At 70.9% G+C, this 56,733-nt stretch carries 51 protein-coding genes, 1 tRNA gene and 1 pseudogene (2 of these 53 only partly in view); 19 read left to right on the top strand and 34 right to left on the bottom strand.

Annotated elements, in window-relative coordinates:
• The 3 genes from HNQ79_RS20285 to HNQ79_RS20275 all read right to left on the bottom strand — a co-directional run.
• On the bottom strand, positions 1-1,161 hold the 5' portion of the coding sequence (locus HNQ79_RS20285) for an ATP-binding protein (RefSeq protein WP_229923688.1). The gene continues 1,515 nt to the left of window position 1, outside the view; only the first 1,161 of its 2,676 coding nucleotides appear in the window; its start codon is at positions 1,159-1,161; its stop codon lies beyond the left edge, outside the window.
• A 261-nt stretch (positions 1,162-1,422) separates the two neighbouring features.
• Positions 1,423-1,746 carry an STAS domain-containing protein gene (locus HNQ79_RS20280; RefSeq protein ID WP_185033049.1) on the bottom strand — a complete coding sequence of 108 codons (324 nt, stop codon included), beginning with the start codon at positions 1,744-1,746 and terminating at the stop codon, positions 1,423-1,425.
• 151 nt (positions 1,747-1,897) lie between these two features.
• Positions 1,898-2,746, bottom strand: coding sequence for a 3-hydroxyacyl-CoA dehydrogenase family protein (locus HNQ79_RS20275; RefSeq protein WP_185033047.1), 849 nt, complete (start codon positions 2,744-2,746; stop codon positions 1,898-1,900).
• Between the two features lie 344 nt (positions 2,747-3,090).
• Here HNQ79_RS20275 and HNQ79_RS20270 point away from each other — a divergent pair, with 344 nt between their 5' ends.
• Positions 3,091-3,663, top strand: coding sequence for a cob(I)yrinic acid a,c-diamide adenosyltransferase (locus tag HNQ79_RS20270; protein ID WP_185033046.1), 573 nt, complete (start codon positions 3,091-3,093; stop codon positions 3,661-3,663).
• Between the two features lie 262 nt (positions 3,664-3,925).
• On the opposite strand, the gene HNQ79_RS20265 is transcribed toward HNQ79_RS20270, so the two are convergent.
• Positions 3,926-4,546, bottom strand: coding sequence for a hypothetical protein (locus tag HNQ79_RS20265; RefSeq protein WP_229923689.1), 621 nt, complete (start codon positions 4,544-4,546; stop codon positions 3,926-3,928).
• A 154-nt stretch (positions 4,547-4,700) separates the two neighbouring features.
• Here HNQ79_RS20265 and HNQ79_RS20260 point away from each other — a divergent pair, with 154 nt between their 5' ends.
• From HNQ79_RS20260 to HNQ79_RS20250, 3 genes are all read left to right on the top strand, one after another.
• A complete protein-coding gene (locus tag HNQ79_RS20260; RefSeq protein WP_229923690.1) occupies positions 4,701-5,918 on the top strand; it encodes a sensor histidine kinase in 1,218 nt (405 codons plus the stop codon).
• Positions 5,915-6,583 carry a response regulator gene (locus HNQ79_RS20255; RefSeq protein WP_229923691.1) on the top strand — a complete coding sequence of 223 codons (669 nt, stop codon included), beginning with the start codon at positions 5,915-5,917 and terminating at the stop codon, positions 6,581-6,583. Before HNQ79_RS20260 ends, HNQ79_RS20255 begins: the two co-directional genes overlap by 4 nt.
• Positions 6,584-6,805: 222 nt before the next feature.
• Complete coding sequence (locus tag HNQ79_RS20250; protein ID WP_373312620.1) at positions 6,806-8,656, top strand: glycoside hydrolase family 18 chitinase; 1,851 nt, start codon at positions 6,806-6,808, stop codon at positions 8,654-8,656.
• 205 nt (positions 8,657-8,861) lie between these two features.
• Here the strand turns inward: HNQ79_RS20250 and HNQ79_RS20245 are convergent, their stop codons facing one another.
• The 25 genes from HNQ79_RS20245 to HNQ79_RS20125 all read right to left on the bottom strand — a co-directional run bounded on the left by HNQ79_RS20245 (position 8,862) and on the right by HNQ79_RS20125 (position 35,152).
• Entirely contained in the window at positions 8,862-9,308 is a 447-nt protein-coding gene (locus tag HNQ79_RS20245) for a DUF2550 domain-containing protein (protein ID WP_185033044.1), read from the bottom strand.
• Positions 9,309-9,461: 153 nt separating this feature from the next.
• A complete protein-coding gene (locus HNQ79_RS20240) occupies positions 9,462-9,836 on the bottom strand; it encodes a F0F1 ATP synthase subunit epsilon (protein ID WP_185033043.1) in 375 nt (124 codons plus the stop codon).
• 127 nt (positions 9,837-9,963) lie between these two features.
• Entirely contained in the window at positions 9,964-11,406 is a 1,443-nt protein-coding gene (gene atpD, locus HNQ79_RS20235; RefSeq protein ID WP_185033042.1) for a F0F1 ATP synthase subunit beta, read from the bottom strand.
• Positions 11,406-12,323 (bottom strand): F0F1 ATP synthase subunit gamma, encoded by a 918-nt coding sequence (locus HNQ79_RS20230; RefSeq protein WP_185033041.1) that lies wholly within the window; start codon positions 12,321-12,323, stop codon positions 11,406-11,408. The genes atpD and HNQ79_RS20230 overlap by 1 nt, the downstream gene beginning before the upstream one ends.
• Before the next feature lie 20 nt (positions 12,324-12,343).
• Positions 12,344-13,939, bottom strand: coding sequence for a F0F1 ATP synthase subunit alpha (gene atpA / locus HNQ79_RS20225; protein ID WP_185033040.1), 1,596 nt, complete (start codon positions 13,937-13,939; stop codon positions 12,344-12,346).
• Between the two features lie 139 nt (positions 13,940-14,078).
• The gene (locus HNQ79_RS20220; RefSeq protein WP_185033039.1) at positions 14,079-14,894 is read right to left on the bottom strand and encodes a F0F1 ATP synthase subunit delta; all 816 of its coding nucleotides are present in this window, start codon (positions 14,892-14,894) and stop codon (positions 14,079-14,081) included.
• Positions 14,891-15,427, bottom strand: a complete 537-nt coding sequence (locus tag HNQ79_RS20215) for a F0F1 ATP synthase subunit B (RefSeq protein WP_185033037.1) — start codon at positions 15,425-15,427, stop codon at positions 14,891-14,893. The genes HNQ79_RS20220 and HNQ79_RS20215 overlap by 4 nt, the downstream gene beginning before the upstream one ends.
• A 27-nt stretch (positions 15,428-15,454) precedes the next feature.
• Positions 15,455-15,688, bottom strand: a complete 234-nt coding sequence (gene atpE / locus HNQ79_RS20210) for an ATP synthase F0 subunit C (RefSeq protein WP_185033035.1) — start codon at positions 15,686-15,688, stop codon at positions 15,455-15,457.
• Positions 15,689-15,774: 86 nt separating this feature from the next.
• A complete protein-coding gene (gene atpB / locus HNQ79_RS20205) occupies positions 15,775-16,605 on the bottom strand; it encodes a F0F1 ATP synthase subunit A (RefSeq protein WP_185033033.1) in 831 nt (276 codons plus the stop codon).
• 199 nt (positions 16,606-16,804) lie between these two features.
• Positions 16,805-17,245 (bottom strand): Cg1360 family ATP-synthase-associated protein, encoded by a 441-nt coding sequence (locus HNQ79_RS20200; RefSeq protein ID WP_185033031.1) that lies wholly within the window; start codon positions 17,243-17,245, stop codon positions 16,805-16,807.
• A gap of 278 nt (positions 17,246-17,523) precedes the next feature.
• Positions 17,524-18,954 (bottom strand): MraY family glycosyltransferase, encoded by a 1,431-nt coding sequence (locus HNQ79_RS20195; protein WP_185033029.1) that lies wholly within the window; start codon positions 18,952-18,954, stop codon positions 17,524-17,526.
• Between the two features lie 93 nt (positions 18,955-19,047).
• Complete coding sequence (gene glyA / locus HNQ79_RS20190; protein WP_185033028.1) at positions 19,048-20,319, bottom strand: serine hydroxymethyltransferase; 1,272 nt, start codon at positions 20,317-20,319, stop codon at positions 19,048-19,050.
• A gap of 202 nt (positions 20,320-20,521) precedes the next feature.
• Positions 20,522-21,169, bottom strand: a complete 648-nt coding sequence (locus tag HNQ79_RS20185) for an arsenate reductase/protein-tyrosine-phosphatase family protein (protein ID WP_185033026.1) — start codon at positions 21,167-21,169, stop codon at positions 20,522-20,524.
• Positions 21,166-21,813, bottom strand: a complete 648-nt coding sequence (locus HNQ79_RS20180; protein ID WP_185033024.1) for an L-threonylcarbamoyladenylate synthase — start codon at positions 21,811-21,813, stop codon at positions 21,166-21,168. The genes HNQ79_RS20185 and HNQ79_RS20180 overlap by 4 nt, the downstream gene beginning before the upstream one ends.
• Before the next feature lie 92 nt (positions 21,814-21,905).
• Entirely contained in the window at positions 21,906-22,751 is an 846-nt protein-coding gene (prmC, locus tag HNQ79_RS20175; RefSeq protein WP_185033022.1) for a peptide chain release factor N(5)-glutamine methyltransferase, read from the bottom strand.
• Positions 22,752-22,799: 48 nt separating this feature from the next.
• A complete protein-coding gene (prfA, locus tag HNQ79_RS20170; RefSeq protein ID WP_185033020.1) occupies positions 22,800-23,879 on the bottom strand; it encodes a peptide chain release factor 1 in 1,080 nt (359 codons plus the stop codon).
• Between the two features lie 111 nt (positions 23,880-23,990).
• Positions 23,991-24,212: a 50S ribosomal protein L31 gene (gene rpmE, locus HNQ79_RS20165; protein WP_185033017.1), complete on the bottom strand. Its 222-nt coding sequence runs from the start codon at positions 24,210-24,212 to the stop codon at positions 23,991-23,993.
• A gap of 194 nt (positions 24,213-24,406) precedes the next feature.
• Positions 24,407-25,516, bottom strand: a complete 1,110-nt coding sequence (locus HNQ79_RS20160) for an LCP family protein (RefSeq protein WP_185033015.1) — start codon at positions 25,514-25,516, stop codon at positions 24,407-24,409.
• Between the two features lie 449 nt (positions 25,517-25,965).
• Complete coding sequence (rho, locus tag HNQ79_RS20155; RefSeq protein WP_185033013.1) at positions 25,966-28,143, bottom strand: transcription termination factor Rho; 2,178 nt, start codon at positions 28,141-28,143, stop codon at positions 25,966-25,968.
• A gap of 390 nt (positions 28,144-28,533) precedes the next feature.
• On the bottom strand, positions 28,534-29,466 hold the full coding sequence (gene thrB / locus HNQ79_RS20150) for a homoserine kinase (protein ID WP_185033011.1): 933 nt from the start codon (positions 29,464-29,466) through the stop codon (positions 28,534-28,536).
• A 263-nt stretch (positions 29,467-29,729) separates the two neighbouring features.
• The gene (gene thrC / locus HNQ79_RS20145; protein ID WP_185033009.1) at positions 29,730-30,800 is read right to left on the bottom strand and encodes a threonine synthase; all 1,071 of its coding nucleotides are present in this window, start codon (positions 30,798-30,800) and stop codon (positions 29,730-29,732) included.
• 6 nt (positions 30,801-30,806) lie between these two features.
• The gene (locus HNQ79_RS20140) at positions 30,807-32,096 is read right to left on the bottom strand and encodes a homoserine dehydrogenase (protein ID WP_185033221.1); all 1,290 of its coding nucleotides are present in this window, start codon (positions 32,094-32,096) and stop codon (positions 30,807-30,809) included.
• Between the two features lie 98 nt (positions 32,097-32,194).
• Entirely contained in the window at positions 32,195-33,586 is a 1,392-nt protein-coding gene (gene lysA / locus HNQ79_RS20135) for a diaminopimelate decarboxylase (RefSeq protein ID WP_185033007.1), read from the bottom strand.
• 39 nt (positions 33,587-33,625) lie between these two features.
• Complete coding sequence (gene nrtL, locus HNQ79_RS20130; protein WP_185033005.1) at positions 33,626-34,480, bottom strand: ArgS-related anticodon-binding protein NrtL; 855 nt, start codon at positions 34,478-34,480, stop codon at positions 33,626-33,628.
• A gap of 84 nt (positions 34,481-34,564) precedes the next feature.
• Positions 34,565-35,152: a response regulator gene (locus HNQ79_RS20125; RefSeq protein ID WP_185033003.1), complete on the bottom strand. Its 588-nt coding sequence runs from the start codon at positions 35,150-35,152 to the stop codon at positions 34,565-34,567.
• A 133-nt stretch (positions 35,153-35,285) separates the two neighbouring features.
• On the opposite strand from HNQ79_RS20125, the gene HNQ79_RS20120 reads away from it, so the two are divergent.
• Positions 35,286-35,357 (top strand) — tRNA-Arg (locus HNQ79_RS20120).
• Between the two features lie 180 nt (positions 35,358-35,537).
• Here the strand turns inward: HNQ79_RS20120 and HNQ79_RS20115 are convergent.
• The gene (locus HNQ79_RS20115) at positions 35,538-37,220 is read right to left on the bottom strand and encodes an SWIM zinc finger family protein (RefSeq protein WP_308437366.1); all 1,683 of its coding nucleotides are present in this window, start codon (positions 37,218-37,220) and stop codon (positions 35,538-35,540) included.
• Positions 37,221-37,432: 212 nt separating this feature from the next.
• Between HNQ79_RS20115 and HNQ79_RS20110 the strand changes: the two genes are divergently transcribed.
• Positions 37,433-39,160, top strand: coding sequence for an ABC transporter ATP-binding protein (locus HNQ79_RS20110; protein ID WP_185032999.1), 1,728 nt, complete (start codon positions 37,433-37,435; stop codon positions 39,158-39,160).
• Complete coding sequence (locus HNQ79_RS20105; protein ID WP_229923692.1) at positions 39,157-41,487, top strand: ABC transporter ATP-binding protein; 2,331 nt, start codon at positions 39,157-39,159, stop codon at positions 41,485-41,487. The genes HNQ79_RS20110 and HNQ79_RS20105 overlap by 4 nt, the downstream gene beginning before the upstream one ends.
• A gap of 81 nt (positions 41,488-41,568) precedes the next feature.
• Here HNQ79_RS20105 and ku read toward each other — a convergent pair whose 3' ends face one another.
• A complete protein-coding gene (gene ku / locus HNQ79_RS20100) occupies positions 41,569-42,732 on the bottom strand; it encodes a non-homologous end joining protein Ku (RefSeq protein WP_185032997.1) in 1,164 nt (387 codons plus the stop codon).
• A 33-nt stretch (positions 42,733-42,765) separates the two neighbouring features.
• Between ku and ligD the strand changes: the two genes are divergently transcribed.
• Positions 42,766-43,659, top strand: a complete 894-nt coding sequence (gene ligD, locus HNQ79_RS20095; RefSeq protein ID WP_185032995.1) for a non-homologous end-joining DNA ligase — start codon at positions 42,766-42,768, stop codon at positions 43,657-43,659.
• A 92-nt stretch (positions 43,660-43,751) separates the two neighbouring features.
• On the opposite strand, the gene HNQ79_RS20090 is transcribed toward ligD, so the two are convergent.
• Entirely contained in the window at positions 43,752-44,531 is a 780-nt protein-coding gene (locus tag HNQ79_RS20090; protein ID WP_185032993.1) for an NERD domain-containing protein, read from the bottom strand.
• A gap of 218 nt (positions 44,532-44,749) precedes the next feature.
• Between HNQ79_RS20090 and HNQ79_RS20085 the strand changes: the two genes are divergently transcribed.
• From HNQ79_RS20085 to HNQ79_RS20045, 10 genes and pseudogenes are all read left to right on the top strand, one after another.
• Positions 44,750-45,088: a zinc ribbon domain-containing protein gene (locus HNQ79_RS20085; RefSeq protein WP_185032991.1), complete on the top strand. Its 339-nt coding sequence runs from the start codon at positions 44,750-44,752 to the stop codon at positions 45,086-45,088.
• A gap of 90 nt (positions 45,089-45,178) precedes the next feature.
• Positions 45,179-45,640: pseudogene (locus tag HNQ79_RS34785) on the top strand (sortase domain-containing protein); the annotation flags it as partial.
• Positions 45,641-45,902: 262 nt separating this feature from the next.
• Complete coding sequence (locus tag HNQ79_RS20080; RefSeq protein ID WP_185032989.1) at positions 45,903-46,796, top strand: hypothetical protein; 894 nt, start codon at positions 45,903-45,905, stop codon at positions 46,794-46,796.
• Between the two features lie 5 nt (positions 46,797-46,801).
• Complete coding sequence (locus HNQ79_RS20075) at positions 46,802-48,145, top strand: ATP-binding protein (RefSeq protein ID WP_185032987.1); 1,344 nt, start codon at positions 46,802-46,804, stop codon at positions 48,143-48,145.
• A 96-nt stretch (positions 48,146-48,241) separates the two neighbouring features.
• Positions 48,242-48,616 (top strand): SH3 domain-containing protein, encoded by a 375-nt coding sequence (locus tag HNQ79_RS20070; RefSeq protein ID WP_185032985.1) that lies wholly within the window; start codon positions 48,242-48,244, stop codon positions 48,614-48,616.
• Between the two features lie 96 nt (positions 48,617-48,712).
• A complete protein-coding gene (locus HNQ79_RS20065) occupies positions 48,713-50,197 on the top strand; it encodes an FtsW/RodA/SpoVE family cell cycle protein (protein WP_185032983.1) in 1,485 nt (494 codons plus the stop codon).
• Positions 50,194-51,648: a penicillin-binding transpeptidase domain-containing protein gene (locus tag HNQ79_RS20060; protein WP_185032981.1), complete on the top strand. Its 1,455-nt coding sequence runs from the start codon at positions 50,194-50,196 to the stop codon at positions 51,646-51,648. The genes HNQ79_RS20065 and HNQ79_RS20060 overlap by 4 nt, the downstream gene beginning before the upstream one ends.
• Before the next feature lie 27 nt (positions 51,649-51,675).
• On the top strand, positions 51,676-52,710 hold the full coding sequence (locus tag HNQ79_RS20055; RefSeq protein ID WP_185032980.1) for an amidase family protein: 1,035 nt from the start codon (positions 51,676-51,678) through the stop codon (positions 52,708-52,710).
• A gap of 180 nt (positions 52,711-52,890) precedes the next feature.
• On the top strand, positions 52,891-54,006 hold the full coding sequence (locus tag HNQ79_RS20050) for a DNA polymerase III subunit beta family protein (protein ID WP_229923693.1): 1,116 nt from the start codon (positions 52,891-52,893) through the stop codon (positions 54,004-54,006).
• A 179-nt stretch (positions 54,007-54,185) separates the two neighbouring features.
• Entirely contained in the window at positions 54,186-55,049 is an 864-nt protein-coding gene (locus HNQ79_RS20045) for an alpha/beta fold hydrolase (protein ID WP_185032979.1), read from the top strand.
• A 149-nt stretch (positions 55,050-55,198) separates the two neighbouring features.
• On the opposite strand, the gene HNQ79_RS20040 is transcribed toward HNQ79_RS20045, so the two are convergent.
• Positions 55,199-55,426 (bottom strand): DUF397 domain-containing protein, encoded by a 228-nt coding sequence (locus HNQ79_RS20040; protein ID WP_185032978.1) that lies wholly within the window; start codon positions 55,424-55,426, stop codon positions 55,199-55,201.
• Positions 55,423-56,262 carry a helix-turn-helix domain-containing protein gene (locus HNQ79_RS20035; RefSeq protein WP_185033215.1) on the bottom strand — a complete coding sequence of 280 codons (840 nt, stop codon included), beginning with the start codon at positions 56,260-56,262 and terminating at the stop codon, positions 55,423-55,425. Before HNQ79_RS20035 ends, HNQ79_RS20040 begins: the two co-directional genes overlap by 4 nt.
• 204 nt (positions 56,263-56,466) lie before the next feature.
• Between HNQ79_RS20035 and HNQ79_RS20030 the strand changes: the two genes are divergently transcribed.
• A protein-coding gene (locus HNQ79_RS20030) for an ATP-binding protein (RefSeq protein ID WP_185032977.1) crosses the window boundary here: on the top strand, positions 56,467-56,733 show its beginning. 366 nt of this gene lie beyond the right edge of the window; the window shows 267 of its 633 coding nt (coding positions 1-267); the start codon lies at positions 56,467-56,469; the stop codon falls past the right edge of the window.

Genomic DNA, 56,733 nt, shown 5'->3' with positions numbered 1-56,733 from the left:
GTGAGTGTCACCGACCAGGGCGGGCAGATGCGCCTGGTGCGGCACTTCCCCGCCGAGCGCCAGCGCGATCCGCAGGGTGTCCCTGGCGGGCCCGCTCAGCCGGGCGGCGAGCGAGGCGACCGGGGCCATGCCCTCCGCGAGGGTGGGCAGCGGTACGTAGTGCCCGTTCTCGGCATCGGAGGGGGCGTCGTGCGGCGCCTCGCTGAAGCACTCGAAGTCCTCGAAGGCGCCCGGGTCGGCACGCAGGGCGTCGCGCTGCCGCAGCAGCGCGCCGGCCTGCACGAACCGCAGCGGCAACCCCTCCGACTCGAACCAGAGGTCCCCCGCCCAGTTCGCCTCGTCCTCGGTGAGCGGGCGGTCCACCGCGCGCTCCAGGAGTTCCAGCGAGGCCTCCCGGCCGAGCCCGCCGACCAGTACTTCCTCCATGAGTCCGGCCGGTGACGCGGCGGCGACCTCGGAGGTGGTGGAGACGAGGAACGCGCACTCGGGCGTCGCGTCGAACAGCTCCTCCAGGGCCGTCCCGCCGAACTCCAGGTCGTCGACGACGACGACCGCGCCGATCTCGTGGACGCAGCGCAGAAGTTGTTCCCGGTCGGGGCGGTACAGCGGCGCGCGGTAGACGGCCGAGAACAGGTCGTGCAGCAGTTCCGTCGTGGTGCGACGGTGGCCGGAGAGCCGTACGACGCCGTCCGGCGCGAGGTCCGCACAGTCCTCGGCGACGGCGCCGAGCAGCGCACTGCGCCCGGAGCCCTCCGCCCCCACCAGCCGCACGGAACGGCCGCGCGAGAGCAGGTCGACAAGTCGCTCGCGTTCCTCCTGCCGCTCCAGGAGCGGCAGTTCGGGCCCGGCCGGGCCCGGCGGCAGCGGCGGCTTCGCGGCGCGTGCGAGTTCCGCGCGGTCGGCGGCCGGGTGCCGGACGGGCGCCGCGGGGCGCTCGCCGGGCGGGCAGGGTTCGATCTCGCTGCCGTCCACCGGATTGATGGTCAGCAGGAAGTCGCCGGATGTGAACTGGACGGTGCGTGCCGGTGCGGGCGCGGTGCCCGGACCGAGGTCGCGGGTCGTCTGCTCGCGCTCGCGCGCGCCGTCCCGACTGCTCTGCTCGTTGTGGTTGCCGTTGTTGTCCTGGCCGTACTCAACAGGTCCCCGGTGTATCGGGTCCATGGTCAAAGCCCCCCAGATGCGTTGCGTGCTGACTGCCCCTCCCGGCCTTTCGCACGCTCGCTGTCGCTTCTGGTCCGGTGCCCGCCGACGTGGGTGCATCCATTGCGTGGGTTCGTCAAGCGGCAGGCGACCGAACCCTAGACCTTCGCACATTATCTCTGAGGGCCGGGGGCTTGGGTGCCCCGGGAAGTCACAGTCGTGTGAGGATTGCGCGCCCGCGTCGTACCCGCGTCACGCCCTTTCCGGGGACGTCCTGGGCGGTCACACCCGCGGCAGCGCGTCCACCGCGAGCCCGCCCTCGATCGCCAGGATCCGGTGCAGCCTGGTCGCCACCAGCAGCCGCTGCATCTGCGGCGGTACGCCGCGCAGCACGAGCCGTCGTCCGCAGCGGCCGGCCCGCCGGTGCGCGCCCATGATGACGCCGAGTCCGGTGGCGTCCCACGAGTCCAGTTCGGTCAGGTCGAGCACCAGGTCGCCGATGCCGTCGTCGACCGCCGAGTGCAGGACCGTACGGGCGTCCGCCGCGCTGCGCACGTCGAGGCGGCCCCCGACGACCAGCTCGACGTGATCGCCCCTGATGTGCATGTGCGCTCCCCACGAGTGCGTGCTGACGGCTTCTCTTCCGCGTTCTCTCAACTGACTGCCGAACAGGCCAAGAAGTTGCCGCCTGTCAGTAAATCGGCACGTAATTCACCCCATGGGGTGACGGCGGTTCGGACATTCCCGCAGCACTCGATCAGTGCTTGTAGAAACCCTGGCCGCTCTTGCGCCCGATGTCCCCCGCGTCGACCATGCGGCGCATCAGCTCCGGCGGCGCGAACTTCTCGTCCTGGGACTCGGTGTAGATGTTGCTCGTGGCGTGCAGCAGGATGTCGACACCGGTCAGGTCCGCGGTGGCGAGCGGTCCCATGGCGTGGCCGAAGCCGAGCTTGCACGCGATGTCGATGTCCTCGGCGCTGGCGACGCCCGACTCGTACAGCTTCGCCGCCTCGACGACGAGGGCCGAGATGAGCCGCGTCGTCACGAAGCCGGCGACGTCCCGGTTGACGACGATGCAGGTCTTGCCGACCGACTCGGCGAACTCACGTGCGGTGGCGAGGGTTTCGTCGCTCGTCTTGTAGCCGCGTACGAGTTCGCAGAGCTGCATCATCGGCACCGGCGAGAAGAAGTGCGCCCCCACAACCCGCTCGGGGCGCTCGGTCACGGCCGCGATCTTCGTGATCGGGATCGCGGAGGTGTTGGACGCCAGCACGGTGTCCTCCCGCACGATCTTGTCCAGGGCGCGGAAGATCTCGTGCTTGACCTCAAGCTTCTCGAAGACGGCCTCGACCACGATGTCCGCGTCGGCGACGGCGTCCAGTTCGGTCGAGGTCGTGATCCGCGCGAGCGCCGCCTCGGCGTCCTCGGCAGACAGCTTCCCCTTGCTCACGAACTTGTCGTACGAGGCCTTGATGCCGTCGGTACCGCGCGTCAGCGCCGCGTCCGTCACGTCGCGCAGGACCACGTCCCAGCCCGCCTGCGCCGAGACCTGGGCGATGCCCGATCCCATGAGTCCGGCACCGATGACGGCAAGCTTCCTGGCCACTGCACACTCTCCCTGATCACTGCGCGCTACCGCGTATTCGTTGTCCTGTGGCGGAGGCTATCGCCGGATGGGGCCGCTGTGGCGGCGAAGAGATGCGCGTCACGTCTCAAATGACGGACGTCACACCGGTACGGCCCCGGACTCGACCGGAGTGCGAGTCACCTCGTGTCCCCCTGGGCCCTGTTGAGCACGTTCGTCACCACCGCACCTGCGAGCGGTCCGCGCGCTTTCCGTGCCCGCGCTCCTGCTCTCCGGCCGGATGCGGGCGAGGGCGCTCGCCCGGTCCCCCCGACGCGGCCGGACGTACTCTTCCGGCGGGCCGGGGCCTGGTTAGGCTCGACCCCATGGTCAATCTGACGCGCATCTACACCCGTACCGGCGACAAGGGCACCACGGCGCTGGGCGACATGAGCCGCACCGCCAAGACCGATCTGCGGATCGCGGCGTACGCGGACGCCAACGAGGCGAACGCGGTGATCGGCACCGCGATCGCCCTCGGCGACCTCGACGAGGACGTGGTCAAGGTCCTCACCCGCATCCAGAACGACCTCTTCGACGTGGGCGCCGACCTGTCCACGCCGGTCGTCCAGGACCCGGCGTATCCGCCGCTGCGCGTGGAGCAGCCGTACATCGACAAGCTCGAAGCCGACTGCGACACCTATCTGGAGGGACTGGAGAAGCTCCGCTCCTTCATTCTTCCGGCGGGGACCCCGGGGGCCGCGCTCCTGCACCAGGCCTGCACGGTCGTCCGCCGGGCGGAACGCTCCACATGGGCGGCGTACGAGGTCCACGGCGACACCATGAACCCGCTCACCGCCACCTACCTCAACCGTCTCTCCGACCTGCTGTTCATCCTGGCCCGGACGGCGAACAAGTCGGTGGGCGACGTCCTCTGGCTCCCCGGCGGCGAAAGGTAACCCCACCCCCGCCCGCCCCGGCCGACGGGGCCGCGCCCCCTCCCCGGTAGCCCCCTTGCACGGCGCGTCGCGTCGCCCCCCGCGCCCCCCGTAGCCCCCTTGGGCGGCGGGGCGCCGCGCGGCCCGTAGCCCCCGGGACGGCGGGGCCGCCCCCGGGGGCGGAACGGGCGGGCAAGGGGGCGGCCCCCACCGGACGGTGCCCCCTCACCCCACGCCCGCCACCCCGACGTACGCCCCCACTCACCCCACCCTCACCGCTTCGTCAACGACTCCCCCACCGCTCCCCCGAACCCGCCTGCGCACCGGCCCCCGCCTCCGGACTCGCCGTCGGAACAGCCGTCGCCCCCTCCTCGACCCCCCGCTTCGGAAACAGCGTGTAACTCCCCGCGATCACCACGTTGATCACCGCCACCACCCCCATCTTGAACTGCCAGGACCGCAAGGACGTGACGTCCCCGCTCTCCCCCACGAACCACACCGCTCCCTGCAGCAGCCCCGCCGCGATCCCGCACGCGAGGATCCACCGCGCCGCCGTCTTCCACTCGTGCACCGCCCGTGCCATCCCGTACTTCGGCGGCCGCACCGGCGGCGGCCCGTCCGCGTACCGGTGCGCGAAGCGCACGTCCATGTACGTGATCACCCGGTGCCCCATCGCGACCGTGAACCCGATGTAGACCGCCGCGAGCCCGTGCTTCCAGTCCGGTGCGGCCCCGTTCCGCAGGTCGATCACGGTGACCACCAGCAGCACCACCTCCAGCAGCGGCTCGCACAGCAGCACGGCCGCTCCCGTGCGCGGCATCCTGGCCAGGTACCGCAGCGACAGGCCGCCCAGCAGCAGGATCCAGAATGCGACTTCACAGGCGATGATCAACGCGACGATCACGAAGCGGCTCCTTCCGTAAGCACTCCTCATCCTCGCCCGCGCCCGTTCCCGGGGCATCGTCACCAGGGGCGAACCCGCACTGCATCCTTCGGTGTAGTGCGGGTTCCGCCCGCACGCGGAGGACGCGCGCGCCGAGCCCGTGTTGGATGGGAACGTGCCCTGCTTCCGCCACCCGATCCTCCAGCCGCACCGGGACGACGTGCTCCTCGCGGTGACCGGCCTGCTCGCCGGACTGCTGCTGTGGTCCCTGGGCCTGCACACCCAGGGCAACCGGCTGCTCCTGCCCGGCTGGGCGACCCTGGTGCCCCTGTGCACGGTCTCCGCCCTGGAACTGGTCCGCCGCAGCGCCCCTCAGTCCGCCCTCGCCGGCGGCGTCCTCGCCGTGATCGGCGACCAGTTCACCCAGGGCAGCCTCGCCACGGTGGTCATCTTCGCGGACCTGGTGTACGCGGCCGTCGTCTACGGCACTCCCCGGGCCGCCCGCCGCATCCCGATCACCACCGGTCTCGTCAGCCTGGCGCTCACCGTCGGTTTCCTGGCCTGGTTCCGCGAGCCGGAGGCGTTGCTGATCGGCATGGTCGCCGGCCTGATCAGCTTCGCGCCCGCCCTCACCGGTTCCATCCTGCGCAACCACCGGGAGGCGGCCGTCGCCGCCCGGCTGCGCGCCGAACAGACCGCACTGCTCGCCGAGATGGACCGCGCTCAGGCCGTGACGGCCGAACGCGCTCGGATGGCACGGGAGTTGCACGACATGGTGGCCAACCACCTCTCCGCCATCGCCATCCACTCAACGGCCGCGCTGTCCCTCGACACCCCCGACGCGTCCACCCGGGCCCTGTCCGTCATCCGCGAGAACAGCGTGCAGGGCCTGGCCGAAATGCGCCGTCTGATCGGGCTGCTCCGGGAGAGCGAGGGCAGCGGGGAGCCCTCGGCCGCCCCCTCCCTGGACGGCCTCGACGCCCTGCTGGAGACCTCCCGCGCCTCCGGCGCCGGCTCCGGGCTCACTTTCACGCTCGCCGACGACCGCCCCGCGGGCCTGGGGCTTCCGGCGCCGGTGGAGCTGGCGGCGTACCGGATCGTCCAGGAGTCCCTGACGAATGCGCTCAAGCACGCCTCCCCGGGGCCCGTCGCCGTCCGCCTCTCGTATGCGGACAGCACCCTGCACGTGGCCGTGACCAGCGCGTTCGGCGGCGGACGTGCGGGGCCGCGGGCTCCCGGTTCCGGGGCGGGGCTGGTGGGCATGCGCGAGCGCGTGACGCTGCTGGACGGCGAGCTGGAGGCGGGCCCGGTCACCCTCGACGACGGCACCAAGACATGGCAGGTGCGGGCCCTGCTGCCCGCCGAGGACGAGAACGAGGAGCTTCCCACGTGAGTGCGGACCCCGCAGGGGCCATCCGGGTACTGATCGCCGAGGACCAGTCGGCGGTACGGGCCGGGCTGGTCCTCATCCTGGACAGCGCCCCCGACATCACCGTCGTCGGCGAGGCGGCGGACGGCGAGGAGGCGGTGCGTCTCGCCCGCGAACTGCGCCCGGACCTCGTGCTGATGGACATACAGATGCCGCGGCTCGACGGGGTGGCGGCCACCGGGCAGGTGGTCGCCGAGCAGCTCGCCGACGTCCTGGTCCTGACCACCTTCGACCTGGACGAGTACGTGTTCGGGGCGCTGCGCGCGGGCGCCTCGGGCTTCCTCCTGAAGAACACCGAGGCCAGGGACCTTCTGGAAGCGGTACGGACGGTGGCGCGCGGCGAGGGGCTGATCTCCCCCGCCGTGACCCGGCGGCTGATCGCCGAGTTCGCGGCACCGGCGGCCGGGCGGCGCGAGGACGCCGCCGCTCTTTCCGTGCTGGATCCGCTCACCCGGCGGGAGCGGGAGGTGCTGTCCCGGCTGGGCGAGGGGCTCTCGAACGCGGAGATCGCGGTGCGGCTCGACATGGCGGAGGCCACCGTCAAGACGCATGTCAGCCGTCTTCTGGGCAAGCTCGGCCTGCGGAGCCGGGTGCAAGCGGCGGTTCTCGCGCAGGAGTTGGGGGTCTGAGCGCGGGGGCCCGAGGTCCAGGGGCGGGCGGGAAGGGGGCCCGTACACCTACCTCGCAACTTTGGTCCAGACCTCTTGACGATTGGTCCAGACCTTGGCACGCTCGCCGCACTGCAGTGGTGAGCACGCCATGACAACCCCACCTCCCCGTAGTACGGCGTGCTCACCTGGCGGCGCAGGTCCCACCACCGTCATGTCGGACCTCTCTCACGGGAGCACCCCTTGAGCACTACCACCCCCCAACGATCCCGTCGCAGAACACGCTTCGCGGCGACCCTGACCGCCCTCGTCGTCCCGCTCGCCGCGATGGTCGGTCTGGCATCCCCCGCCCAGGCCGCCCCCGCGGCGACCGCGACGTACACCAAGAAGTCGGACTGGGGCTCGGGCTTCGAAGGCTCGTGGACCATCAAGAACACCGGCACCACCACGCTGAGCTCGTGGACCGTGGAGTGGGACTTCCCCACCGGCACCAAGGCCGGCTCGGCCTGGGACGCCACGCTCAGCTCCGCCGGCAACCACTACACCGCCAAGAACCTCTCCTGGAACGGCACTCTGGCCCCCGGCGCCTCCGCCACCTTCGGCTTCAACGGCACCGGCTCCGGCAACCCCACCGGCTGCAAGCTCAACGGCGGCTCCTGCGACGGTGACACCCAGCCCGGCGACGCCGCCCCCAGCGCGCCCGGCACCCCCGTCGCGAGCAACGTCACCGACACCTCGGCCAGGCTGACCTGGAGCGCCGCCACCGACGACAAGGGCATCAAGAACTACGACGTCCTGCGCGACGGAGCCAAGGTGGCCACCGTCACCGGTCTCACGTACACCGACAGCTCCCTGACCAAGGGGACCAGTTACTCGTACGCGATCCAGGCCCGCGACACCGCCGACCAGACGGGTCCGGCCAGCGGCTCCGTCGCGGTCAAGACCACTGGCGGCGGCACCGACCCGGGCCCCGGGCCCGGTGACCAGGTGAAGCTCGGCTACTTCACCAACTGGGGCGTCTACGGACGCAACTACCACGTCAAGAACCTGGTGACGTCCGGCTCCGCGGCGAAAATCACGCACATCAACTACGCCTTCGGCAACGTCCAGGGCGGCAAGTGCACCATCGGCGACGCCTTCGCCGACTACGACAAGGCCTACACCGCCGACCAGGCCGTGGACGGCGTCGCCGACACCTGGGACCAGCCCCTGCGCGGCAACTTCAACCAGCTGCGCAAGCTCAAGGCCAAGTACCCGCACATCAAGGTGATCTGGTCGTTCGGCGGCTGGACCTGGTCCGGCGGCTTCGGTGACGCGTCCAAGAACCCGGCCGCCTTCGCGGACTCCTGCTACCAGCTCGTCGAGGACCCGCGCTGGGCCGATGTCTTCGACGGCATCGACATCGACTGGGAGTACCCGAACGCCTGCGGTCTGACCTGCGACACCAGCGGCCCGGCCGCCCTCGGCAACCTGGCCTCCGCGCTGCGCACCAAGTTCGGCGCGAACAACCTGGTCACCGCGGCCATCACCGCCGACGCCTCGGACGGCGGCAAGATCGACTCCGCCGACTACGCCACCGCGGCCAAGTCCTTCGACTGGTACAACGTGATGACGTACGACTTCTTCGGCGCCTGGGCGGCGAAGGGCCCGACGGCTCCGCACTCCCCGCTCACCTCCTACCCGGGCATCCCGCAGGCGGGCTTCAACTCCGCCGAGGCGATCGCCAAGCTGAAGGCCAAGGGCGTCCCGGCCAAGAAGCTCCTGCTCGGCATCGGCTTCTACGGCCGCGGCTGGACCGGCGTCACCCAGAAGGAGCCGGGCGGCACCGCCACCGGCCCGGCGGCCGGAACGTACGAGCAGGGCATCGAGGACTACAAGGTCCTCAAGGCCAAGTGCCCGGCCAACGGAACCGTCGCCGGCACCGCCTACGCGCACTGCGGCACGGACTGGTGGAGCTACGACACCCCGGCCACCATCAACTCCAAGATGGCCTGGTCCAAGGCACAGGGCCTGGGCGGCGCGTTCTTCTGGGAGTTCAGCGGTGACACCGCCAACGGCGAGCTGGTCACGGCGATCGACTCCGGCCTGAAGTAACACCCGCCGACAGCACGCGCCCGCTCCGCGGGCCGTGCGAGGCACCACCGGCCCCCACGGGAAAAGGCCGGGAGACGGGTCCGCCCCCGTCTCCCGGCCTCTTGTGCGTCCGGCTTCCCGCACGTCCCGCGAACTGTGCGTCCGACCCCGCGCACATCCGGCACGTTGTGCGTCCGGCAGCGTTCGGGGGCGGGTTCGGCAACCGCTACGCGACGTTCACCCGTTGTCCCGGCGGCGCCGCCTCCAGCCAGGCGAGGAACCCGGTCAGCGCGTCCTCGCTCATCGCCAGCTCCAGCCGGGTACCCCGGTGGACACAGCCCAGGATGTGCGCGTCGGACAGGAGAGCCAGCTCCTCCTCGCCCTCCGGCGAGCGGCGCGTGACCACCTCGATGGCCGAGCGCTCCAGGACACGGCGCGGCTTGGGCGCGTACGAGAAGACCCTGAACCAGGCGATCCGGTCGCCGCTGTACCTGGCCACCCCGTACACCCAGCCCTTGCCGGAGGTGTCCAGCTCCTCCGCGGTGCCCCAGCGCAGGGAGCAGTCGAAGGTGCCGCCGGAACGCTGGATCAGCCTCCGGCGCAGTCCGAAGACGAACAGTCCCACGAGCACCAGCAGGACTACCGAGCCGCACACAAGCAGAGCGAGGATCATCTCCTACGACCTCCTCGCCTCATCCAGTACCACCAGGACAACAGAAACCGCGAAACAACAGAAAAGCATCCGCATCGCCTCAGCCGCGACCCGTCCTGGAAGTATCCAGTACGAGCCGCGGCTGAGGGTGGTTCACGTGGCGTGAGGCGGGACTCAGTGTCCGGCCACCGCACGCAGCCGGACGGCGGCGCGGCGCTCGGCGGCCGCGTCGGCCTCCGACTTCGCACGCTCCAGCGCCCGCTCCGCACGAGCCTGGTCGATCTCGTCGGCCAGCTCGGCGATCTCCGCGAGCAGAGACAGCTTGTTGTCGGCGAACGAGATGAAACCGCCGTGCACGGCGGCGACGACGGTGCCGCCGTCACTCGTACGGATGTTCACGGGGCCCGATTCCAGCACACCCAGAAGCGGCTGGTGACCGGGCATGACGCCGATGTCGCCGGACGTGGTGCGCGCGACGACCAGGGTGGCCTCGCCGGACCAGACGTTACGGTCCGCAGCGACCAGCTCGACGTGCAGCTCAGCAGCCAAGGGTGGCTCCTCGGGTCACCACCCGGCACTGCTGCCGGGTGTCAGGTCAAAGTCTAGGGGGTGTACGGGAGAGGGGCGGGCCTGCCCGCCCCTCTCACACGTACGGCACTGCAGGGGATGCCTGGCGTCAGCTGACGCCGAGCTCCTTGGCGTTGGCCTTGAGGTCCTCAATGCCACCGCACAGGAAGAACGCCTGCTCGGGGAAGTGGTCGTAGTCCCCGTCGCAGATCGCGTTGAACGCACGGATCGACTCTTCGAGCGGAACGTCCGAACCGTCCACGCCGGTGAACTGCTTGGCGACGTGGGTGTTCTGCGACAGGAAGCGCTCGACGCGACGGGCGCGGTGGACGACGAGCTTGTCCTCTTCGCCCAGCTCGTCGATACCGAGGATCGCGATGATGTCCTGGAGGTCCTTGTACTTCTGGAGGATTCCCTTGACACGCATCGCCGTCGCGTAGTGGTCCGCCGCGATGTAGCGGGGGTCCAGGATGCGCGACGTGGAGTCGAGCGGGTCCACCGCGGGGTAGATGCCCTTCTCCGAGATCGGGCGCGACAGAACGGTCGTCGCGTCCAGGTGGGCGAAGGTGGTGGCCGGCGCCGGGTCGGTCAGGTCGTCCGCGGGGACGTAGATCGCCTGCATCGAGGTGATCGAGTGACCACGGGTCGACGTGATGCGCTCCTGGAGGAGACCCATCTCGTCGGCCAGGTTCGGCTGGTAACCCACCGCGGACGGCATGCGGCCGAGGAGCGTGGAGACCTCGGAACCCGCCTGCGTGTAGCGGAAGATGTTGTCGATGAAGAAGAGCACGTCCTGCTTCTGCACATCGCGGAAGTACTCCGCCATGGTCAGACCCGAGAGCGCGACGCGAAGACGCGTGCCCGGCGGCTCGTCCATCTGACCGAAGACAAGCGCCGTCTTGTCGATGACGCCGGACTCGGCCATTTCCTCGATGAGGTCGTTGCCCTCACGGGTGCGCTCACCGACACCGGCGAACACCGACACACCGTCGTGGTTGTTGGCCACGCGGTAGATCATTTCCTGGATCAGCACGGTCTTGCCGACACCGGCACCACCGAACAGACCGATCTTTCCGCCCTTGACGTACGGGGTGAGAAGGTCGATGACCTTGACGCCGGTCTCGAACATCTCGGTCTTCGACTCGAGCTGGTCGAACGACGGGGCCTTGCGGTGGATGGGCCACCGCTCGGTCACCTCGGCGTTGGCCTCCGGCTTGTTCAGGATCTCGCCGAGGGTGTTGAACACCTTGCCCTTGGTGATCTCGCCGACGGGGACGGTGATGCCCTCGCCGGTGTCGGTCACCGGGGCCTGGCGGACCAGACCGTCGGTGGGCTGCATCGAGATCGCGCGGACCAGGCCGTCACCCAGGTGCAGGGCGACTTCCAGGGTCAGCGTCTTGAGCTGGCCGTCCTCGGCCGGGTCTGCGACCTGGACCTTGAGGGCGTTGTAGATCTCCGGCATGGCGTCGACGGGGAACTCCACGTCGACGACAGGGCCGATGACACGGGCAACACGGCCCGTGGCGGCGGCCGTCTCCACAGTGGTCGTCATTACTTGTCACTCCCCGCGTTCGCGTCGGCGAGGGCGCTGGAGCCACCGACGATCTCGCTGATTTCCTGGGTGATTTCGGCCTGGCGGGCCGCGTTGGCAAGCCGGGAGAGGTTCTTGATCAGATCCCCGGCGTTGTCGGTCGCCGACTTCATCGCACGACGACGGGCGGCGTGCTCGGAAGCGGCGGCCTGAAGCAGTGCGTTGTAGATACGGCTCTCGACGTATCGCGGCAGCAGGGCGTCGAGGACGTCCTCCGCCGAGGGCTCGAATTCGAAGAGCGGAAGGATTTCGGCCTTCGCGCCCTCCTCCTTCTCGACCTTGTCGAGGCTGAGCGGCAGCATCCGGTTCTCGACCGGGTTCTGCGTCATCATCGACACGAATTCCGTGAAGACGATGTGCAGTTCGTCGACACCGCCCTCGGCCGTCTCCGTAATGACGGCCTCGATGAGGGGCGCTGCGACGCGCTTGGCGTCCGCGTAGGTGGGGCTGTCGGTGAAGCCGGTCCACGAGTCCGCGATCTTGCGCTCACGGAACCCGTAGTAGGCGACACCCTTGCGGCCGACGATGTAGGTGTCGACCTCCTTGCCCTCGCCGCGAAGCCGCTCGGTGAGCCGCTCCGCCGCCTTGAGGACGTTGGAGGAGTAGCCGCCGGCCAGACCGCGGTCGCTCGTGACGAGCAGGATCGCGGCCCGGGTCGGGGTCTCGGCCTCGGTCGTCAGCGGGTGGTCGGTGTCGGATCCGGTCGCCACCGCCGTCACCGCGCGGTTCAGCTCATTGGCGTACGGCATGGAAGCCGCGACCTTGCGCTGGGCCTTGACGATGCGAGCGGCGGCGATCATCTCCATCGCCTTGGTGATCTTCTTGGTCGCGGTGACGGCGCGGATGCGACGCTTGTAGACCCGGAGCTGCGCTCCCATGAGTCAGGTCCCTTCCGTCGTCACTTGGAGACGTTGACGGCCGGTGCGTCCTCGCCCAGGGACTGGCCGTCCGAGGTCTCGAACCGCCCCTTGAACGTGGTGATCGCGTCGGCGATGGACTGGAGCGTGTCGTCGTTCATCTTGGCGCCCTCGGCGATCGAGGTGAGGAGCTCCTTGCGCTCGCGGCGCATGTAGTCCAGCAGCTCGCTCTCGAAGCGGCGGATGTCCTCGACCGGGACCTCGTCCATCTTGCCGGTGGTGCCGGCCCAGACGGAGACGACCTGCTCCTCGACCGGCATCGGCTGGTACTGGCCCTGCTTCAGCAGCTCGACGAGGCGCTTGCCGCGCTCCAGCGACGCCTTGGAGGCCGCGTCCAGGTCGGAACCGAAGGCGGCGAACGCCTCCAGCTCGCGGTACTGGGCGAGGTCCAGACGCAGTCGGCCGGACACCTGGCGCATGGCCTTGTGCTGGGCCGAACCACCGACGCGGGAGACCGAGATACCGACGTTCAGCGCCGGGCGCTGGCCCGCGTTGAACAGGTCGGACTCCAGGAAGCACTGGCCGTCGGTGATGGAGATGACGTTGGTCGGAATGAACGCCGACACGTCGTTCGCCTTGGTCTCGACGATCGGCAGGCCGGTCATCGAACCGGCGCCCATGTCGTCCGACAGCTTCGCGCAGCGCTCAAGGAGACGCGAGTGCAGGTAGAAGACGTCGCCCGGGTAGGCCTCGCGGCCCGGCGGACGGCGCAGCAGCAGCGACACGGCGCGGTAGGCGTCGGCCTGCTTCGACAGGTCGTCGAAGATGATCAAAACGTGCTTGCCGGCGTACATCCAGTGCTGGCCGATGGCCGAACCGGTGTACGGCGCCAGGTACTTGAAGCCGGCCGGGTCGGACGCGGGGGCGGCGACGATCGTCGTGTACTCGAGCGCGCCGGCCTCCTGGAGCGCACCACGCACGGAGGCGATGGTGGAGCCCTTCTGACCGATGGCGACGTAGATGCAGCGCACCTGCTTGTTCACGTCGCCCGAGCGCCAGTTGTCACGCTGGTTGATGATCGTGTCGACGGCCAGCGCGGTCTTGCCGGTCTGACGGTCGCCGATGACCAGCTGACGCTGACCACGGCCGATCGGCACCATCGAGTCGATGGCCTTGTAGCCGGTCTGCATGGGCTCGTGCACGGACTTGCGGACCATGACGCCCGGAGCCTGGAGCTCCAGGGCGCGGCGGCCTTCGGTCTCGATCTCGCCGAGGCCGTCGATCGGGTTGCCGAGCGGGTCGACGACGCGGCCGAGGTAACCCTCGCCGACGCCGACGGAGAGCACCTCACCGGTGCGCTGCACCGGCTGGCCCTCTTCGATTCCGCTGAACTCGCCGAGGACGACCGCACCGATCTCGCGCTCTTCGAGGTTGAGGGCGAGACCGAGGGTTCCGTCCTCGAACTTCAGCAGTTCGTTCGCCATGGCCGAGGGAAGACCCTCGATCTTCGCGATGCCGTCGCCGGCAACGCTGACAGTTCCGACCTCCTCGCGCGAGGCCGCGTCCGGCTGGTACGACTGGACGAAGTTCTCCAGTGCGTCCCGGATCTCCTCCGGCCGGATCGTGAGCTCCGCCATCTGGGTTCCCTGCTCTCCTTGTTGGGCCCGAAGTTTTCTAGGGGTCTGGGGTCGGCCCCCAGGAATCCTCTGCGGCCCAACCGGGCCGCTGGCAATGCGTATTGCTGGCAATGCTTGGTGCTGCGCTGCGTGACTGACGTCAGCCCGCCATACGCCGGGAGACCTCGTCGAGGCGCTCCGCGACCGTCCCGTTGATCAACTCGTCGCCGACGCGGACCTGGATACCGCCGAGGACCGAGGGGTCCACGTCGATGTTCAGGTGCATCTCACGACCGTAGATCTTCGCGAGGGCAGCGCCGAGGCGCTGCTTCTGCTGATCGGTGAGGGGCACCGCGGTGGTGACCTCCGCGACCCTCCGGTTACGGCGTTCCGCGGCGAGCTTGGACAGGGACTCGAGTCCCGATTCCAGGCTACGTCCACGGGGCTGCGTCACCAGACGGACGATCAGTCGCTCGGTGACCTGCTCGGCCCGACCCCCGAGCAGGCTGCGGAGCAGCGAGCTCTTGGCGGCGGTGGTGGCCGCCTTGTCGGTGAGCGCGGACCGGAGCGCGGCGTTCGCCGCGACGATCCGGCCGAAGCGGAACAGTTCGTCCTCGACGGTGTCGAGCCTGCCGGCCTGCTGGGCGGCGGTGAGGTCGGCGGTGTTCGCCAGCTCCTCCACCGTGTCCACCAGGTCGCGGGACTGCGACCAGCGGGACCGGACCATGCCCTTGACCAGGTCGACGGCGGAGCCGTCCACCTGACCTGCGAGCAGCCGTCCGACCAGCTCGGCCTTGGCCTCGCCGGGCTGCGACGGGTCGGTGAGGACCCGGCGCAGCGAAACCTCGCGGTGCAGCAGCGCGGTGACGGCGGCCAGGTCGCCGGCCAGCTTCGTCGCGTCGACGGACGGGGTGTCCGTCAGCGCGTCGAGGCTGTTCCGGGCGGTGCCCAGTGCGTCGCGGCTCGCGCCGTTCATCGGGCTGCCTCGGCCTTCTCCTCAAGCTCGCTGAGGAAACGGTCGATGGTGCGGCTCTGTCGTGCGTGGTCCTCAAGGGACTCACCGACGAGCTTGCCCGCCAGGTCGGTGGCGAGCTTGCCCACGTCCTGTCGCAGCGTCAGTGCAGCCTGCTTGCGGTCGGCCTCGATCTGGGCGTGCCCGGCAGCGATGATCTCCTCACGCTGCCGCTGGCCCTCTGCGCGCAGGTCTTCCTTGAGCGCAGTGCCCTGCTCCAGTGCTTCCTGGCGCAGTCGTGCGGCCTCGTGGCGGGCCTCGGCGAGCTGAGCCTTGTACTGCTCCAGGACGCTTTCGGCTTCGATCCGGGCCTCGTCGGCCTTCTCGATGCCGCCTTCGATGGCCTCGCGCCGCTCTTCCAGAACCTTGTTGATGGCCGGGAGGAGCTTCTTGGAGAAGACGAAGAAGACGATGCCGAACGCGATCAGACCGATGAGAATCTCGGGCCAGACCGGCAACAGCGGCGACTGCGGCTCCTCAGCTGCAAGATGCAACATGATGGACCTTTCGTCTTAAAGAAACTGTCAGGCCTTCGGGAAGATGAAGGGGGCGACGAAGCCGATCAGCGCCAGGGCCTCGATGACCGCGAAGCCGAGCAGCATGTTCTGGCGGATGAGGCCGGAAGCCTCGGGCTGGCGGGCGATGGCCTGCACACCGTTACCGAAGATGATGCCGATGCCGACGCCGGGGCCGATCGCGGCGAGGCCGTAGCCGATGGTGCCGATGTTGCCCGTGACAGCAGCGAGAGTCTCAGACATTGCTCTGTGGTTCCTTCTCTTGAATGGCCGGTGGAATTGTGTCCGCCGGACGTCTGTGGGGTGACCGGGGATGGTCCGGGTGTCTCTCAGTGCGCTTCTTCGAGCGCCTGGGACAGGTACGTGGCGGTCAGCACGGTGAAGACGTATGCCTGCAGCGCCTGGATGAACAGCTCGAAGACGGTGAGTACGACCGTCACTACGAAGGACCCGGTGGCGTAGACCGTGCCGAGTACGGTACCGAGCATGTACCAGGTGGCGATCGTGAAGACCAGGATCAGGATGTGCCCCGCGAACATGTTCGCGAAGAGTCGGACCGCCAGCGTAAACGGCCGCACGAAGACGTTCGAGACGAACTCGATCGGCGTGAGGATGACGTAGATCGGCTTCGGCAGACCGCTCGGTACGCACAGGTTGCGGATGCCACCGACGAAACCGTTGGTCCGGAAGGTCACCGTCATGTAGATGACCCACACGAGGAGTGCCAGTCCGACCGGGTAGCCGATGAGCGCGCTGACCGGGAACTGCGCCAGCGGAATCAGCGCCCAGAGGTTCAGCATCCAGACGAAGAAGAACAGCGACACCAGCAGCGGGACGAAGGGCTCGCCCTTCTTGCCGATGACCTCTTTGGCGATGCCTCGGTGCACGAAGTCGTACAGGGCCTCGGCGACCATCTGGAGCTTGCCTGGCACTACCTGGGGCTTGGAGAAGCCGGCCCAGAAAAAGGCAAGGATGGCGAACGTACCGATGATCGCCAACAGCATCGGCTTGTTGAACTCGACAGGCCCGATGGTGAAGATCGGGTCGAAGATGAATGACCACGCACTCGGGGCGGGGAAACCGCAGCCCTGGAAGAGATGGCAGTCAACCTCGAAGGCGAGCGTCTGGGCGTCAGCAGTCACCAGGAGCTCCTTCTGCATGGCGCATGGATACGGCAACCTCGTTGAGTCTGAGCGGCAGGGCAGCCGCAGTACGGCACCGGTCTGGTCTTACAGGGTGGTGGCGGCGGACAGGCGCAGAGCCTCGCGAAGGACAGGCGTCAGCTCTGGTGCCCGCGCCCGCAGTGCCGCAGTTTGGATCGGACCATAGCAGTCCGTCGAACGTGAACTTATACCGGCCCTACTTGTCATGGGACGTCCCTGCCCCGGAGGCGGTGACGTCTTCCTGGGAGGGGTCGACATAGAGCGTCTTCGACTTCACGTGCGACCAGGTCTGCGCGACGATCCACATGATCGTGGCAGCCACGAGGCTGATCGCGAAGGCCTGGAGATGGAAGAGCGTGGTGTTCCTGAACGCCATGATGAACAACAGCAGGAGCACGAGCTGGACGGAGTAGACCACCAGCCCCATCCCCGAGAAGAGCTGCGGCATGGCCTTCGCCACGTACTGCAGCGCGAGCTGGCCCAGCCCCATGAAGAGGATCACCACCAGCACCCCGACCGCCGCACCGACAGCCCCCTTGCCGCCGACGACCACCCCGCCGACCACAGCGGCGACTACGCCGAGGGCAGCGGTGGGGACGGCGGTCTGGAGGAGACTCCGGACGTCGTGGGACGGCATGGCGGCAGCTCCGCTTTGCTTGGTGGGGCAGTGGGTGTCGTCATGGACGAGCGTAAGCCCGGATCGAGAAGGGCTCTCGGGCCGCCGGACCGGCGTATCGCGGTCCTGCGGCTCTGTCGCCGGGTCTCGTGAACGGTATCACAAACTATTTGATGCAGTCTTTACCCGGAAAGTGTGGTTGGTGTCACACATGAGAGTGACCCTGCCCGTGTGTGCAGTGCGCTGCGGCGGTTTGTCTGGTATTGGTCCGCACTGGGGCAAACGTCAACGCGGGTACCTCAGTTGAAACGCGAACGGGAACCCAGGGCGGTGGCGCCGTTGACGCCCGCCGCCACCCGCGCGCGGTCCGCTTCGCCGCTTCCGTCTCCGGCGCCGTCCGGCTCCCGGTCCGCCGACCCGGCGGCCGGCCCGGTCTCCGTCCCGGCTGCCGTCCTTGCCGCTGTCCCTGTCGTCTCCTGAGCCGTCGCTCCGGCCGTCGCTCCGCTCGGCCCGGACGTTTCCGCAGCGGCCGGCTCCGCCGCCCGCGTCCGGCGGCGCCGGTAGCGCGGCGGCACGAAGGCCTCCATCCAGCGCGGGGCGCGGGGCGTGAAGCGCGGCAGGAGCAGCAGTACGAGTCCCAGGGCGCTCAGCACGACGATGAGCAGCACGATCCACATGCTCTCCCGGGACACCGAGTAGGCGACCATCCCGAACGCGATCAGCGCGGACCAGAAGTACATGATCAGCACCGCCCTGCTGTGCGAGTGCCCGATCTCCAGCAGCCGGTGGTGCAGGTGCCCCCGGTCCGCCGCGAACGGCGACTTGCCCTGCCAGGTCCTCCGTACGATCGCCAGCACCAGGTCCGCGAACGGGATCGCGATGATCGTCAGCGGCAGCAGCAGCGGGATGAAGACCGGCAGCATCGCGTGGGTGGCGTTGCGTTCGCCGCCGGCGAAGAGGCGCAGGGCGTCACCGTCGACCTGGCCGGTGATGGAGATGGCGCCGGCCGCGAGGACCAGGCCGATGAGCATCGACCCCGAGTCGCCCATGAAGATCCTGGCCGGATGCATGTTGTGCGGCAGGAAGCCCAGGCACATGCCGACCAGGATCGCGGCGAAGAGGGTGGCGGGGGCGGCCGACTCGATGCCGTACCGGAACCAGATGCGGTAGGCGTACAGGAAGAACGCGCAGGTCGCGATGAGCACCATGCCGGCCGCGAGGCCGTCGAGGCCGTCGACGAAGTTGACCGCGTTGATGGTGATGACGACCAGGGCGACCGCCAGGAGGTTGCCCTGCCAGGGGGTCAGCGAGACGCCGCCGACACCCGGGATGGGCAGGTAGAGGACCGTGAGGCCCTGCATGACCATGACGCCCGCCGCGATGAACTGGCCGCCCAGCTTGATCAGGGCGTCGATCTCGAACTTGTCGTCCAGGACACCGATCAGCCAGATCACGGCGGCCCCGGAGAGCAGGGCGCGCGGCTCGTTCGAGAGTTCGAAGACGCCGTTGAGGCTCTCCAGGTGGTCCGCCACCAGCAGCCCGGCGCACAGACCGCCGAACATGGCGATGCCGCCGAGCCGAGGCGTCGGCTCCCGGTGGACGTCACGGGCACGGATCTCCGGCATCGCCCCGGCCGCGATGGCGAACTTCCGCACCGGGCCCGTCAGCAGATACGTCACCGCGGCCGTGACGCAGAGCGTCAACAGGTATTCACGCACGGGCTGCCCCACAGTTGTCTCTGGCCATCTCAGCCCCACACCCTAGCTTCGCGGCCACGGGGTTGAGGACACTCGGGTCCCTGTGGATGGTTCCGCACGGCCCGTTCATCCCCGGTAAGGGGGAAACCTCCGCGCGAGCTCCCGTACCTCGGTCGGCGCGTTCCGTTCACCCCGCAGGGCCAGCGCGAACAGTGCGACGATGCGCGCCATTTCGGCCTCGCCCATGCCCTGCGTGGTCACCGCCGCGGTGCCGAGCCGCAGGCCACGGCCCTCTCCGTACGGAAGCGCGCACGTATCGAGCACCACGCCCGCCGCCGCCAGCAGCGCCCTCGCCTCGCGCCCGTCCATGCCCAGCGGAGCCGGATCGGCGGTGATCAGATGGGTGTCCGTACCGCCGGTCGTGACGGCGAAGCCCTCGCCCGCCAGTCCTTCGGCGAGCACCCGCGCGTTGGAGACCACCTGATGGGCGTACGTCGCGAAGGCCGGTCCTGCCGCTTCGCCGAACGCGACCGCCTTCGCCGCGATCGTGTGCATCTGCGCGCCGCCCTGGGTGAACGGGAAGACAGCCCGGTCGATCCGCTCCGCCAGCTCCTCGCCGCACAGCAGCATGCCGCCGCGCGGCCCGCGCAGCACCTTGTGCGTGGTCGCGCACACGACGTCGGCGTACGGCACGGGGCTGGGCGCCGCCCCTCCGGCCACGAGTCCGATCGGATGCGCGGCGTCCGCCACCAGATAGGCCCCGACGTCGTCGGCGATGGCCCGGAAGGCCGCGTAGTCGGGATGGCGCGGGTAGGAGATGGAACCCACGACGATCGCCCGGGGCCGCCGGGTACGCGCCAGGGCGGCCACCTGCTCGTAGTCGATCAGCCCGCTCTCCGCGTCGACCCCGTACCCCACCACGTCGAACCAGCGCCCGGAGAAGTTGACCGGCGACCCGTGCGTGAGGTGACCGCCCGACGGCAGCCCCATGGCCAGCAGGGTGTCCCCGGGCTTGAGCAGCGCGGCGTACGCGGCGAGGACGGCCGCCGACCCCGAATGCGGCTGCACATTGGCGTGCGCGGCGCCGAACAGGCCCTTGGCCCGGTCGATGGCGATCCGTTCGGCGGCGTCCACCACCTCGCACCCGCCGTGGTGCCGGGCGCCGGGGTACCCCTCCGCGTACTTGTTCGCCAGCGGCGACCCGAGCGCGGCGAGCACGGCGGGCGAGGTGAAGTTCTCGGCGGCGATCAGCTGGAGACCCTGCGCCTCCCGGCGCACCTCGGCGCGGACGACGTCGGCGATCTCGGGATCCTGGCGGGCGAGCGCCTCGAAGTCCGCCCCGGGGGTCACGGGGGCGGCGGGTGCGGATACGGATGCGGGTGCAGCGATGGCGGGCATCTCGGGCTCCGGGCCTGGGGGGAGGGGGACTTCAGTGCCGTGTCCCCCAATGTAGGCCCGCCATGCCGGCCCCGCCCGGTCTGCGCCGCCCTCCGGGGCCCCTCCCGCGCGCGCCCCTCGCACCGCTCCGCCCCCAGGGACCTCCCGGGCTTCGGGCCGCCGCGCCGGACCCCGTCCGCCGGGGGCCCGCGACCGCCGCGACTCAGTGTCTGGCCGGAGCCCCCGTCAGCGCCGTGACCACCGGGTCCAGCGCCGCGTTGATCTCCTCACCGACCGAACGGAAGAACGTGATCGGAGCCCCGTACGGGTCGTAGACCTCGTCCGCCTCCTCCGTGGGCGCCAGCAGCCAGCCGCGCAGGGCGGCGGCAGCCCGCACCAGGGCACGGGCGCGCTCGACGACGCCTTCCTCCAGGGGGTCCGGAAGGGTAAGCGGGTCTATGGCCCTGACGAGACGGTTGAACTCCTTCAGGGTGAAGGTGCGCAGACCCGCGCTGTGGCCCATCGAGATGACCTGGGCTCGGTGGTCGCGGGTCGCGGTGAGGACGAGGTCGGCGCGGATGACGTGCTCGTCGAGGAGTTCGCGTCCGGTGAAGCCTGCCGCGTCGGCGCCGAAGTCGGCGAGGACGGCGGCGGCGTTGGCCTCCATGGGGGCGCCCTCGTGGCCCCAGGTACCGGCGCTCTCCACGATCAGGCCGCCGTAGGAGGGGTCACCGAGACGTTCCGCCAGGGCATGGCGGGTCAGCCGCTCGGTGATCGGCGAGCGGCAGACGTTGCCGGTGCTGACGTGGAGGATACGGAAGGTGGTTCCCGATATGCCTTCTGCTGTGCCACGCCCGTCAAGGGCGGTCAACTCGCCACCTCAAGATCGGGTACGACCTTGCGCAGCTCCTCCGCGCTCAGCACTCCGGCCCGCAGCAGGACCGGTGCCGTGCCGGTGACGTCGACGATGGAGGACGGCAGGTTGCCCGGCGTGGGCCCGCCGTCCAGGTAGACGGAGACGGAGTCGCCCAGCATCGCCAGGGCGGCGTCGCAGTCCTCGGGGGACGGGTGGCCCGTGAGGTTGCCGGAGGAGACGGCCATCGGGCCGACCTCGGTGAGCAGTTCGATGGCGACCGGGTGCAGCGGCATGCGGACGGCGACGGTGCCGCGGGTGTCGCCGAGGTCCCACTGGAGGGACGGCTGGTGGCGGGCGACGAGGGTCAGCCCGCCCGGCCAGAACGCGTCGACGAGCTCCCACGCCTGCTCGGAGAAGTCCGTGACCAGGCCGTGCAGGGTGTTCGGGGAGCCGATGAGGACGGGGCTGGGCATGTTACGGCCGCGGCCCTTGGCTTCGAGGAGGTCACCGACCGCCTCGCTGCTGAACGCGTCCGCGCCGATCCCGTAGACGGTGTCGGTGGGCAGGACGACCAGCTCGCCCCGGCGGACGGCCGAGGCGGCCTCGCGCAGACCGGCCTTGCGGTCGGTCGCGTCGTTGCAGTCGTATCGCCGTGCCATTTAACGGTCCCCCTCGGGCAGGAACATCGGGTTGTACGAGAGATACGGGTCGTACGAGCGGTACGGGCCGTACCGGGGATGCGGTGTGCCGGTCACGGCATCGCCTTGCGTGCGGTGGCGAAGCGCGGCCTGTTGTTGAGGTCGGGGTGGTCGGCGGCATCCGCCCAGCCCCGCTCCTCGGTGAAGATCCACGGGACCTGGCCGCCCTGGGTGTCGGCGTGCTCGATGACGACGACGCCGCCGGGCCGCAGCAGGCGGTGCGCGGTGCGTTCGATGCCGCGGATCAGGTCGAGGCCGTCCTCGCCGGAGAACAGCGCCATCTCGGGGTCGTGGTCGCGGGCCTCGGGCGCCACGTACTCCCACTCGGTGAGCGGGATGTACGGCGGGTTGGAGATCACCAGGTCGACCTGGCCGTCCAGCTCGGGGAGCGCGGTCAGGGCGTCCCCGTGGTGCAGGACGACCCGGGAGCCGTCGACGTTCTTGCGGGTCCACTTGAGCGCGCCCTCGTCCAGCTCCACGGCGTGCACGCGCGAGCGCGGCACCTCCTGGGCCAGGGCGAGCGCGATGGCGCCGGAGCCCGTGCACAGGTCGACGATCAGCGGTTCGACGACGTCCATGGCGCGTACGGCGTCTATGGCCCAGCTGACGACCGACTCGGTCTCCGGCCGGGGCACGAAGACGCCGGCCCCCACCTGGAGCTCCAGGTAGCGGAAGAAGGCGCGGCCGGTGATGTGCTGGAGGGGCTCGCGGGCCTCGCGGCGGGCGATGGCCTCCCAGTAGCGGGCGTCGAAGTCGCTGTCGGGGACCCGGTGCAGCTCTCCCCGCTTGACACCGTGGACGAACGAGGCGAGCTCCTCCGCGTCGAAGCGCGGTGAGGGCACGCCGGCGTCGGCCAGCCGCTGGGTGGCCTGCGCCACCTCGGCGAGCAGCAGATTCATCCGGATCCTCCGGCTTGCAGGGACAGCTGGACGTGGAACGGTCGCGGCCTACTGCGCAGCAGCGAGCTTCGCCGCGGAGTCCGCGTCGACGAGGGCCTGGATGACGGCGGTGAGGTCACCGTCGAGCACCTGGTCCAAGTTGTACGCCTTGAAGTTCACGCGGTGGTCGGAGATCCGGTTCTCCGGGAAGTTGTACGTCCGGATCTTCTCGGAGCGGTCGACCGTACGGACCTGGCTGCGACGTACGTCCGAGGCCTCGCGCTCGGCGGCCTCCTGCGCGGCGGCCAGCAGACGGGAGCGCAGGATGCGCATGGCCTGCTCCTTGTTCTGGAGCTGGCTCTTCTCGTTCTGGCAGGAGGCGACGACCCCGGTCGGCAGGTGCGTGATGCGCACCGCGGAGTCGGTGGTGTTGACGGACTGCCCGCCGGGGCCCGAGGAGCGGTAGACGTCGATGCGCAGGTCGTTCATGTTGACCTCGACCTCGACCTCCTCGGCCTCGGGCGTGACGAGCACGCCGGCGGCGGAGGTGTGGATGCGGCCCTGCGACTCGGTGGAGGGCACGCGCTGCACGCGGTGCACGCCGCCCTCGTACTTGAGGCGGGCCCAGACGCCCTGGCCGGGCTCGGTGGCACCGTTGCCGCCCTTGGTCTTGACGGCGACCTGGACGTCCTTGTAGCCGCCGAGCTCGGACTCGGTGGCGTCGATGATCTCGGTCTTCCAGCCGACACGCTCCGCGTACCGCAGGTACATGCGCAGCAGGTCGCCGGCGAACAGGGCGGACTCGTCGCCGCCCGCGCCCGCCTTGACCTCCAGGATGACGTCCTTGTCGTCGTTGGGGTCCCGGGGGACGAGGAGGAGCCGCAGCTTCTCCGTGACGTCCTCGCGCTGCCGCTCCAGGTCCTTGACCTCGGCGGCGAAGTCGGGGTCGTCCGCGATGAACCCGCGGGCCGTCTCGATGTCCTCGCCGAGCTGCTTCCAGGTCCGGTAGGTGCCGATGATCGGGGTCAGCTCGGCATAGCGCTTGTTGAGCTTGCGCGCGTTCGCCTGGTCCGCGTGGACAGACGGGTCGGCCAGCTTCTTCTCAAGATCGGCGTGCTCGCCGATCAAGTCCTCGACCGCCTCGAACATCTTCGGGCTCCTGGGGTGCGTAAGTTACGAAATGAGCAGCCTGCGTCACGACAAAGCGCCGGTCCTCCCCCACTCCGGTACGGAGCGGTCGAGGACCGGCGCGATGACTCGCTACTTCGCGGCGGAGCCGGCCTTGCCGAAGCGGGCCTCGAAGCGGGCCACGCGGCCACCGGTGTCGAGGATCTTCTGCTTGCCCGTGTAGAACGGGTGGCACTCGGAGCAGACCTCGGCGCGGATGCGGCCTTCGGTCAGGGTGCTACGGGTGGTGAACGCCGCGCCACAGGTGCAGCTGACCTGGGTCTCGACGTACTCGGGGTGAACATCGCGCTTCAAGGTGACTCCTAGAGTTTCGGGAGGGCACCGGGTCGCATCCGCGGATTTGCGGGTACGTGAACCGGGGCCGACGGACCAGTCTGCCAGGGCGGGCCCGTGCTTCAAAATTCGAAGGTAATCGTCTCAACGGGGGCGGGCCCGGATGTATTCCACGGCCCACCGCGAAGCCGGCGGGAGGCCGGTCCGGCCGGTGCTCAGTCGCCCTTGACTATCGTGCCGGCGTCGCCCTTGTCGCCCGCCGAGCCCTCGGTGACGGACGCCGGGATGGGTGCGTCGCTCCGGAGGGCCTGCCAGAGCTGCTGGGACTGCGTGTCCAGGGGCACGACGCGGTTGGGGTCCCGCGGGTCGTACCGGACGGGCAGCGTGACCATCTCCATGTCCTGTGCGCCGATGCCCTTGAGGCCGTTCGCGAAGGACATGAGCTGGTTGACCGAGGCGAGGTCGGAGTCGGTGGTGATGGCCTTGGTGGCGGCGTCGGCGAGGTCGTACAGCTTCTTCGGGTTGGTGAAGACGCCGACGTTCTTGACCTGGCCGATGAGGGCCTTCATGAACGCCTGCTGGAGCTGGATGCGGCCGAGGTCGCTGCCGTCGCCGACGCTCTTGCGGGTGCGGACGAGGGCCAGGGACTGCTCGCCGTTGAGCTGGTGGGTGCCGGGCGGCAGGTCCAGGTGGCTCTTGGTGTCCTTGATCGCCTTCTTGGTGGTGACCGGGACGCCGCCGAGTTCGTCGATGAGCTTCTTGAAGCCGGTGAAGTCGACCTCGACGTAGTGGTCCATGCGGATGCCGGACATGTGCTCCACGGTCTTCACCGCGCAGGCGGGTCCGCCGACCTCGTACGCGGTGTTGAACATCTGCCGCTGGGCGGCGGGCACGGTCGTCCTGCCGTCGTTGTCGGACACGCACTCCGGGCGGGAGACGAGGGTGTCGCGCGGGATGGAGACGATGCTGGCCTTGGTGTGGCCCTCGTTCACGTGCAGGATCATCGCGGTGTCCGAGCGGGCGCCGCCTTCGTCGGTGCCGTACTCGGCGTTGTCGCCGTCCCGGGAGTCGGAGCCCAGGACCAGGATGTCCTGCGAGCCGTTGTCGACCTCGTCGGGGCGGTCCGTGCCGAGGGCGCTGTTGATGTCGACGCCCTTGAGGTTGCCGTCGAGCTTGAAGTACACGTAACCGAGTCCGCTGCCGCCGGCCAGGACCACTCCCGCGGCGACCCACGACAGCGTCGTGGTGGCGCGGCGGCCCTTGGCCGGTGACTTGCGGCGTTTGCCGGTGGCCCGTATTCGGCCGCTCCTGCCCGTATCGCTCATGTGCTCCTCAGTCCCTCGTGGATTCCCGCGTACCCCCTGCCGTGGTGGATCAGGCACGGTATGTCGACACTTGTCAGACGTTGAATCACCCAGAAGGGTTGCACAGCACCCTTGCGTGCCCGGCGAGAAGTCGTCCGGTGCGCATGCTGCCGCACGACCTCAAGAGCCCCTCTTGTCCGGGCTGAGCTGCTGCTTTACGGAGCCCACGGCGCTGCGGAGCGGAGAGCGTCCCCTGGGGCGGGTGTGGCGCAAGTCTCGAAAAGATCACGGCGTCGGCCCGCCGACCGCACCTCGGCGCCCCCGTTGCCGCCCCTCAATCCGCTTCTCCGGTACGCCTGCGCGGTCCGACGCCGCGCCGTGCTGCGGCGCGGACGACGCGAGCCCGGGTGCGGGTCACGATCTCTCGTGACCCGCACCCGGGCTCGTCGCGCTGTTCCTGGCGGAAGCGGCTAGTCGTTGCTGTTGCCGTTGCCGGACGGAGTCGTCTTGGCGATCTGCATCAGGAACTCGGCGTTCGACTTCGTCTGCTTCATCTTGTCGAGAAGCAGTTCGATGGCCTGCTGCGAGTCGAGCGCGTGCAGCACCCGGCGCAGCTTCCAGACGATCGCGAGCTCTTCGGCGTTGAGCAGGATCTCTTCCTTGCGGGTGCCGGACGGGTCGACGTCCACCGCGGGGAAGATGCGCTTGTCGGCGAGCTTGCGGTCGAGCTTGAGCTCCATGTTGCCGGTGCCCTTGAACTCCTCGAAGATCACCTCGTCCATGCGCGAGCCGGTGTCGACCAGCGCGGTGGCCAGGATGGTCAGCGAGCCGCCGTCCTCGATGTTGCGTGCCGCGCCGAAGAAGCGCTTCGGCGGGTAGAGGGCGGTCGAGTCGACACCACCGGAGAGGATGCGTCCGGAGGCCGGGGCCGCCAGGTTGTACGCACGGCCCAGACGGGTGATCGAGTCGAGCAGGACGACCACGTCGTGGCCCAGCTCCACGAGGCGCTTGGCGCGCTCGATGGCCAGTTCGGCGACGGTGGTGTGGTCCTCGGCGGGACGGTCGAAGGTGGAGGAGATGACCTCGCCCTTCACCGACCGCTGCATGTCGGTGACCTCTTCCGGACGCTCGTCGACCAGGACGACCATCAGGTGGCACTCGGGGTTGTTGACCGTGATCGCGTTGGCGACGGCCTGCATGATCATGGTCTTGCCGGTCTTCGGCGGGGCCACGATCAGACCGCGCTGGCCCTTGCCGATCGGCGCGACGAGGTCGATGATCCGGGTCGTCAGGACGCCCGGGTCGGTCTCCAGGCGCAGCCGGTCCTGCGGGTACAGCGGGGTCAGCTTCTGGAACTCGGGACGGCCGCGGCCACTCTCCGGCGCCATGCCGTTGACGGAGTCCAGACGCACCAGCGCGTTGAACTTCTCGCGGCGCTCGCCGTCCTTGGGCTGGCGGACCGCACCGGTGGTGTGGTCGCCCTTGCGCAGGCCGTTCTTGCGGACCTGGGCGAGGGAGACGTACACGTCGTTGGGGCCCGGCAGGTAGCCGGACGTCCGGATGAACGCGTAGTTGTCGAGGATGTCCAGGATGCCCGCGACGGGGATCAGTACGTCGTCGTCGTTGACCTGCGGCGGAGCCTCGCTGCCGAACTCGTCGCGGCCACGACGGCCACGGCGGTCGCGGTAGCGGCCACGACGGCCGCGGCGGCCGCCCTCGAAGTCGTCGTCGTCCTGGGGACCGTTGTCACGGTCACGGTCACGGTCGCGGCCCTGGCTCTGGCCCTGGCTCTGGTTGCCCTGGTTGCCGCCGCCCTGGTTGCCCTGACTCCCCTGGTTGCCGCCCTGGCGCTGCTGGCGCCCCTGGTCGTCGGCACCCTTGCCACCGCGGTCACGATCCCGGCGGCTCTGGCGGTCGCCCCGGTCACCGCGGTCGCCCCGGTCGCGGCCCTGGCGGTCCCCGCGGTCGCGGCCCCGGCGGCCCTCGGCGTTGTCCGCCGACTGCTCCGCCTTGGCGTCGCTGCTGTTCCTGGTGTCGGTCTGCGCCTCCGCCGTGACGTCGGTCCTGGCCTCGGCCCGGACCTCGGTCTTGACGTCGGACTTCTGACTGGACGACACGTCGCTTGCGGCGGCGCCCTGTTCGGGGCTGCCGGCCGCTGCGGTGGCGCGCCGGCGGCGACGCTCGCCGACCGGCTGCTCGTCGCCGGAGGCGCCCGTCTGCGCGGGCGGAGACGACAGCTTGGGGGCCGGCTGGCCCGGGATGTCGATCTGCTGCTGGCTGACGGCCTTCTCGGCCTTCGCCTCGGCCGGGGCGGCGGCCTCGGCGTTGTCCGTGCGCGCCTTGGAGGTGGCACGGCGCTTCGGCTTGCTCTCGGCGTCGCCCGAGTCGGCGCTCTTGGCGGGGGCGGACTTGCCGCCACCGGCCTGCGTCTCCTTGATGACCTCGATCAGCTGGCCCTTGCGCATGCGCGCGGTGCCCTTGATCCCGAGGCCGGACGCGACCTGCTGCAGCTCGGCCAGGACCATGCCGTCCAGGCCGGTGCCGGAGCGGCGGCGCCGCGGGGCACTGCCGGTGGCAGCACCTGCGTCGGACGCATTGTCGACATTCTTGTCGGCAGTCACGCCCATCAGATCGGTGGTGTCGCTCACGAAGGGTCCTTCCCTGGAGCGGACGTCGGCCTGTCTGGCTCGGCGACCGGTTGTGCTGTGCCGGCGGCTTCCTTGGGGAGAGCCGTGCCGGGGCGGTGGTCCGCCGGATGTGGCGGAGAGACAAAAGTGCGTGGGATTCCGACCCGAAGTCCCCAGTGCCCCCTCTGGGAAGAACGCGGGGTGTCGTGCCGGTTCCGGAGCGTGCTCAAAACGGCTCAGGCAGGCTGCTCTGGCAGTTTGGGGAGGCTCCCGGAAGAAGACGGTCCCGAAGGGGACACGATGCACCGCGCCGCAAGGGCGTCGGATGCAGACTTGAGATTAACACTACCGGCTCCAACAAACATTCCCCCTCTCTTCCACCGGCAATCGTGTGAGGTCCTGCCGGCTGTCCTAGCCGGACGCGTCCTGCGGTGCGAGCGGCAGCACGCTCGCGCCCGCGGCGTCGAGGGAGAGCCGCTCCGCGGCCCATCCGTCGCCCGCCGCCCGTACGACCTTGTCGGCCGCGGGCTCGTCGACCAGCGCGAGGACAGTGGGGCCCGCACCGGAGACGACCGCGGGGACGCCGTCCGCGCGCAGCCGGTTGACGAGCGCGACGCTCTCGGGCATCGCGGGAGTGCGGTATTCCTGGTGCAGCCGGTCCTCGGTCGCGGGCAGCAGCAGCTCGGGGCGCCTGGTCAGGGCTTCCACGAGCAGGGCCGCACGACCGGCGTTGGCGCTTGCGTCCACATGGGGGACGGTACGGGGAAGCAGCCCGCGGGCGGCCTCGGTGAGGACGGGCCTGGACGGGACGAAGACCACCGGAACGATGGAATCCGAGGGGTCCAGACGGATCGCGCGGGCCGCACCGCCGTCCATCCAGGCGAGGGTGAAACCGCCGAGGAGACAGGCGGCGACGTTGTCGGGGTGGCCCTCGATCTCGGTGGCGAGCTCCAGCAGGGCCTCGTCGTCCAGTTTGGCGTCGCCGCCCGTGGTCACCGCGCGGGCGGCCATGATGCCGGCGCAGATGGCGGCGGACGAGGAGCCCAGGCCGCGGCCGTGCGGGATGCGGTTGGCGCACACGATCTCCAGGCCGCGCGGCTGTCCGCCGAGGGCGTCGAAGGCGGTGCGCAGGGACCGTACGAGCAGATGACGCTCGTCGCGGGGCAGTGTGTCGGCGCCCTCGCCCGCGATGTCGATGTGCAGCCCGGAGTCGGCGACCCGCACCACCACGTCGTCGTACAGCCCCAGGGACAGGCCGAAGGCGTCGAAGCCGGGCCCGAGGTTGGCGCTCGTGGCGGGGACACGCACGCGCACGGGGGCGGCTCGGAACGCGGGACCGGCCATCGCTCGACGATCTCCTTGAGTGGCGGGGGGTGGTGGGTACGGCGACACGTGCGGCCTGACGGCGGAGGCACCGCGGCATATGCGGCGCGGGAGTGTCGGTACAGCCTATCGAAGGAAGGTTCCCCGGGGACATAGGGCGCACGTGTCGCGCGTTGCCACTCCGGAGTGCCGGGAGGGCCCACCGGGGCGCGGGGTGCTCGCGGGACCGCTGCGGCTGGTCACGCGAGCACCCCGCTTCCTCGGGGGCGGGTCCGGCGTGGCGCTCAGGCCAGGCCGAGCTTTTCGGCGGCGATGCCGGCGTCGACGGGGACGGCGGTCGCCGGCGGCGCTCCGGCGGTGGCCCACTCCGGGTCCTTGAGGCCGTTGCCGGTGACCGTGCAGACGATGCGCTGGCCGCCGTCGACCTTGCCCTCTTCGACGGCCTTCAGCAGACCGGCGACCGACGCGGCGGACGCGGGCTCCACGAAAACGCCCTCCTGGGACGCCAACAGCCGGTACGCGGCGAGGATCTGACGGTCCGTCACCTCGTCGATGTGCCCGCCGGACTCGTCGCGCGCCGCGAGCGCGAAGTCCCAGGAGGCCGGGTTGCCGATACGGATGGCGGTGGCGACCGTGGAGGGGTCCTTCACGACCTCGCCGCGCACGATGGGCGCGGCGCCGGACGCCTGGTAGCCCCACATCCGGGGGGTGTGCGTGGCGAGTTCGTCGGCGGCGTACTCCTTGTACCCCTTCCAGTACGCGGTGATGTTGCCCGCGTTGCCGACCGGAAGGACGTGGATGTCCGGGGCGTCGCCGAGCGCGTCGGCGATCTCGAAGGCGGCGGTCTTCTGGCCCTCGATGCGCACCGGATTGACCGAATTGACCAGCGCCACCGGGTAGTTGTCGGACAGCGAGCGGGCCAGGGTGAGGCAGTCGTCGAAGTTCCCGTCGACCTGGAGGATCTTGGCGCCGTGCACGAGGGCCTGGCCCATCTTGCCGAGGGCGATCTTCCCCTGGGGCACGAGGACGGCGCAGACCATGCCGGCCCGTACGGCGTAGGCGGCTGCGGACGCCGACGTGTTGCCGGTGGAGGCGCAGATGACGGCCTTCGCGCCTTCCTCCTTGGCCCGCGTGATCGCCATGGTCATGCCGCGGTCCTTGAAGGACCCGGTCGGGTTGGCGCCCTCGACCTTGAGGTACACCTCGCAGCCGGTGCGCTCGGAGAGGACCTGTGCGCGGACGAGCGGCGTGCCGCCCTCGCCGAGCGAGACGACGGGCGTCGTGGCCGTGACCGGGAGCCGGTCCCGGTACTCCTCGATGATGCCGCGCCACTGATGGGTGCCCTGGATGGTCATGGGTCCTTACTCCCCTTCAACACGCATGATGCTGGCGACACCTCTGACGGTGTCGAGCTTGCGCAGCGCTTCGACGGTCCCGGAAAGGGCGGCGTCGGGCGCGCGGTGGGTGACGACGACGAGGGAGGCCTCGCCGTCCTTCCCCGACTGACGGACGGTGTCGATGGACACGTCGTGTTCGGCGAAGACTGTGGCGACCTGGGCGAGCACACCGGGCTTGTCGGCCACGTCCAGGCTGATGTGGTACCGGGTGACGACCTCGCCCATCGGGCTGACCGGCAGCCGGGTGTACGCGGATTCGCCGGGTCCGGTGGAGCCGCCGAGCTTGTTGCGGCAGACCGCCACGAGGTCGCCGAGCACGGCGGACGCGGTGGGCGGGCCGCCCGCGCCGGGGCCGTAGAACATGAGCTGACCGGCGGCCTCCGCTTCCACGAAGACCGCGTTGTACGCCTCGCGGACGGAGGCCAGCGGGTGGATCAGCGGGATCATCGCCGGGTGCACGCGCGCGGTGACGGAGTTGCCGTCGGCGGCCCGCTCGCAGATGGCGAGGAGCTTCACGGTGCAGCCCATCCGCTTTGCGGAAGCGATGTCCGCGGCGGTGACCTCGGTCAGTCCCTCGCGGTGTACGTCGCCGATCTTCACCCGGGTGTGGAAGGCGATCCCGGCGAGAATCGCGGCCTTCGCGGCGGCGTCGAAGCCCTCGACGTCGGCGGTCGGGTCGGCCTCCGCGTACCCGAGGGCGGTGGCCTCGTCGAGCGCCTCGGAGTAACCGGCTCCGGACGAGTCCATCTTGTCGAGGATGAAGTTCGTCGTGCCGTTGACGATGCCCAGCACCCGGTTGACCTTGTCGCCGGCGAGGGACTCGCGCAGCGGCCGGACGAGCGGAATGGCCCCCGCCACAGCCGCCTCGTAGTACAGGTCGCGCCCGTGCTGCTCAGCGGCGGCGTGCAGTGCCGCGCCGTTCTCGGCGAGCAGCGCCTTGTTCGCCGAGACGACGGAGGCGCCGTGCTCGAAGGCGGTGGTGATGAGGGTGCGGGCGGGCTCGATGCCGCCGATGACCTCGATGACGACGTCGATGTCGCCCCGTTTGACCAGGGCGGTCGCATCGGTGGTGACGAGCGCGGGGTCGATGCCGGCGCGGACCTTGGAGGGCTGCCGCACGGCGACCCCGACGAGCTCGACGGGGGCGCCGATGCGGGCCGCGAGGTCGTCGGCGTGCGTCGTCATGATGCGCGCCACCTCTGAGCCGACCACACCACAGCCCAGCAGCGCCACCTTCAGCGGACGCGTACGCATCATCCGACCTCACTCCTCATACTTCTTACGGTTTGACCAGTCTCACGCACCGGACGGGAGTTTCTATCCCCCGTCCAGTGCGTGAGACGAGGATTCCACTAGCCGACATCGAGCCGCAGGAGATCTTCCTCGGTCTCGCGCCGTACGATCACCCGTGCCGCGCCGTCCTTGACGGCGACGACGGGCGGGCGGCACGCGTGGTTGTAGTTGCTCGCCATGGACCGGCAGTACGCGCCGGTCGCCGGCACCGCGAGCAGGTCGCCGGGGGCGGTGTCCGCGGGCAGGAACGCGTCCCGCACCAGGATGTCACCGCTCTCGCAGTGCTTGCCGACGACCCGTACCAGCATGGGCTCGGCGTCCGAGCGGCGCGAGACGAGCGCGACGCTGTACTCGGCGTCGTACAGCGCGGTGCGGATGTTGTCCGACATGCCGCCGTCGACGCTGACGTACGTGCGCAGGCCCTCCAGCGGCTTGACGGTGCCGACCTCGTACAGCGTGAAGGCGGTCGGGCCGACGATCGCGCGGCCCGGCTCGACGGAGATCCGCGGGGTCCTGAGGTTCGCCGATTCGCATTCGCGAGTGACGATCTCGGTCAGCGACTTGGCGATGTGGTGCGGTTCACGGGGGTCGTCCTCGGAGGTGTACGCGATGCCGAGGCCGCCGCCGAGGTCGATCTCTGGCAGCTCGACGCCGTGCTCGTCGCGCACCTCCGCGAGCAGCTGCACGACGCGCCGCGCGGACACCTCGAAACCGGCCATGTCGAAGATCTGCGACCCGATGTGCGAGTGGATCCCGATCAGCTCGATCCCGTCCAGCTTCAGCGCCCGGCGCACTGCCTCCGCCGCCTGTCCCCCGGCAAGCGCGATGCCGAACTTCTGGTCCTCGTGGGCGGTGGCGATGAACTCGTGGGTGTGCGCCTCGACGCCGACCGTCACCCGGATCTGCACCCGCTGACGCCTGCCTCGCTCGTGCGCGATGTGCGCGACCCGCACGATCTCCTGGAAGGAGTCGAGGACGATCCGCCCGACCCCCGCCTCGACGGCGCGGACGATTTCCTCGGTGGACTTGTTGTTGCCGTGGAAGGCGATCCGCTCGGCGGGCATCCCGGCGTCGAGGGCGGTGGTCAGCTCCCCGCCGGAGCACACGTCCAGGTTCAGCCCCTCCTCCTTGAGCCAGCGCACGACGGCCCGCGAGAGGAACGCCTTGCCGGCGTAGAACACGTCGGCCTCGGTGCCGAAGGCGTCGGCCCAGGCCCGGCACCTGGCACGGAAGTCGGCCTCGTCGAGGAGGTAGGCGGGAGTCCCGAACTCCTCGGCCAGCCGGGTGACTTCGATGCCGCCGACGCTGACCACACCCTCCTCGTTCCGGCGCACGGTACGGGCCCAGACCTTCTCGTCGAGGGCGTTGAGGTCGTCGGCCGGGGCGGTGTAGTGGCCCTCCGGGTAGACGTCGGCGTGACGGGGTCCGGCGGGGTGGGCGGAACGGCTCATGCTTCTTCTCTCACTTCTCCGCGTACGCGTTGGCGCACGTCACAAACGGTCCGGTGCACTGACGCCGAGCTGGGACAGGCCACCGGCCAGCACCGTCCCGGCGGCTTCGGCGACTGCCAGCCGGGAGCGGTGGGCGGCCGAGGGTTTCTCGTCGCCGAGCGGCAGGACGTACCGCGCGTCCTCGGAGTGCGTGCCGGGAAAGCGGGTGTCGTGGAAGCGGAGGAAGGCGTCGGCGACGGCGACCAGGTGCCGGGCGAGACGTTCGGGCGCACGCAGCCGGACGGCGGCGTCCAGCTCGACGGGGTAACCGCCGAGGAGGCCGATCAGTTCCGGGGCGGCCACGGACGTCTCGTACGCCGCGCGGTAGCCGAGGTCGGCGGCGTTCCTCCGCAGTGCCCTCGTACGGGAGTACGCGTACCGCACCCTGAAGAGGGGGTTCCGCTCGTGCTGGGCGAGGAGTTCGGCGTCCGGGGCGGGCAGCAGCGCCCCCCACACGGCGGCGTCGTGCCCGAGCCTGGCGAGGGCCTCGGGTTCGGGCGCGGGGAGCGGCAGCGCGTCGGTGCGCACCGGCCCCCGGCGCAGCAGCTCCCGTACGGTCTCGTCCGCCGAGTCCGCGGCGAGGCGGAAGTTCAGGAAGCCGGGCCCGGTGACCTCGACGGCGGCGATCCCGGGAGTGCCGGTCAGCCGTGCCCGCAGCATCTCGGCGACCTCGCGCGGCGGCATCCGGGCGTCCCGGGCGAGACGCAGCGCGACGTTGCTGGCGTAGTCCCCCGTACCTCCGGGGCGGGTGCGCTCGACGGCGACCCGCTCGGGCACCGGAGCGGGCAGTACGTCCTCCTCGACGGCGCGGCGCACGGCGCGCAGCACGGTACGGGAGAGCTCTGCGGGGGTCACGCGCCAAGCCTAGGCGAGAAGGGGGGCCCTCCCGCGAACCGGTTTCAGCATCTGGGCGGCGCGGGCGGCGTTCCCGCGCGTCCGTCAGGAGGCGGGCGGCCTTCCGGGCACCGGGTGCAGACGTGGATCGGCCCGGCCGCACCGGGCGTGCCCGGCGTCGTACCTGCCGCTGCGCCCCGCCTCGTACCCGCCCCTGAACACCGTGCCGTGTCCGGCGCCGTACCCGCCGTCGTCGGACGGCGGATCATCCTCCTGACCCGCCAGCCTGCGCACCAGCCGTACCAGTTCGGCGGGCTCGAAGGGCTTGGAGAGGAAGGCGTCCACCCCGGCGGCCAGGCCGCTCTCGACTTCTCCCTGCGTGCACGCGCTGACGATGGCCACCGGCAGCCGGCAGGTCCGCGGATCGTCCCGGAGCCGGGCGACGGCACTGAGTCCGTCGAGCCGGGGCATCACCACGTCCAGCGTGATCACGTCCGGGCGGACCCGGTGCACGACCTCCAGGCATTCGGCACCGTCGGAGGCGGTCACGACCTCGAAGCCCTCCAGTTCGAGGTTGACCTTGATCAGTTGCCGGATGACCTTGTTGTCGTCGACGACGAGGACCCGGCCGAACGCTCCCGACACCCTTCGAGAGTAGGTCGGACTCCCTTGCCGCGTCCGGCTTTTCCGCACTTCCGCCCCGTGCGGGGGAAATGCCGACGGACGGCCGGGGCGACTCCGACGTGCGTGGCGTGCGGATATCCGTTCACGGGCACCGGCGGGAAGCTGGTAAGGTTCACCACGTCGCCGACACACCGCGCGACATGCCCCCGTAGCTCAGGGGATAGAGCATCGGCCTCCGGAGCCGGGTGCGCAGGTTCGAATCCTGCCGGGGGCACTTACCTGTGTGGTGTTATCGCAGGTCAGTGCACTTATAGGGCAAAAGTGAGCTGAGGGCCGGTCAGATTCTTCTGACCGGCCCTCAGCTTTTTGCGCTCGGCGCTTTGCATGTGGTCCGGACCGTCGTCCCTCCGAGTGTCCGCCGGACGGGGACGGTCCAGCCGCTCGTGGCTCCTGCTCACAGACCGTGTTGATCGAGGACCTTCATCAGGTTGCGCTTGCGTTTCTGCTCGGCCCGCAGCGCGGTCACGCAGCGGGCGAACTCCCCCGCCGTCCCCAGACGCTGATGGCACTCACGGGCGCCGAGCAACAGGCGGGCGATCTGCTGGTAGTTGGCGTCGCCGGTGATCTTCTTGAGGGGTTCGATCAGACGCCAGTACACCGGGAGCGCCTCGGCGGGGCGGTCTTTGCGTACCAGGTCGGCGAGGGTCTGCCACTGGCGTGGGGTTGCTGTGGCTTCGGTGGCGGCCTGCCAGGCGGTTTCCAGGTCGCCGTCGTCGGTCAGGGCGTCGATCAGCACGGGGCCGCCGGACCAGGTGGGACGGGAACGGGCTGCGTCCTCGCGGAGAAGTTCCAGGGCTTCCGGGCGCTCGCGCTCCCACGTGCCCTCGGCTCGCGCGCACTCGCGCAGCAGCCGGTAGGCGGCGATGGTGCGGCGGGCGCGGAAGCCGTCCCGGCGCACGGCGGTCGCGCGGGCGGGACGGCCGGCGGCGGTGTGGCGCTCGCAGAGGTAGTCCTCAAGCGCACTGCCGCCGCGATGCGGCTCGGCCAGCTCGCGCAGTCCGCGTTCGGCCCACTCCAGCGCCTCGTCGGGGCGGCCCGCGGCTTCGAGCTCGCGGGCGATCGTGAGGTGAGTGTCGCCCGTGGGGGACAGGTCTGCCGCGTGGACGGCGATCAGTTCGTCCACGTTGCCGGAGGACTTCACCAGCCGCTCCATCAGGTACTTCTCGGCCCAGCCGGACGGCTTGCGTCGCCAGGCCCGGTCCGCCAGTTGCCGCAGCCGCGCCAGGCCGTCCGTACCGAGAACCTCGCGGTAGTCGTACGGGTCGGTGTCGAAAGCGTCGTAGTCGCTGCCCAGCAGGTGCCGTGCCAGCCACTCGGCTGTCTCCAGCGGGTCGGGGCGTGCCGCCCGACAGGCCTCCAGATGGGCCGCGGCGAGATCTTCGGCGACGGAGCCCACGCTCCCGGAGGAGTCGTCGATGTCCTCGTACGTACGGTGCAGCGCCGCCATCGCCTCGCGCGCCAGGGTGACGGCCGACGCGGCCCGGCCGTCGGCGGTCAGGGTGCGCAGTGCGGTGACGGCTTCGGCCGCCTGCCGGGCGTAGGCGTGGGCGTCGGCGTACTCGACGTATCCGTAGCTCGCGAAGGGCGCCGGATCGAGGAGGGCGAGGACTCGCTCCCGTACGACGGGGTCGTCGCGGCGAGCGGTTGCCGCGCGCAGTTCCAGGCGGCGGCGCAACTCGCGGTCCCGCTCGATCTGTTCGCGTACCAGCGCCAGTAGCTCCTCCCGGGACAGGGACTCCAGCCACTGCGCGAGGCCTCGGGTGCGGGAAGCGGCGGCCGACCGCTGGCGCGGCACGTGCGACGCCCGGTGGAGGACCGCCAGTCCCACCGCGACACAGTGCTTGCAGAAGTTCCCCTCCTGCCCGTACGGGCAGTCGCACGCGCCGGCCAGGGCTCCCGCGCCGTCCGCGGTGATCTCGACCTCGTAGACCTCCGTGCCCTGCACGCGTGCGCAGAATCGGCCCTCCTCCACCTCCAGGCTGCTGACGGCGTCCCGATAGCCCTGGCCGCGTTCGTAGGAGCGGGGCCCGGACAGGCGCCGCAGATCGTCCTCGCTGAAGCCCACGGAGATTTTCACGCGGACCATTCAAGCGGATGGACGGCTGCGACCGCCCGGCCTCGCCCTTGCGAAGCGAAGGGTTCCGCACTGCATCACCTCAAGGTGTCCCGGCGGCAGCCAGTTGCTTAGGTGAGGCTTACCGAACGTATCGTACGGGGCAGCACCATGGCCTCGGCCGATCGCCGGACGACCGGCGTCCGGGCACATGGCCGTCACAGTGGGAGATCCGCATGCGCGACGCAGGACCGGCGGGGAGTCATGTCCTCCGGAGGGCGATCGGAGGACGGCGGCGGCAGGTCGCGGCGGCCTCGCTGCTCGCCGTGGGCCATCAGGGGTCGGAGGCGATGGTGCCCGTCGTCATCGGCGTCGTCATCGACGACGCGGTGGCCACCGGGGCCTCCGGGGCCCTGCTCCGCTGGCTGTTGGTGCTGGCCGCGCTCTTCTTCGTCCTCTCGACGTGCTACCGCACCTCCGCCAGGATCGCCGAGCAGGCCGGTGAACAGGCCGCCCACCAGTTGCGGCTCGACCTCGGCGCGCGGGTGCTCGACCCGCGCGGCGGGGCGGACAAGGGGCGGCTGCCGGGCGAGCTGACCGCCGTCGCCACCGGGGACGCGAAGCGGGTGGGCGGGGTGGTGGGCGTACTGCCGTACTTCGTGTCCGCGGTCGCCGGGCTGATCGTCAGCGCGGTGGCGCTGTTGCGCATCTCGGTGCCGCTGGGCCTGCTGGTCCTGGTCGGGATACCGCCCCTGATGTGGCTCGGGCACCGGATCAGCCGGCCTCTGGAACGGCGCAGCGAGGACGAGCAGGAACGGGCCGCGCACGCTTCGGGCGTGGCCGCGGACCTGGTCGCCGGGCTGCGGGTGCTCAAGGGGATCGGTGCGGAATCGGCCGCGGTGGCCCGGTACCGGCGGACCAGCCGGGACTCGCTCGCGGCGGCGCTCCGGGCCGCAGGGAGCAGGGCGTGGCACGACGGTGCGATCCTCGCGCTGACCGGGATCTTCATCGCGGCCATCGGTCTGGTCGGCGCGCACCTCGCGATGCGCGGGACGATCAGCGTGGGCGAACTGGTGGCGGCTGTGGGGCTCGCCCAGTTCCTGCTCGGGCCGTTCCAGCTGCTCACGTACGTGAACGGGGAGTTCGCCCAGGGGCGTGCGTCGGCCGGGCGGATCGCGGAGGTACTGGGGTCGCCGGCGGCGGTGGGGGACTCCGGGACCGGGGGCGCGGCAGGGGCGCGACGGGTGGACGCGGCCGGTGGTGCGACCGTGGGGAGGCTGCGCTTGCACGGGGTGGCGCAGGGGGCGTTGCGCGGGGTCGATTTCGACGTCGCGGCCGGCAGCCTCGTCGGCGTCGTCGCCAGGGACCCGGCGGCTGCGGAGGATCTGCTGCGGTGCCTCGGGCGGGAACGCGATCCCGAAGCGGGCACGGTGGAACTCGACGGAACGCCGCTGACCGCGCTCGGTCCCGACGTCGTACGGCAGTCCATCCTCGTCGCACACCACGACGCGGACCTCTTCGAGCGCAGCCTGCTCGACAACGTACGGGCCGGAACGTCCGTCGGCGCGGACGCCGTCGGCGAGGCCATGGGCGCCGCCGCCGCGGACGAGGTCGCCGCCGCCCTGCCAGACGGCGTCGACAGCGTCTTCACCGAACGCGGGCGGTCGCTCTCCGGTGGGCAGCGGCAGCGGGTGGCGCTCGCCAGGGCGTTCGCCGCGGACCGTCCCGTACTGGTACTGCACGACCCGACCACGGCCGTGGACACGGTCACCGAGTCCAGGATCGCCGCCCGGCTGCGGGAGTTCCGGCGCGGGCGCACCACCCTCCTGGTCACCACCAGCCCCGCCCTGCTGGCCGTCACCGACCGGGTGGTGGTCCTCGACGGGGGCGTCGTCGTCGCGGAGGGCCGCCACCCGGACCTGGTCGCGGCGAACGAGTCGTACCGCTCGGCGGTGCTGGCATGACGAACGGACGCGAACGCGGGGACGCGGCGGCGGGTGCGGGCGGGAGCGCCACGCCCCCGGGTGCGGCGGCAGGTACGGGCACGAGCAGGGCGAAGGGTACGGGCATGACGGAGGAGAAGGGCGCGGGCACGGCGCAGGACAACGGCCGCGCCGGGCCGGACGCCGAGCGCTGCGGAAGCGGCGACGTGACGCCCGGGCGGCGTGGCGCACAGCCGGGCGCCGGTCCGGGCGACGCATGCGCGGACTCGGGTGACGCGCCCGGGGGCGAGGAACTCCACGCTCCTGCGCGGGAGTTGCTGCCCGTTGCCTCCGGTGCGCAGACCCGGGCCGCCGTCGGTGTGCTGCTGCGGCGGCATCGTCTCGCGGCGGTGGGTGCGCTGGCCGTGCTGGTCGTCGGCACGGCCATCGGCCTGCTGACCGCTCCCCTGCTGGGCCGCATCGTCGACCTGGTCGTGGAGCGGCGGGGCGCGGGTTCGCTGGTGCTGCCGATGGTGTTGCTGCTCGTCGTCGCGGTGACGCGGGGCATCGCCACCGCGGTCGGCACCTCGCTGGTGGCGCGGCTCGGCGAGACCGTACTGGCCGGGCTGCGGGAACGTTTCGTCGAGCGCGCGCTGCACCTTCCGCTCGAACGCGTGGAGAAGGCCGGTTCGGGCGATCTGACGTCCCGGGTGACCGGGGACGTGGCGCTGATGGCGAAGGCGGTGCGGCAGGCTCTGCCGGAGTTCGGCACCGCCGCCCTCACCATCGTTCTGACGCTGGTCGGGCTGGCGGTGCTGGACTGGCGGTTCCTGCTCGCCGTGCTGGTGGTGGTCCCGATCCATGTGCTGACGGTGCGGTGGTACCTGCCGCGCTCCACGCCCGTGTACGCCGCGCACCGGGTGGCGGCGGGCGCCCTGCAGCACCAGCTCCTGGACAGCGTGGGCGGGGTGCGGACCGTGCGGGCGTTCCGGCTGAACTCCGTACACACGCGGGAGCTGGAGCAGCGCTCGCAGGAGTCGGTGGACATCGCGGTACGCGGCATCCGGCTCGTCTCCGGTTTCTTCTCGCGGCTCAACATCGCCGAGTACGTCGGTCTGGCCGCCGTCCTGGCCACCGGTTTCGTGCTCGTCGAGGACGGGGCCGTGAGCATCGGCACGGCGACCGCGGCTGCCCTCTACTTCCACAGCCTGTTCAACCCCGTCAACGCGGCACTGTTCCTGATCGACGAGGCGCAGTCGGCGGGGGCGAGCCTGGCGCGCCTGGTGGGAGTGACGGAACTGGCGGACGAGCGCGAGGCGCGGCACGGCCGTGCCGCCGCGCGGCCGGGGGACGGTTCCGTACGGGTCTCCGCGCTCGGCCACGCGTACGCACCCGGGCATCCGGTGCTGCACGACGTCGACCTGGAGATACGCAGCGGTGAGCGGGTCGCCCTGGTCGGTGCGAGCGGCGCCGGCAAGACCACCCTGGCGAAGCTGATCGCGGGCGTGCACCGGCCGACCTCCGGGACGGTGGCCCTCGGCGGCGTCGATGCCCGGGACCTGGGGCCCGAGGGCGTACGGCGGGCGGTAACGCTGATCAGCCAGGAGGTCCACGTGTTCGCCGGGCCGCTGGCCGAGGACCTGCGGCTGGCCCGGCCGGGCGCCACCGACGAGGAGTTGCGCGCCGCGCTCGACCGGGTCGGCGCCCTGGAATGGGCGAACGCGCTGCCCGACGGGACGGCGACGACGGTCGGCGAGGGGGGCCACCGGCTCACCGTGACCCAGGCCCAGCAGATGGCGCTGGCCCGCCTCGTGCTCGCCGATCCGCCGATCGCGATCCTCGACGAGGCCACCGCGGACGCGGGCAGCGCGGGCGCGCGCGTCCTGGAGACGGCCGCGACGCGGGCGCTGGAGGGTCGTACCGGAATACTGGTCGCGCACCGGCTGCCGCAGGCCGCGACGGCGGACCGGGTCGTGGTGCTCGACGACGGCCGCGTCGTCGAGACGGGGACGCACGAGGAGTTGGTGGCCGCGGGCGGGCGGTACGCCACGCTCTGGTCGGCCTGGTCGGACAGCAGGAGGCCGGCCGGGAACGGGGCGAGCGGGGGCGGGTCGGCGAAGGACGGGACGTATGAGAGCCGCTCGTCGGAGGACGGGGTGCGCCGGAGCGGCTCGTCCGAGGACGGTGCACAGGGAAGCGGGACGTCCGGGGCACTGCCCGCCGATGGCGCGGGGAACCGGCCGCCCGGGGATGGACCGCGTGGAGGCGCGCTGCCCGGGAGTGCGTCGTCCGAGGCTCCGTCGGTCGGCGACTCGGGCGGCCGACGGCCGGGGGGCGATCAGGTGCCGCGATCGGCCGTGGAGGCCTGACCGCGAGGCGAGGGGGTGCGTGCGGGACGCGCGACAGGCGTGCGAGGTGCGCGACGGGCGTGCGGGACGCCGTCCCGCCGATCAGGCGGACGCCCGCTTCCTTGCGGAGGTCTTCGCGGCCGGGGCCTTCTTCGTCGCCGTACTCTTCGCCGCCGTCGACTTCTTCGTCGCGGTCGACTTCTTCGCCGCCGTCGGCTTCTTGGCCGTCGCCTTGGCAGCCGTCCCCGTCGTCTTGGATCCCGTCGCCTTGGTACTGGTCGTCTTGGTACCGGTCGTCTTGGGACCGGTCGTCTTCTTGGCTGCCGTCTTCTTCGTTCCGGAGGCCGTGGTCCTCTTCCGCGTCGTCGCGCCGGCCGTCTTGTCCGGCGCCGGCTTCCGGGCCGAGGTCTTCTTGCGGGACTTGAGGTCGGTCACCTTCGCGTTCTGTCCGTCCTCGCCCTCCGCACCGTCCGAGTGTTCGCCCCGGGAGGTCCTGGCCGCGCGGACGCTGTTCTCCAGAGCGGCCATCAGATCGATGACCTTGGCTCCGCCTGTTCCCGAGTCCGGCTCGGCGGGCGTAACGGCCCCGCCGCTCTCGGCCTTCGCCGCGATGAGTTCTTCGACGGCTTCGCGGTAGTCGTCGTGGAGTGTGTCGAGGTCGATCTCGCCGAGGGTGTCCATCAGGGCGTCCGCCAGATCGAGTTCGGCGTCGCGGACGGTGACGTCGGTCTCCGGTGCGACACCCTCCGGGCGGCGGATCTCGTCCGGCCACAGCAGCCCGTGCATGGCGATGACGTCGTCGACGACGCGGAGCATGCCGAGGCGCTCGCGCCCGCGCAGGGCGAACTTCGCGATGGCCACCTTGCGGCTGCGGGACAGCGCCTCGCGCAGGAGGGAGTACGGCTTGGCGGCCGGGACCCCGTTGGCGGAGAGGTAGTACGCCTGGCCCATCTGGAGGGGGTCGATGGAGGCCAGCGGAACGAAGGCGACGATTTCGATCGTGCGGGCAGTGGGCAGTGGGAGGGCGGCCAGGTCCTCGTCCGTGATCGGGATGACCGAGCCGTCGGCGTCCTCGTACCCCTTGGCGATCTCGGCGGACTCGACCTCCTCGTTGTCCAGTTCGCACACCTTGCGGTAGCGGATGCGTCCGCCGTCGGCGGTGTGGATCTGGCGGAACGAGACGGCGTGGCTCTCGGTCGCGTTGAAGAGCTTGATCGGGATGCTCACCAGCCCGAAGGAGATGCTGCCGTTCCAGATCGACCTCATGCCCGTGATCCCTTTCGGTGGGATTCTTATGCTATGTCCCCTATGACGGAGGTGGAGGGTCGGCGGCTGGCCCTCAGCAATCTGGAGAAGGTGCTCTATCCGGCCACCGGCACGACGAAGGGCGAGGTGCTGCACTACGTCGCCACCACGGCCGGGGCACTGCTGGCCCATGTGCACGACCGGCCGATGTCCTTCCTGCGCTACCCGGACGGGGTGGAGGGCGAGACGTTCTTCGCGAAGAATCCACCGCCGGGCAAACCCTCGTGGGTCCGGACGGTGGAGGTCACCCGTTCGGAGGGGGTGCTGTCGCGGCAGGTGCTGGTGGCGGACCTCCCGACGCTGATGTGGGCGGCGAACCTGGTGGTGGAGTTCCATGTTCCGCAGTGGCGGGCGGAGAGCCCCGCGATCGCCGACCGGATGGTGTTCGATCTGGACCCCGGGGCTCCCGCGACGGTGGCGGAGTGCTGCGAGGTGGCGCTGTGGCTGCGGGAGCGGCTGGGCGCCGACGGGCTGGGGGCGTGGGTGAAGACGTCGGGGTCCAAGGGGCTGCACATGCTGGTGCCGGTGGAGCCCACGCCGTCGGAGCAGGTGAGCGCGTACGCGAAGGCGCTCGCGGTCGAGGCGGAGGCGTCCCTGCCGGGGCTGGTGGTGCACCGGATGACGCGGGCACTGCGCAAGGGGCGGGTGTTCGTGGACTTCAGTCAGAACTCCGCGGCGAAGACGACCGCCGCGCCCTACACCCTCCGGGCGAGGGCCGAGCCGACCGTGTCCACGCCGGTGACGTGGGAGGAGGTGGAGGCGGGGCGGACGGCCCCGGCGTCGCTGACCTTCCGGGCGCCGGACGTCCCCGTACGGCTGCAGAGGCACGGCGATCTCCTCGGACCACTGCTCGACCCCAACCGGGCGCGGGCCCTGCCGGCCCCGTGAGGCATCGCGCGGGCTCCCCGCCGTTTGGACACCGGGACCGGGCGCGGGCGCTGTGGCCTTCGCGAAGCCGCAGGCACCCCGCGGACGAGGTGCTATGCCCGCAGCCAGGTGTGCCGGTCGCGGGCCGACGCGTACAGGGACTCGATGTCGGCCGGCTTCAGTACGCCGCCCAGGCGGGCCAGGGCGGTCCGGGCCTCCCTCTCGGACAGCAGGAGTACGTCGCCGGACGGTGGCCCGGCGTCGACGCGGGAGGTCCCGGCCACGGCCAGCACCGGGCGGACGGCCGCCGCGAGCACGAAGGAGGCGCGTTCGGCGTCGCGGGCCGCGCGGCGCAGATGGGTCGCGCCGGCGGGGGTGTCGGCGTGGAAGCGGCGGCGGCCGGGAACGGTGTGGACGGAGAAGGGACCGGCAGGGCCGATCAGGAGGTGGTCGAGGTGAGCCTGCCCGGGGAGCGGAACGCTGTGCAGGACGCGCCAGCCCGCCCCCTCCAGGGTGTCGAGTTCGTCGCCGACGGCTTGCAGGGCGGCGAGGCGCTCGCGGCGCGGATCGGAGCGGAAGCGGCGGGCGGGCGGAACGTCGGCGAGCGCGGTGTGCAGGGCCTCGCCGGGACGGTTGGGAGCCAGGTCGTCGTCCGGGTGCAGGGCGAGGCGCACCAGGTCGGCAGGGGTGGGGACGGGCGGCGGGCCGACGGTGACGGGGCCGGTGACGTACGGCGCGAGCGCGGCCAGCACGTCGTCGCGCCGCCCGTCCGCGAGCAGGCTCACCCGGCCGGTGTCCCGGTCGTACCAGGCGAGGCTGCGGCCGTCGGCGAGACCGACGTACAGCCGGGCGCCGACCGGACCGCGGCCGGGTACGACGCGCAGTGGCTTCATCGTCCATCACCCCCTGACATGGGAACAGGAGGAAGGGCTTCGGGGCAACAACTGAACAATTACGGAAGGGAGTTGACCGGGAGTCGACCGAGCCGGGCCGCCGCACGGCCGTTTCCGGTGACCGGCGGGAACTCGACGGGCACGCGGGGCGTTCTCCGGGTACGGCCGGAGCGGTACCGGCCGAGGCGCGGGCAACGCGTCCGGGGATCGGGGGCGCGATGATCATCTTTGGCACCAAGGGGTACGTCCACCAGATGGCGATGCTGATGCTGCTGTGCGGGCAGTGCGGCAACCCGGCGGCGCACGCGCTGCGCAAGCGGGTCACGAAGTTCACGCTGTTCTTCGTCCCGTTGTTCACGGTCTCGTCGAAGTACACCACCCAGTGCACGTTCTGCGGGGCCGAGCGGCGGGTGGAGCGCGACGAGGCCGAGCGCCTCCGGACGCAGGCCGTCCAGGGGGAGCCGGGCATGCAGGGACCACCGGGAGTCCACGGCGGGAATCAGGCGCACGGCCAGGGACCCGGCGAAACGCCCCGGCAGCAGAATCCCTACCAGTAGTAGCCCCTGAGAACCCCGGGGGCGGGGTGCACTCCGCGGCGACGAGCACCGTCGGTCGGCCGTGACAAGAGGGGTGAGCTTCCACGTCGCTTGCACCGGGAGTGGCAGGCCGACCGTCCCGGTGCCGGACGTGCACGTCAGGAACGTCACCGCCGACCCCGCCTCTTCCGGGCCCTCCGTCCCGGGCCAGGAACAACACCCGGACCAGGGGCAGGGCCAGAACAAGGCCGGGGACGCACTCAAGCCCTCCCGGCCGGGCTGTCCGTCCCCGCCGCGGGGGTACGCGCGAGCACCGTGCCCGGCCTGGACCTGGACGAGGACCAACCGCGGGAGGTTCCGCCGGTCGCCGACGCCGGGAGGCCCGGCTGGTACACCGGCTCGGTCACCCCCGGCGGGACGGGCGCCTCGATCCTGGTCGCGCACTACGACACCGCAAGGGGCCCGGCCGTGCCCCGCGATGTCGCCAGGGTGGCCGTCGGCGACCCGATCGACGTCGACCGGGCGGACGGCAGCACCGTCGGGTTCGGGATCCGCGAGATCCGACAAGTAGACAAAAAGGACTTACCTACGAAAAGGTCTATGGGAAGACCGACCGCCCCGAGCTACGGCTCATCACCTGCGAAGGCCCGATCAAGAACGGCCGTCGCTCCGACACCATCATCTTCTGAGCCGACCGCGTGCAGCAGTGCGCCGGCAGGGAGGGGAGTCCTTGATCGTCCAACCGCGTCGGCCCGGTCGGCGTCCGGGCCCGGCCCGAAGGGCGGGGCCCGTCTTTCGGGCCCGTCCCGCGGCGCACCCCGCCCCGGCCTCGCGCATGCTGCCGGCACGGGCCGTGCGGGCCGCCGCAGCTCTGGTGCTCCTGGCCGGGGCCGCCGTCGGCTGCGCGCAAGCGGGCGAGCTGAAGAGCGCGGGGGCCGTACCGACGGCCGTCGGGCCGGTGCGGCTGTGGCCGACCCTGCCGCCCGCCAAGGCTCCCGCCGAGGACTACGGGGTGGGAGAGACGGAGCGGGCCGAGGGCATCGAGGTGCCGGACGGCGATGTGCACAAGGTGGACCCGGTGGCGGTGGTGAAGGCGGAGACGGCCGCGCACCCCGATACGTACAGCGGCCCCACGGGCCTCTACAAGGACACGGTGACGAAGCTGGACGCCTGCCGCGAGAAGCCGCGGGAGTGTCCGGTGCTGCCCCCGTACTACCGCGACCTGACGGGCGACGGGCGCGACGAGCTGATCATCGGCGTCACCATGCCGCAGGGCCAGTTGGCGATACGGGCGTACCTCGCCGAGGAGGGCGGGCTGACCCGGATCCTGGGCACGTCGGACGCCGTGATCAGCGTGGCCTTCGCGGGCCGGGACCTGGTGCTGAGAGTGCCCGCCGGAATCTCCGGTTACGAGTACCGGACGGCCTGGACCTGGGACGCCCGCCAGCACGCGATGCTCGCCACCCAGGACCAGATCGTGCACAGCGGCTGGTCGCCCGGAACGGAGAGCGGAACGGCTCCGGAGACCGGAACGGAGAGCGGAACGGGCCATGGGACGGGGCCGGGCACCGGACCGGGCATGGGGCCGGAGCCGGAATCCGGATCGGAGCCGGCGCCAGGGGCAGGGCTCGGCCCCGGTGGCGGGAAGGGGCCGACGGCAGGGACGGTAACGGAGTCGGAGCGAGCCGGACGCGGCTCGGAGCGCGATGCGGGGCGGTGGGAGCGGTGAGACGGATGCGGTTGCGGTGGCCTGCCTGGACCGCGTCGCTGACCTGGAAGGCGCTCGCCTTCCTCACCGTCATCTGCTGCCTCCTCGCCTTCTTCCTGGGCGCGCTCGTTCACGTGTCGGTGACGCACCAGACCGTGGAACAGGCCCGCGAGAAGGTGCTGGACAAGCTGGAGCGGGCCAGTGAGGCGTACGAGGCGGGTGAGGCGCTGCCGCGCGGCGCCGGGCTCGACCTGCCGGGCCTGCCCTCCGCACTCCGCGATCTCGCCCTCCAGGGCAAGCAGGGCAGCCAGGTGGGGAACGACCTCGAAGGCCGTCCCCGGATGTGGGCGGCCCGGCCCGCGGACGGGCGCGCGCTCGCCGTGGCGATGGACTACCGGCAGAGCGTCGAGACCATCACCGGCCTGGACCGGGCCATCATCGGCTCGTCCGTGCTGGCCATCGGGGCGACGCTCCTGGTCGGCGCGTTCGCCGTCACCAGGGTCACCCGCAGACTGCACCAGACCGCCCGGGTCGCCCGGCGGATCGGCGCGGGCGACCTCGATGCCCGGGTGAACGACCCGCGCAACCGGGACCCCGCCCGCCACCAGGACGAGGTCTCCACGGTGTCCGGCGCCCTCGACACCATGGCCGGGACCCTCCAGGGCAAGCTGCTCAGCGAGCAGCGCTTCACCGCCGACGTGGCCCACGAACTCCGGACACCGCTGACCGGCCTGACGGCCGCCGCCGAGCTGTTGCCGCCGGGCCGGCCGTCCGAGCTGGTGCGGGACCGGGTGGCCACGCTGCGACGGCTGACCGAGGACCTGCTGGAGATCTCCCGGCTCGACTCGGGCAACGAGCGGCTCCAGCTGGACGTGCACCCGCTGGGACCGCTCGCCGAGCGGGCCGTACGGGGCACCGGCGCGACGGGTACGGCGGATCCTGCGTCCGCGCCGGGCACGGCGCCCGCCACCGAGGTCAGGATCGTGCGCGACGCGCATGTGGAGACCGACCGGCGACGCCTCGAACGCGTCCTGGGCAATCTCGTCGCCAACGCGCACAAGCACGGCCGCGCCCCGGTCCTGCTGACCGTGGAGGGGCCGGTGGTCACCGTGCGTGATCACGGTGACGGCTATCCGGCGTACCTGGTGGAGCACGGCCCCCAGCGCTTCCGCACCGAGGCGGGCGGCAGCAAGGGCGGACATGGCCTCGGGCTGACCATCGCGCTCGGTCAGGCGGAGGCGATCGGGGCCCGGCTGACGTTCCACAACGCGCCGGGCGGCGGGGCGGTGGCGACGCTCGCACTGCCCGAGTACGGCGGTTCCACCACCTGCCCCGTCGAGAGCAGGCCAGAAAAAAGCAACACAAAGTGACACTTTGCGATCAATAAGTGTCGATTCTAGGGTGGACGAAGCGAGTTGAGGGCTGCGTCCCGCACCGGGGCCCAGCCTCTCCTCCCAGGAGGCAACATGCTCATCCTCAAGAAGACCGCGCTGTTCCTCACCGCGGGCGCGATGGCCGCCACCGGCGCGTTCGCCGCGGCCCCCGCAGTCGCCGCCCCCGCTCCCCCGGCCACGGAAAACGCCCCTGCCGCCGAGCACCCCCGGCGCACCGAGGGCCGCGTCATCGCCAAGCCGGGCCTCAAGCTCCGCGACAAGCCCACCCGGAGCAGCCGCATCATCCGCACCGAGCCGTACGGGGCGATCGTCCACATCTTCTGCAAGACCCGCGGCGACCACGTCGGAGGCAACAACCAGTGGTACCAGCTGACCGACGGCACCTGGGCCTGGGGATCCGCCCGGTACATCGTCCCGAGGAAAGGCCACCACCCGCGTTGGTGCTGACCCGGCCCCCGGCCGACGCGCACAGCCCCGGGACTCCCGTACACCCTCGATGACATTTACGGACATTCAGCCCGAACGCTTGCTACGTTGCCGGGCATGAAGGTCACGCCGACGGACCGGCCGGGCAGCGACAGACCGGCCGGGCGCGAGCCGGGCGGGGCAGTGCCCCCGCCCGGCGTCCGCCTCGCCAAGCGTCGCGGAGTAGAGCTGTCGCTCCTCGTCGGCGCCGTCTTCATCGCCGTGCTCGGCTACTGCGCGACCGGCCTCGGCAAGACCGGCGCCGCACCTCCCGACGCCCTGCGGTACGGGGCGGGCCTCGGCGTCCTGGCGGTCCTCGCACACTTCGCGGTCCGCTTCCGCGCCCCGTACGCCGACCCGCTCCTGCTGCCCATCGCCGTCCTCCTCAACGGCATCGGCCTGGTCCTCATCTACCGCCTGGACCTGGAAACCCCCGAGGACCAGGCGGCCTTCACCCAGCTGACCTGGTCCACGCTCGGGGTGGCCCTGTTCATCGCCGTCGTGGTCCTGCTGCGCGACCATCGCGTCCTCCAGCGCTACGCCTACCTCTCCTGCGCCGCCGCCCTGGTGCTGATGGTGATCCCGATCTTCTTCCCGGCGGTCAACGGGGCGAAGATCTGGATCCGGCTGGCCGGATTCTCCTTCCAGCCGGGCGAGTTCGCGAAGATCCTGCTCGCCGTCTTCTTCGCCGCCTACCTCGCCGCGAACCGCCACGCGCTCGCGTACACCGGCCGCACCTTCCTCCTCAAAGGCCTTCAGCTGCCCACCGGCCGGGTACTGGGCCCGATCGTCGCGATCTGGCTGCTGAGCGTGGGGGTGCTGATCCTGGAGCGCGATCTCGGCACCTCGCTCCTCTTCTTCGGTCTGTTCGTGATCATGCTGTACGTGGCGACCGGCCGGACCGGGTGGATCGCGGTGGGTCTGCTGCTCGCGGCCGTGGGCGCGTACGCCGTCGGCTCGTTCGAGCCGCACGTGCACAGCCGGGTCGCCGACTGGCTCAACCCCTTCGCTTCCATCGAGGCGGGCCAGGGGCCGGGGCAACTCGCCCAGTCCCTCTTCGCGTTCGCGGCCGGCGGCATGCTCGGCACGGGCCTGGGTCTCGGCCACTCGATCCTCATCGGCTTCGCGGCCAAGTCCGACTTCATCCTCGCGACGGCCGGCGAGGAACTCGGCCTGACCGGCCTCACCGCCCTCTTCCTGCTGTACGCGCTCTTCGTCGCCCGCGGCTACCGGGCGGGCCTCGCGCTGCGCGATCCCTTCGGCCGCCTCCTGGCGATCGGCCTCGCCTCGATCGTGGCGCTCCAGGTCTTCGTCATCGCGGGCGGCGTGATGGGCCTGATCCCGCTGACCGGCATGGCCATGCCCTTCCTGGCGCAGGGCGGCTCCTCCGTCGTCACCAACTGGATCATCGTGGCGCTGCTGATCCGGGTCAGCGACTCGGCACGCAGCCCGCGGGCGGTGACGGCGGACACCGGCGAGGTCGCGGCGGTGCGGGTCCGTGATCTGGCCGAACTGAACCCCACACAGCGGAAGTTGCCGAAGCGGGAGGCCCCGAAGCCGTGATCCGCTACATCCGGCGGGCCGCCGCCTGCTGCCTGCTGCTCCTCATCGCCCTCCTCCTCAACGCCGCTCGCGTCCAGGTCCTCCAGGCGGACGTACTCGACGACAATCCGGCCAACCGGCGCAAGAACATCGTCCGTTACGAACAGCCCCGTGGGGACATCCTCGTCGAGGGGAAGTCCGTGACGGGTTCCAAGGACACCGGCGAGCAGCTGAGGTGGGAACGCACCTACCTCCAGGGCCCGCTGTACGCCCCGGTGACCGGCTACGCCTCGCAGACGTACGGCACCGCCTTCGTCGAGGCAGCCGAGGACGCCGTGCTCTCCGGCACCGACCCCATGCTCTCCCCGCTGCCGCTGTGGACCGAGATCACCCGCAAACGGCAGCCGGGCGGGCAGGTCGCCACCACGATCCGGGCGGCGGCGCAGCGGGCCGCGTTCACGGGCCTCGGCGGCCGACGGGGCGCGGTCGCGGCCATCGAACCCGCCACAGGACGCATCCTCGCCCTGGTCAGCAGCCCCTCGTACGATCCGGGCCTGCTGTCGGGCACGGACGCGTCCGTCGCGAACGCCTGGTCACGGCTGAACGCGTCGCGCAGCCAGCCCATGCTGAACCGGGCGATCCGGCAGACCTATCCGCCCGGTTCCACCTTCAAGATCGTGACGGCTGCGGCGGCCCTGGACACGGACGTGGTGACCGACGTGGACGCGCCGACGGACACACCGGACCCGTACGTCCTGCCCGGAACGCGCACGACGCTGCCCAACGAGTCGAGCGGCTGCGAGCGGGCGTCACTGGCGTACGCCATCCGCGTCTCGTGCAACACCGTGATGGCGAACCTGGGCGTGCGGGTCGGGCTGACCAGGATGCGGGACACCGCGGGACGGTTCGGCTTCAACGACCGGGGGATCCGGATTCCGTCGCCGGTGACCGTGAGCAACTTCGACAAGGAGATGACGGCCGACCAGCTCGCACTGTCGTCCATCGGTCAGTTCGACACCCGGGCGACACCACTGCAGATGGCCATGGTGGCCGCGGCGGTCGCCAATGGCGGCGACCTCAACCGCCCCTACCTGGTGGAGAGTACGAGCACGAGGTCCGGAAGCGTGGTCTCGCAGCGGGGGATCCGGACGTACCAGCAGGTGATGAGTCCTTCCACCGCCCTGCGGTTGCAGCGGATGATGGTCGACGTCGTGGAGAACGGTACCGGGCAGAACGCCGCGATTCCCGGGATGACCGTCGGCGGAAAGACGGGCACCGCGCAGCACGGGGTGGGGAACTCCGGTATCCCCTACGCATGGTTCATCTCCTGGGCGCAGAAGGCGGACGCGGGGCAGGCGGGGGTGGCGGTCGCGGTGGTGGTGGAGGATGCGACGGCGGTACGGGGGGAGATCACGGGTGGCGGCCTGGCGGCGCCGATCGCGCGCGGGGTGATGCGGGCCGCGTTGTCCTGACGAGGAGGGGGGTACGGGTGGACGTGGATGAGGCGTTGGATCGCGGAGGCGGATCCGTTCCTGTGTGCGTTCCTGGAGGTACGGGAGGACGCCGAGCCGGCCGTGGTCGACGGCCAACTGCCGCTTCTCGGCGTGCCGTTCGCGGCGAAGGGGCGGTCGGGCATCCGCTCGTACGCCGCCCGCCGCCTCTCCGCGGCCGGCGCCGTCGCGGTCGGGACGACCTCCGTCCCCGGCCCCGGCACGTACTGGCAGACCTGGGGTCTCGGCGCGCGGGGCCCGACCCGTAACCCCTACCGGCCCGACCGGACGCCCGGCGGTTCCTCCGCCGGGTCCGCGGTCGCCGTCGCGGCCGGCATGGTGCCCCTCGCCACCGGGAGCGACGGCGCCGGGTCGGTGCGGATACCGGCGGCCTGGTGCGGGGTGTTCGGGCTGAAGACCACGCGTGGGCTGTTGCCGTCCCCCGACCGGTCCGGCCTCGCGACGGCAGGGGTGCTGGGCCGCTCGGCGGCGGAGCTGGACGCGTACCTGCGGTGCGTCGTGGACGGGTACGTACCCGAACCCGAGGGGGAGGAACCCCTGCGTGCCGTGTGGTCACCGGACCTGGGATTCGCGGCGGGCCCCGACCTGGATCCCGAGGTGGTGGAGGTCGCTCGGCGGGCGGCGGCGCGGATCGTGCGCCTGGAGGACGCCCCGGGGTTCGGGCTGCTGGACCCGAAGGAGGAGTGGTTCGCCATACGGGGCGGTCGCCGGCCCGGTGCGACAGCGGCGGAGAACTCGGCCCGCCTCGGCCGGCTCTTCGCGCGGGCACCCCTGTTGGCCACCCCGACCACGCCCTTCCCGCCGCACGGCCACGACGGACCGGACGGGCGGTTCTCCACCTCGCTGACCTGGGCGTTCAACGTCAGTGGACATCCCGCGGTGAGCATCCCGGCCGGTTTCACCCCGGACGGCTGCCCGGTCGGGCTTCAGCTCGTCTCGGATTTCGGCTCGGAAGCGCTGCTGGTGCAGGCAGCGGCTGGCGTGCCGCCATGGCCAACACCGCCTTTCAACTCGCGCAGGTGAACATGTTTCGTCTGAGCCTGTCGGTATGGCGTGAGGAACGGCTGACGCGTCTGCGGGAGCACGGGTCCGGAAAGCGAGCATTCACCCTGGGAGTGTCCTTTGCGGCGCGGCAGGCGCGCGGAGCAGCGGCCGACGGGGCCGGTTGACCCTCGACCTGGTGGAGGGCACAGGGTTCCGGGTGTGGACAGCGAGATGCGCAGTATCGGCGAGATGGCCCGGGACAGTGGGCTCGGGGTGAGTGCCCTGCGGTTCTACGACCGGGCCGGGGTGCTCGTCCCGGCCTGGGTGGACCCGGTGAGCGGCTACCGCTGGTACCGGCCCGAGCAGCTCGGAGAGGCCCGGCTGCTGGCCGGGCTGCGCCGTACGGGCATGCCCCTGGCGGACGTCCGGCTGGTGCTGGCGGGTTGGTCCGGTGCCGACACCGAGCTGGTGCGGGGCCTGCTCACGGCGCATCTGCGCCGGCTGGAGCGGGGACTTTCGGATGCGCGCAGCGAGTTCTCCACGATCCGAGCGCTACTCGATCACAGGGAGAGCCCCATGACTTCGCCGATTGCCCCGCCCGTACGGCTGACCGTCTCCGCGCCCGAACTGGCCGCCGCGCTCGACGCGGTCCGGTTCGCGGCCGGGACCGACCCGGAACTGCCGATGCTGGGCGGTGTTCTGTTCGACGTCGAGGGCGGGGACCTCCGGGTGGTGGCGACCGACCGCTACCGGATGGCCGTCGCCCGGACCGACACCGAGGGGTACGACGGACCTCGTGTGCAGGCCGTCGTGCCGTCCCCGCTGGCGGACGCGGTGCGGGCGCTGCTGGACGACGACGCGAACGCGGCGCTGCTGACCGTGGACGGCGACCGCATCACTCTGGAGGCGGGTGACCGGCAAGCAGCCGGCCGACGTCTCGACCACGACTTCCCCGACTACCGCCGTCTCGTTCACCTGCCCGCCGGGCGACGTGCCCTGGTGGACGTCCCGGCGTTCCGCCGGGCGGTGGAAGCCGGCCCCGTCGTGAGGAGCGAGCCGCGGGAGCAGGCGGGTGAGTGCGCGCAAGACGGCGCGTCCCGTGTTCTCAGCGTGCTCAGGCCGTCCACCGACGGCGCGGTGGCCGTGTGCCGGGAGGACGACGACAGCCAGGACCGGGTCGCCGTCGACCGCGAGTACCTGTTGCAGGCCCTCCATGCGGGGGCCAGGGACAAGCTGATCCTGGAGTTCGGGGCCCCCAGGGCACCCCTGGCCGTCCGCAGGACCGACTCCGAGACAGACTTCTCGCTGCTGATGCCGGTCCACCTGGAGAACTGACCGGCACCCGTGCGGGGGCGCGACGAGGGGGAGGCGAGGAGGAAGCCGCACGCCGGGTTGATACAAGGGCGGGCGGGACCCGGGGGCCCGCGTACATCCATTGTGGGCCGGGGAACAGGCCGATTCCGTCCTTCGCGGGGACGATCTTCAACTCCTCCCGTCGCCCGTACGGTTGGGCCATGACCGATCTCCAGCTCCATGTACGCGATCACGGCGGTGAGGGCCCGCCGCTTCTCCTGCTCCACGGCGCCGGCCGCTCGCACGCCGACTGGGACGATGCCGTGCCGTCGTTCCTCCCCCACCACCGGGTCCTCGCGGCGGACCTTCCCGGACACGGTGCTTCGCCCGCCTGTCCGACCGGCGGCTGGTCCTTCGAGGCGACCGCCGAGGCCATCGACGCGGCACTGAGCGCTTACGGTGCGGCGGATGCGCTTCCCGTGGGCCATTCGCTGGGCGGCATGGTCGCGGCTCACCTCGCGGCACACCGGCCGGGCACCCCCGCTGCCGTCAACCTCGACGGCTTCTGGTGGGGCGGATCGGGGAGCGACGAGGACCGCGAGCGGATCGGCGAGATCGTCCGGGCATCGGCGGGGGCTGTCGCGCCCGCCGATTACCTGGCCCAGCAGAGCGCGCATGCCGGCCGGTTCGGAATCGCGGCCGAGCGCGCCGAGCGCGCCGCACGGGCCGCCGCACGGCAGCTCCCCGACGGGCGATGGCAGACGCTGCCCGAGCGGCACACCGCCCTCGCCCTGTACGACGCGTTGGACGCACTCGATCTCTTCGCCCTGTTCCGAAGGGCGGAGTGCCCGCTGCTCCTGGTACGGGCCGAGCGGGCGCAACCGGCGGGCCCACCCGGGATGGAGTGGTTCGACGCCTTCCTCGCCGAGTACCGGGAGGAGCTGACCCGCAGCCTCGCCGAACTGTGCGAGGACCGGCCGCGGACAGTCACCGTGACGGGCTTCGACGGCACGCACGCGATGCTGCTGGAGTCGCCGGAAAAGGTGGCGGGGGCGGTCAAGGAGTTCGCGGCCGGGATCAGGTAGGGGGCGCTGGAGAATCTCTCACTTATCCCCACCAATCGCCGGGGTGGCCTGTCCAAGGGCGGCAAGTGACCGACGGACACCCGCAAGGGTGATCGCGTGACGGGCCGCCCGGCACCGACGGAGGCGGCCCGTCTCCCCCGAGTCCGGTCCTACCGGGGGGTGTCGAGCCGGCCTGACTTGAGCCCGTCGAGAAAGGCGGCGAACGCGGCCGGGGCGACAGCCAGTTCGGGCCCTCCGGCCGCCTTGGAGTCCCGCACGCCGGTCACCTGCCCGGCGAGAGCGATCTCGACGCACTCGTTGCCCTCACCTCCGCTGTAGGTGCTCTTGAACCAGAGCGCGTCCGTCGGCTCGACGGAGCGGGAATTGCGGTCCTTCATCGGGGCAGCTCCTTTAGCGCGGTGGCCAGCAGCCGCTGCGAGGTGGACGTGTCGGCTGCCTGCGAACGAAGGTAGTCGAACGTCAACTTATAGCCACCTACGTCGTCGGCGTCATCCAGGTAGATGCCTTGACGGCGCATCTCGATGTAGACCACGGCCATGGAGTTGAGCGGATTCCGTTCGTCGTCCCGGCCCAGGATGATGAAATGCCCAGCCCCCGCGGCGTGCGCACCCGCACTGAATGGCAGGATCTGAAGGTCGACGGTGGGGCTTTCTGACACCTCGTGGAGGTGCTTCAGCTGAGCGGCCATGATGGCCGAATCGCCGATGGTACGCCGAAGCACCGCCTCGTCCAGAACGGCCCAAAGGTGCAGCGGAGGCGTGCGCATAAGGATCGTCTGGCGCTGCATGCGCGCCTCCACCATCTGCTCGATCACGTCATTCGGGCTACGTACCTCTCGCGCCTGATGGATGGCCAGTGCGTAGTCCCGCGTCTGCAGGAGGCCGGGGATGACGGTATTCGCGTAGAGGTGCTCGTACTGTGCCTCGGCCTCGAACGAAACCAGCGGGTCCATCCATTGCGGTACGGCACTGTTGCCCACCCACCAGCCGTCGGCCTGCGACTTGGCCACGGCGACCAGTGCGTCCTGCTCGGCCCGGGTCGCTCCGCAAGCGTCTGCGAGAGCCTTCACCGTGGCCCAGCGGATGCGCGCCCGGTCCTGCCACATCTCGTAGCGGCTCACCGTCGCTTTGCTCACCCCGGCACGCTCGGCCACCTGCCCCTGGGTAAGGCCGCAACGCCCTCGCAGCTCGGCGAGCCCGCGAGCGATCTGCATACGACCCGCAGGGCCTGTCAACGTGGCGGTCATCTGTGCGCCTCCGGCTCCGTTGCTCCAACGCATCGATGGTAAAGGCCTGTTCAGCGCCGCTACCTGCGTCCGAGACCACGTCACCCACACGGGTGGATTCCATCCAGACTCATTCCTGCCATTGAACTCCAATGGCAGGCTTTCCTCCACGAAACCTCACGGAGGCTCCCGATGAACCACCCCCACCGACTACTCCCCTGGACCGGCGAGGGCGGCCGTCCCTGCTATCTCTCCACCGACGGGGCCGGCCCCCTCACCCGGTACGCCGACCGGATCGAAGCACTTCAGCTCGGGCTCGCAGCCAAACTGCACCGCCGGGCGCGGGAGGCCCTCGACAGCGCACGGGCGGTCGGGGACGAAGACACGCACACGGTGCGCCAGTTGACCGACGCCCTCGGAGACGCGCTACGGATCGCCGAGTGCCGTCGGAAGCGCCTG

It is taken from the genome of Streptomyces candidus (assembly GCF_014207445.1).
GTDB classification, from domain to species: Bacteria; Actinomycetota; Actinomycetes; order Streptomycetales; family Streptomycetaceae; genus Streptomyces; species Streptomyces candidus.
Note: the sequence above shows the minus strand (reverse complement) of the source record. Positions and strands in the feature narration are given on the sequence as shown.

Excerpts from the sequence above, each read along its gene's own strand:
- HNQ79_RS20280 (WP_185033049.1), bottom strand. The coding sequence starts at position 1,746 with ATGCACATCAGGGGCGATCACGTCGAGCTGGTCGTCGGGGGCCGCCTC.
- HNQ79_RS20270 (WP_185033046.1), top strand. The coding sequence starts at position 3,091 with ATGGTCAATCTGACGCGCATCTACACCCGTACCGGCGACAAGGGCACC.
- HNQ79_RS20245 (WP_185033044.1), bottom strand. The coding sequence starts at position 9,308 with ATGATCCTCGCTCTGCTTGTGTGCGGCTCGGTAGTCCTGCTGGTGCTC.
- atpD (WP_185033042.1), bottom strand. The coding sequence starts at position 11,406 with ATGACGACCACTGTGGAGACGGCCGCCGCCACGGGCCGTGTTGCCCGT.
- HNQ79_RS20230 (WP_185033041.1), bottom strand. The coding sequence starts at position 12,323 with ATGGGAGCGCAGCTCCGGGTCTACAAGCGTCGCATCCGCGCCGTCACC.
- atpA (WP_185033040.1), bottom strand. The coding sequence starts at position 13,939 with ATGGCGGAGCTCACGATCCGGCCGGAGGAGATCCGGGACGCACTGGAG.
- HNQ79_RS20220 (WP_185033039.1), bottom strand. The coding sequence starts at position 14,894 with ATGAACGGCGCGAGCCGCGACGCACTGGGCACCGCCCGGAACAGCCTC.
- HNQ79_RS20215 (WP_185033037.1), bottom strand. The coding sequence starts at position 15,427 with ATGTTGCATCTTGCAGCTGAGGAGCCGCAGTCGCCGCTGTTGCCGGTC.
- atpE (WP_185033035.1), bottom strand. The coding sequence starts at position 15,688 with ATGTCTGAGACTCTCGCTGCTGTCACGGGCAACATCGGCACCATCGGC.
- atpB (WP_185033033.1), bottom strand. The coding sequence starts at position 16,605 with ATGCAGAAGGAGCTCCTGGTGACTGCTGACGCCCAGACGCTCGCCTTC.
- HNQ79_RS20200 (WP_185033031.1), bottom strand. The coding sequence starts at position 17,245 with ATGCCGTCCCACGACGTCCGGAGTCTCCTCCAGACCGCCGTCCCCACC.
- glyA (WP_185033028.1), bottom strand. The coding sequence starts at position 20,319 with ATGCCCGCCATCGCTGCACCCGCATCCGTATCCGCACCCGCCGCCCCC.
- HNQ79_RS20180 (WP_185033024.1), bottom strand. The coding sequence starts at position 21,813 with ATGGCACGGCGATACGACTGCAACGACGCGACCGACCGCAAGGCCGGT.
- prmC (WP_185033022.1), bottom strand. The coding sequence starts at position 22,751 with ATGAATCTGCTGCTCGCCGAGGTGGCGCAGGCCACCCAGCGGCTGGCC.
- prfA (WP_185033020.1), bottom strand. The coding sequence starts at position 23,879 with ATGTTCGAGGCGGTCGAGGACTTGATCGGCGAGCACGCCGATCTTGAG.
- HNQ79_RS20160 (WP_185033015.1), bottom strand. The coding sequence starts at position 25,516 with ATGAGCGATACGGGCAGGAGCGGCCGAATACGGGCCACCGGCAAACGC.
- thrB (WP_185033011.1), bottom strand. The coding sequence starts at position 29,466 with ATGGCCGGTCCCGCGTTCCGAGCCGCCCCCGTGCGCGTGCGTGTCCCC.
- thrC (WP_185033009.1), bottom strand. The coding sequence starts at position 30,800 with ATGACCATCCAGGGCACCCATCAGTGGCGCGGCATCATCGAGGAGTAC.
- HNQ79_RS20140 (WP_185033221.1), bottom strand. The coding sequence starts at position 32,096 with ATGCGTACGCGTCCGCTGAAGGTGGCGCTGCTGGGCTGTGGTGTGGTC.
- lysA (WP_185033007.1), bottom strand. The coding sequence starts at position 33,586 with ATGAGCCGTTCCGCCCACCCCGCCGGACCCCGTCACGCCGACGTCTAC.
- HNQ79_RS20110 (WP_185032999.1), top strand. The coding sequence starts at position 37,433 with ATGCGCGACGCAGGACCGGCGGGGAGTCATGTCCTCCGGAGGGCGATC.
- HNQ79_RS20105 (WP_229923692.1), top strand. The coding sequence starts at position 39,157 with ATGACGAACGGACGCGAACGCGGGGACGCGGCGGCGGGTGCGGGCGGG.
- ku (WP_185032997.1), bottom strand. The coding sequence starts at position 42,732 with ATGAGGTCGATCTGGAACGGCAGCATCTCCTTCGGGCTGGTGAGCATC.
- ligD (WP_185032995.1), top strand. The coding sequence starts at position 42,766 with ATGTCCCCTATGACGGAGGTGGAGGGTCGGCGGCTGGCCCTCAGCAAT.
- HNQ79_RS20090 (WP_185032993.1), bottom strand. The coding sequence starts at position 44,531 with ATGAAGCCACTGCGCGTCGTACCCGGCCGCGGTCCGGTCGGCGCCCGG.
- HNQ79_RS20085 (WP_185032991.1), top strand. The coding sequence starts at position 44,750 with ATGATCATCTTTGGCACCAAGGGGTACGTCCACCAGATGGCGATGCTG.
- HNQ79_RS20080 (WP_185032989.1), top strand. The coding sequence starts at position 45,903 with ATGCTGCCGGCACGGGCCGTGCGGGCCGCCGCAGCTCTGGTGCTCCTG.
- HNQ79_RS20075 (WP_185032987.1), top strand. The coding sequence starts at position 46,802 with ATGCGGTTGCGGTGGCCTGCCTGGACCGCGTCGCTGACCTGGAAGGCG.
- HNQ79_RS20070 (WP_185032985.1), top strand. The coding sequence starts at position 48,242 with ATGCTCATCCTCAAGAAGACCGCGCTGTTCCTCACCGCGGGCGCGATG.
- HNQ79_RS20065 (WP_185032983.1), top strand. The coding sequence starts at position 48,713 with ATGAAGGTCACGCCGACGGACCGGCCGGGCAGCGACAGACCGGCCGGG.
- HNQ79_RS20055 (WP_185032980.1), top strand. The coding sequence starts at position 51,676 with ATGAGGCGTTGGATCGCGGAGGCGGATCCGTTCCTGTGTGCGTTCCTG.
- HNQ79_RS20045 (WP_185032979.1), top strand. The coding sequence starts at position 54,186 with ATGACCGATCTCCAGCTCCATGTACGCGATCACGGCGGTGAGGGCCCG.
- HNQ79_RS20040 (WP_185032978.1), bottom strand. The coding sequence starts at position 55,426 with ATGAAGGACCGCAATTCCCGCTCCGTCGAGCCGACGGACGCGCTCTGG.
- HNQ79_RS20035 (WP_185033215.1), bottom strand. The coding sequence starts at position 56,262 with ATGCAGATCGCTCGCGGGCTCGCCGAGCTGCGAGGGCGTTGCGGCCTT.